The following is a 57671-nucleotide window of genomic DNA, read 5'->3' on the forward strand; positions in this document are numbered from 1 at the left end:
ATCGAATGGCAGCGTCGTTAATGTAACAGTGGCAGTACCGCCCGTAGTGATCACAAATTTATAATGGTCGATATCAGCGCTCGGACTAATAAGCCCTGTAACATTCGTATTGAAAGGAATGGTTGCAGCACCTGATATAGTGCCATTGGTAGTATTATCCAATGTGCTTGCACAGGTTGTTGATAAGGTAGTGAATTGGGCTGTTGTATAATTACCGCTACCTCCTGTACAGGTTGCTCTAACCCGCCAGTCGTATAATGTATTTGCTGTTAAACCGGTTATAGCAACGGAAGTAGATGAAATACCTGAAGCGAGGTTAAGCCATGTGCTGGAAGATGCAGCTTTATAATTCACATCATACGTTGTTGCCCCGCTTACGGCTGTCCAGCTAAGCGTAGCACCGGAGCTGGTGATGGCTGAACTTACTAAACCGGTAGGCGCTCCACAGGTTACAGTAGAATTGGTGGTGAACTGTGCCGATGAATAAGCACTGCTGCCGCTGGCGCAGTTGGTCCTTACCCGGTAATCGTATGTAGTTCCCTGTGTAAGCCCGGTTAAGCCAACAGAAATAGCTGTAGTGGCTGTGGCGGCATTGGTCCAGGTGCCTGATGTGCTGGCTTTGTAATCCACATCATACGATGTAGCACCGCTTACGGCTGTCCAGCCTATAGTAGCTGATGTTGTAGAAATGCCCGATGCGGTTAATCCGGATGGTGCCCCACAGCCTGAGCCCGCAGTAATAGTAAAGTTGGTATTGGAAATATCAAAGAAGATATTGCCAACCGCTTCTACTTTTATTCTCGCCGTTGTGGTGGGTGTATTCGGTATTGTTACCGCCTCGCTGCCGTCGTTAGCGGTACTGGCCACCAGGGTGCTGAAGGTGGCGCCGCCGTCTGTTGAAATGGATATTTTTACATTGGCGCAGCTTACCGGCGATGCGGTTGTGCTGGCCACATTCCAGGTTACTGTTTGTGATGAATTGCCAGCCCATGATACTGCCGTATTGGGCGCCGTTACTGAAAATGGCCCCGAGGTATTGGTAACGGTAACCGTCATGTCGGCAAAATTGGTTTGCCCAATAGTTACGGGTGCCGTTGAGCTATAAGGAGCATTATCCCTTACCGTTAAACGGAAATTCAACGTTCTTGAAACGGAGCTCAATGCTTCGGTATTGGCGCCTGCATCACCACCGGTTAACGGACCAGAAATTAAACCACCTGCAAGGATAGTTGACATTTTAGGAAAATATCTTGTTGGTGATGTAGTAGGTAAAAACGAGATCCAGTTGGGGCCCGATGCTTTGGTGGCGCTGGCCACGCTGGCGCTTCCTGTTTGTGATGAAGATGCATTGTTGTTTTGCTCCCAGCAGTATGTAAGCACATCACCGGCATTGGCATCAGTAGCCGAACCGGTTAATGCAAACGGGGTGCTGATGGGAATGGTATAATTGCTGCCGGCGCTTACAACCGGTGTTGCGTTATTTGATGAAATAACGGTAGTTACCGGACAGGTCTTGCCCGATAAGTTTGACTGTATCTGTGCTATAGAAGCAGCATGAAAAATTTCAATAGAATGCGGGGCAAGGTCCTGGCTGGTAATACCGGCATAACCCATAATGGTAATACCCGAACCTGGTTCCACATTAACGCCTGTACCTTCATTGCTCATAGAGAAGGTATGGTTGGCGCCCAGCTGGTGCCCTACTTCGTGCACCACATAATCGATATCGAAATTATCACCCTGTGGAATACCATCGGCCGGTGAAGTAAAGCCGCTTCCTTTTGAACCGTCTACACAAATACAACCAATACAACCGGCGTTACCGCCGCCGCCCGATGCACCAAACAGGTGGCCAATATCATAATTGGCGGCCCCAATTACAGAGGTGAGGGTGTTTTGCAGTTCGCTGTTCCATGCACCGCCGGCGCCTGTGCTGGCATTTGAATAAGGATCTGTTGATGCATTGTAATAAAATACATTGGTGCTCGCAGCGATCAGGTTTAGGTGTAATGCCAGGTCTTTTTCATACACACCATTACAACGGGTAAGTGTGGCATTTACCGCGGCCAATACCAATGAAACCTGTGATGCGCTTGTTGCGCCAAAATAATTTGAGTATTCGGCGGTAACCGATTGGGCCAGCCGCAATGTTTTTGCATCACCGGTTGATCGTGCATTTGAAGGAGGTAACTGGCTGCTGATATTGTTTGCCAGTATTTGTTCCGGCGTTGTACACTTCCACGGTAAAGCCTGCGAGCGTTTTTTAAATACCGTATAAATGGTGTGATCGGCAGAATAAGGCTCAATAAATTCACTTTCTTTTCCGGTACGGAATACCATTGCCTGTACGCCTTGTGGCGATACACTCAGTTTTAAAGTGGCATACCTGTCGTTGATGCCTTTTCCTGAAAATGCTCTTATCTCGGGGAACTGAGCTTGTAGTGCAGGTTCAAAATTCGAAGCTTCTGTAATTTCGAACTGTTCAATTTGTCCGTCGGCGTTAGGTAAAGAAATAATGGTAGCATGGGTAGAAGTATTGCCAACGGTTTTAAATACTTCATTTCGCAAAGGCGTAAAATTCAGATCGAATAATTTAAAGTCGGTAGGAAATGCAAGCCGGGCGATGGCTTTGTCGGTTGTGATCCTGGCGTTATCGGTGTGTGGGCGCCAGTAATCCTGGGCTAGCAGTATTGTATGGCACAACAATGCTGCTGCGAAAAGTATAACTTTTCTCATGTAGTTTTTGATTTAATGGTAAAAAATGGTACTAGATAAATTTACTTAAATTTTTTTCGATTTCAATTCCAGTTTTAAATAATTACCCACATACCACAGGCCGTTTAAAATATTAATATAGGGGTGAACGTTATAACATTATTATATTTAAAAAACAGCTGCTGTGTATACCCCTGAAGAAATGCATAAACCTGAAGATATAAGTAAAGAAGCGCTTCGCGAACTTGCTTACAGTAATACGATCGACGAGGTTCAAAAGCTGGAAGCCGCCAGGCAGTTAATTCAGCAGGACCCTACCAATAAAGATCTGCAAAAATTGTTCTGGTTCCCTGAACTTGAACAACAGGCGTTGGAGTTACTGATGCAACGAGATCTTGATTACAATGACCTGAATTTCCTGATTTCCCATACTGATCGCATACAAGACGCCTGGGAGCTGTTGTTGAAACGGGGCCTTACAAATGAAGAGCTCTGTAATGTGATTGATGAGGTTGGCGGTAGGAAAAGTGTGTCGGATTTTTTGCAAAGAGATGATGTAAGGGCTTTAACCAGGTATATTAACGTTGTGCAGCAGGCTGCGGAGCTTTTGATAGAACGTAACCCGAGCAATACCGATCTTTGTCACCTGATACGTTATACGCAATACAGCGAATGGGCATTGAATGAACTTTTCAAGCGTAATCCTACCCATTCTGACCTTCGTTATCTGATTCAAAATACACCCTATAAGGAACGGGCTGCAAAACAATTGTTGTTATCAAATCCGTACAATTGGGACCTTTGTCTTATGTTGCATAAGGTAGTTTGTAAAGAAGAGGCGGCAAAAGCATTATTGAGGCAGCATCCTGGTTTTGACGACCTCTTTTGTCTGATGCAGTATTCAGATTATAAAGAAGAAGCCTGGGATTTATTTATGGAACTTGAGCCAGAACTTGACCAGTTATGTTATGTAATTGAACATACTGACTTGGGGCTCAGGGCTGCAGCCGTCCTACATGAGCGTATTGGTTGCGAAATAGTTGATGAAGATAGTCTGATGAGGGAATTAGCACCTGTCATCCTTGCACAACCGGAAAATTTTGAAACGTTCAATTGGTTTAGATTAGTTCCTGAGGTTAGCCCGCTTGCAAAAGAGCTTACACAGGAGTATAATATTTTAGTTGCCTATTGTGCTGTTTTACCTAAGTATATTCAGTTTTATCAAAATGCTACCAGAGAGGAATGGTTTAACAAGCTGAAGGAACTTGCCAGAAAATAAACAGGGCCGCCCAATTCCGGGGCGCCCTAATTTTATCTGCTTAACCACTTACGTATCGGTTCATCAACATACTTCATCACCAAATAGGCAAAGGCCAGTAACAATGCGGTGCCAATAATTATGACCCATACTATGGTGCCCATAGCGGGTTTGTATTTTTCAATATAACTAAAGAAGACCCATATAAATGGATAGTGTACCATGTAAAGCGGATAAGATATTTTACCTGAGAACCGGCAAAGGGCCTGTGTTGATCTTTTCGTCATTGCACCTGCGCCCTGCATGATCAAAAAGGGAAAGTAAAATATAACAACAAGCGGATCGGCGATCCAGCTGAATGATTCATTAAACGGAAACAAAAAGGCCGGCAATAGTAGTAAGCTCAGGGATACAAAACCCAAATTTGATCTTATTATCCAGCCCGAACGATAGATCATCATACCGGCCAGGAATGAAAAGGCTACCCTTATGCCACCGCCGCGGATATTATCGCCGCCCCACCCTACACTAAGATGTTTTGATTGAATGGCTTCATATACCAATGCTATTGCTGCCAGTGAAGTTAATACCCATAGTATTTTTTTTGGCAGTTTCACAAGAACAAGGGCGTAAAAAATATTGGCAATGTATTCCCAGAATAATGACCAGGTGGGCGGGTTCAGGTGAAAAAGATTGAGATATCTTTCTTTTACTATGGGGAAAGGTATCATGAGGAAGGAAAATAAAAACATCAGTCCTATTTTGCCGGTATAGGATTGATACAGATTGCTTATAGGGTCGAATATAAAGGTCAGCAAACCGAGCACAGAACCAATGATCACCAACGGGTGCAAACGTATTAATCTGCGTTTTAGAAATTGACCAATGCCAATGGCAGCCATTTTATCGTCATACGCATAGGCAATTACAAAACCCGACAGGCAAAAGAAAAAGTCAACCGCCAGGTAAGCGTGGGCTATAAAATTGTTATTGGGATTGGGTACGGCAATTTCCATAAAATGGAAGATCACTACTGCAATTGCTGCAACTCCTCTTAACCCGTCTAAATTCTCAAAATGTGGTTTGGTTTTCATTTCAGGGGCAATATTGCAGGTTCAGCGTTATTAAAACCAGTGCCTGCAGAAATATTAATGAGTATTTAATGCGAATGGGGTGAAAAACTGTTGAGCCATTAAACAAAGGAACTTTGAGCTTTAAAGCAAACCTGCAGGTTGGTGTATTGATGAACTTTGTTCTGATAATAAGAAATTAAAATCATAACAAAGATGAAAACGATAGATAAGAATTACGTGAACGGAAAGTTCATTCCAACCAGGGGTACAGAGATCATGGACATTTACAATCCTGCCAACAACCAGCATATTGGTAAAGTGATTTTGGGACAGGAAAGTGATATCCTGGCTGCCATCGATGCAGCAGCAAACGCATTTCCGGCCTTTTCCCGTACGTCGAAAGAGCAACGTATGGAATACCTCCAGCGGCTGCATGACGCCATTATGGAACGCGTAGAAGAACTTCAGGAGATAACTATTGAGGAGTATGGCGCACCGCTACAGCGTTCACTTTGGGCTAACCGCTACGCCGCAGAGACCTTTTTATATTTTAAGGATATATTGAAGGATTTCGATTTTGAACGCAGCATTGGCAAGTCAAAACTTTCCATGGTACCAGTGGGTGTTACAGCTATAATGACCGCCTGGAACGCCAATGCCGGATCTATATGTGTTAAGCTTGCTGCGGCTATTGCAGCCGGTTGTACAACTGTTATAAAACCAAGCGAAATGAGTTCGCTGCAAACTCAGGTACTTGTTGAGTGTTTTGATAAGGCCGGTTTGCCAGCCGGCGTGATCAATGTTGTACATGGAAGAGGCGATGTATTGGGCTCTGTGCTTTCAACGCATCCTGCTGTTGCCAAAATTTTGTTTACCGGCTCAACTGCTGTAGGTAAGATCATTGCCCGCAATGCCATTGAGACCATGAAAAGGGTTACGCTTGAATTAAGCGGTAAATCTCCCAATATTATACTCGACGACGCCAACCTGGAAACCGCAATCCCCATGGCTGTGAACGCCGCTTTTATGAATAACGGACAGGCATGCATTGCCGGTACCCGGTTACTGGTACCAGAACATTTGTTGCCTGAGGTAAAAAGGATCGTACAGAAAACTGTTAATGAGCTAAAAGTTGGTGATCCCCGTGATGAAAAAACCGCTATTGGTCCTTTGGCCGGCAGTAAACAATTTGATCGCATTCAACATTACATAAAACTTGGGATTGAAGCCGGCGCCGAATTGCTTGTTGGTGGTTTAGGAAGACCCGAAGGATTGTTGGAAGGGTATTATGTAAAGCCAACCGTGTTTACCGGTGTAACCAATGATATGGCAATCGCCAGGGAAGAGATCTTTGGGCCGGTTCTGTCTGTGATTACTTACCGTACCGAAGAGGAGGCTATTTCAATTGCCAATGATACTATATATGGCTTACATGCCTATGTAAGTTCGTCGAATATAGAACGTGCCAACCGGGTGGCTGCCCAGATCAATGCCGGCAGAGTGGCCATCAATACAATCTATCATGATGCATTGGCTCCTTTTGGCGGGTTCAAGCAATCTGGCATTGGCAGAGAAGGCGGCGTTTACGGATTGGAAGAACAACTGGAGGCTAAGGTTATTATTGGATAGGTGGCATGCCCGGGCAATAAAAAAAGGTTCTGATCAGAACCTTTTTTATTTGCGGGTATCCGGTTATTGGTCCAGGAGTTTCATAAAAACTTCAGGGTAGCGGGTGCCTGATGCTATTCCGGCGGGCATGATGGCTTCAATTGTTTGAAGGTCTTCGCGCGTGAGTTGCACATTTGCCGCTGCAATGTTTTCTTCCAGATATTTTATGCGTTTGGTGCCAGGTATGGTAATAATATCTTCGCCCTGCGCAAGCACCCAGGCAATGGCCAGCTGCGAAGCTGTGCAACCTTTTTCGGCGGCCAGGGTTTTGATCTTTGCCACCAGCTCAAGGTTCTTGTAAAAATTATCGCCCTGAAAGCGTGGCATATGAATACGGTTATCTTTAAGATCATCGGGTGTTTTGATCTCACCGCTTAGAAAACCCCTGCTCAGCGGGGAATAGGCAACGAGGCCTATGCCGAGTTCACGAATGGTTGGAAGAACATCAGCTTCTATTTCGCGTGACCACAGCGAGTATTCAATCTGCAGCGCAGTAATGGGATGTACGGCAGCAGCTTTACGAATGCTTGCTGCCGATGCTTCAGACAGCCCGATATATCGTATGATGCCTTGTTTCACAAGGTCGGCCAATGCACCAATTGTGTCTTCAATGGGCACTTTAGGGTCTACTCTTGCCGGTGTGTAAAGATCAATGTAATCTGTTTTAAGGCGTTGGAGACTGTAAAGAACGGCGTTGCGGAGGTAGTCGGGATGGGTGTTTACTGGACCGATCCCCAATGATCTGTTTGGTGCGGGCGCAAGGAACAGCCCGGTTTTTACAGAAAGAAAAGCTTTGTCTCGTTTGCCCTTAATGGCCTGGGATATTAATTCTTCGTTGTGGCCAACACGATAGAAATCGGCTGTGTCTAAGAAATTGTGACCGAGCTCCAGCGCTCTTTCAATGGTGGCGATGGATTCTGCATCGTTGCCTTGTCCGTAAACGCCCGACATGCCCATACATCCTAACCCTATTGCAGAGACCACAGGGCCATTTGTTCCTAGTTTTCTATTCATTATTTGTTTTTTATGGAACAAAAATCCTGCGAAAGGCAGAAAAGAGGCCGGACAAAACGCATTAGTTCCCTGACAAATCCTGAATGAACATGGCTATAGTTTTACCTGTAACTTTTTTAAATAAACGGGAGAAATATTCCGGGTCGTTGAAGCCAAGCTCATAGGCCAGTTCTTTAATAGAAGAACTTTCGGAATAGTAAAGGCGGCGTTTGGCTTCCAGTATCAGCCGGTTTATGATAAACTCTTTAGGTGAAAGCCCGGAGTAGTGTTTAACGGTGTTGTATAAACTGTTGGTGTTGAAGGAAAGTTCTTCAGCAATTTGTTGAACGGTTGGGTGAGTTGTGAGATTGTTCTCTACAAAGAGTTTAAAACGGATGTATTTGGATAGCCTGTCATCTGCCGGGTTTTTTACGGTGGAAAAATAAGCTGCATTTATTTCTGTAAGCAGGCTGTTGAGGTGTGCAAGGATAAGCTCGGGGTCATTGTCTTTTTCGCTCAATAATTCCGCCAGCATATTGAAAATGGATGTTAATCGTGCTGCGGCCGAAGAGGTGAATTTAATTTTTGGGTTGTTATAAGGATTGATGAGAAAGGGAATTTGTTTTGGTAAAAGGGAAAGACAATGCTCATCAAATGCGAACTTGAAATAGTTAGTACCTTTTTTGGTGGTCGGTAGCTGGTGTATCTGGTGAGGGAGTATAAAGAGAAGTTCGTTGCTTCTAATATTGTACTGTTGTAGGTCAACGCGGTGATGGGTGCTGCCTTCCAGCATAAAAAGGAAAAAGTAGTGCGGTTTGCGGTGGGTAAGGCCAAACTGGGCCATTACCTCGGGCGGAAGGTGGCCGAAATCGGGTGAAATAAGGCGAATAGGTAGTTTGTTGTTCTGTTTATAACGATCGAGGAATGATCCAATATTTTGCATGAAGTAAAATTGCTAAATTTTATTTGTCTGCGGCTTCAATCAAATAAAATTGCTTGAACATATATCCTGCATCCGATGAAGGTAATCTGGTTGCCAGACTACTCCCACATTTTGTCAAACAGTCTTGGACAGATTGTTTTCATGCTTTCTGGGTTATCATCTGACCAGGTAAACTCGAAGTTGGGATAGTATCCTTCTTTCAGTTTAAAGTTATCATCATCTATAAAGTCATATAATTCTTTTCCGGTCTTTTCTCTGAAGGCCTCCAATGCTACATACCAAAAACTCTCAAATTCGTATTCTTCCAGCTCTAAATCGGTTTGATCAATTAATGAGTCTGGATTTTCTTTTGCTTTGTAATAGACTTCCTTGCCTCTTGATATCACCCAGTTCCTGAAATATTCAAAACCGTCATCCGAACAGCCGCCATTCATTATAAATCCGGCACACCACATTTCCGAATTATAAGTGTCGTAAAGAAGTTTATCAGTACGTAGTCTGAATCCAACTATTTCTACAGGCGATAGTTGTTTCAATGCACTAATTAAATACATTTCCTGTTCATCCTGGTCTTCTGAATTCTGTAAACTGTTTCTTATGATTGCCCAATAAAGATCTTCATTCAGCATTTCTGCTGTTTTTGTCAACATGGTTGAGTTTTCCATTTAATAAATTGTGTTGCTTCAGTTGAATTAACACCGCTATTATACACTACTTTTAGGTCGAAACAAAATTTGACATTTTAGTTTTTGAGCAAGTATGAAAAAATATTCGCGCCGTTCCATTATCAAGTCGGGCACCATTGCCGCATTTAGTTTCAGTCCCCTCCCTGAAAATACGATCTACATTGGGTGGCAACCTTCGCTTACAGGTGCCTAATGAAATTGCGATGCAGTCATTGCCAACTATAAAGTTGGCCAGCGGCACTATTCCTAACCCGTTCTTTACTGCCATTGATATGCCGGCACCGTTAATAGTATCTGATTCGCCGCTACAGAAACTGGAGTTGAAGAAGACATGGGTGTATGATGTGAATACGAAAAAGGGACAGGTTTATGAGTTTTCGTTTATATAATTGATAGCACAAAAAAAGCCTCCAGTAGCACCGGGAGGCTTTTTCAACTATATTGAGTGTAACTACTTCTTAGCTAACTGATCTTGTACCCATTTCTCCAGTTCGCCTTTGGCTTCAAGTTTAACAAGTTTTTCAACTGACTCATCCTTTTTAATGCCATTTCCCTTTTTATAAACTTTTATAACACTACGAACGCCTGCAATACTTCCTTTTACTTCGTCTTTAGAATGGTTATTTTCCAATGCGTATTTTGTATAGCCGGCCATAAAGAACGAAAGTAATTCCTTGTTTTCCTTTGTAAAGGTTACAACATTTTCATCTAAGGTCAGGTCTACTGTTGGTGAGTTCATAACCCAGCCTGTGAGCAGTGAAAATTGTTGTTTATGCTTTTCGGCATCCTGGTTTAATGGCGTATTCTCAAGCCAGTTAATTGTTGCCAGCACATTTGGTTCGCTTTTGAGGTACTGCTTCTTTCCTTTGGGTAAAGACGCTAAAAGCTCAGCATCCTGAGCAAATGAATTTGAGTAAACACTAACCAGTAAAATTAGGGTAAGAACCTGTTTAAAGGTTTTCATCGAGGTGGATTTTTGTTTTATAAAATACATATGGGCATAAAAAAACATATTTTCCGGAAGAAAAGCGACTGTTTTCTAATAAAAATTTCGTTTTCAGTGTAATCACAAAATGGGGAAAGAAAAAATTACGGTCGGTCGTTGGTAAGCACAAGGTAGAAGAACATACTTAGGAGGCTCACTTTTTTCGTTTAATCTTACTATCTAGTACATATTGGCTATAGATCAACTTGAGAATTTCCATTGTATCTACTTCTATCAGGGAAGCAAGTTTTATAACATCCTTGAGAATAAAGCGATCTACATTATTCATCAAATTGGTCATTCTAACGCTGTTAAAGCCTAAATCATGCGCTACCACACTTTTGGGAATGGTATCGAAGATCTCTATAAAAGTTTTAATGTAGCCGCCGGTAATTAAATTTTTCACAGTAGTATATCTCCTGTCCTTCGCCATCTTTCAAAGAAAGGGAGATAACATTGGAAGTTCTGTAGAAAAGTATAATTTGTGACATAAATAAGTGCAAAATATATCATTAAATAGAAGGAATCGTACTATTTTTGTGTCCGAAACCATACTTGTGTCCTAAGTATGTATTAGAAAGTGTCTTTATTCTTTATCAGTTGTTTAAATTGTTATAGCATGAAACTCAGTCAAATAGCCTTGAAATCTATAAATACTCCTGCAATCAGAAGGCGTTTAATGGACGCTTTGGGTTGTACAGAATTTACCATAGCCCGGTATATTCAAAAGAACAGTGATAATTTAACCAAAGCCGCCGCCATGCAAATTATCAGGGAAGTAACGGGTTTGTCAGATATTGAGATCTTAGATATTGGCTAAAAGCACTTTAGGAAGCCTCCGTGGCCCCAGCTTTGCATGTGTTACTGGCAAAACATATTATGATTGAAAAACAATCAATAAACGGGAAAGATGTTTGGATAGAAGTGGAACAACAACCTGCTAATAGAAGCAATCCCAATATTATACCTACCGAATATTTCTTTGCCAAATACTACCTCGAAGAGTCGCTTGCCGGTTCTGCGGTAATATTTACCGACGAGGATGGCAAACCCGTATTATTCGAATCGCCCGTGGCGGCGCTTACCTTTGCCAGGAAGAAATTATCTGCTATAATTTAGGGTTTGAATAACCTGTTTCCCGCAAGCAAAGATGTTTGCTTTTACGCTGTTTTCATCATTATCTGATATAGTAAAAATCCCCTGATCTGCATCTGTTTTATTCTGCTGAAAAACAGTTGTTTTGCATGTATGCAAACAAATCCCTTCAGCGAATCTGAGATACAGACATTCAGGGCCGAAACTTCCGGAACGGCTGATCGTATTCACTTAAACAATGCCGGCGCTTCCCTGCCGCCAGATGTTGTGGTGAGTACGATGGTCGATTTTCTTCAGGAAGAAGCTATCTATGGCGGTTATGAAACCGAAGCTAAATATCGTAAACAGTTAGACTATACGCACCATCTGATTGCGCAACTGATCAATGCAAATGTTGATGAAATAGCCCTGGTAGAAAATGCCAGCGCCGCGTGGGAAATTGCTTTTAACGGTTTGCACTTTCAACCGGGTGATGAGGTGATCGTTTCTGAAATGGAATATGTATCTAATGTGCTGGCGTTGTTGAACGCGCAAAAGCTATATGGAATTGTTATTAAAAAGATAGCCAGTGATGCCTATGGGTTTTTCCCTTTACATGAGCTGGAGATGGCCATCACCAATAAAACAAAATTGATTGCCGTTACCCATGTTCCGTCCACTGCCGGTAATGTATTGCCCGTTGCTGCAATTGGTGAAATAGCCCGCAAACACAATATTGTTTATTTGTTAGATGCCTGTCAATCGGCCGGACAAATTCCCTTAGATGTTGAGGCAATTGGTTGCGATATGTTAGCCGTAACCGGACGAAAGTATTTACGCGGACCGCGTGGCTGCGGTTTTTTGTATGTGCGTAAACAAATGCTGGAAAGGTTAAGGTTATCGTACTTCGATGGTCGTACCGTTACCAGTATTAATGAACAGGGTTTTATAGTGCGGCCCGATGCACGGCGTTTTGAATGGTACGAGAAAAATCCCGCCGTTATACTGGGGCTGCAAAAAGCCGTTGAATATGCTTTGAACATTGGTGTAGAACGTATATGGCAGCGGGTGGAATATTTAGCCGCATTCTTTCGGAAGCAAATGCAGGAAATGCTCAATATTGAAATACACGATATGGGCGATGTACTTTGTGGCATCGTTACTTTTTCTGTTGTTGACGTGCCTGCAGCTGAAGTAAGGGAAAAACTGGCAGCCAAAAATATTAATGTACATATAGGCAAGGCTCCTTCTACCCTTTACTATATGAACCGCAGGGGGCTCGATGGCATTGTAAGGGCTTCGGTTCATTATTACAACACAGAAGATGAAATAAAGCTGGTTTGTAAGGAATTACAAGCTATAACCAAATAAAAATAGTATGAGCGCTTCCAAATGGTTTGAACGAAAGTTCGATTTTAGTTTCGATGTAAATGAATATACCACTATTTACCGGCGCCTGCTGCAGGCGCCGGAGAGCCTGGAAATTATATTACAGAATAAGTCGAACGATATTCTTTCTTATCAGCCAGATGGTAAATGGTCGGTAAAAGAGCATACCGGCCATCTTTCGGTGCTGGAACCATTATGGCGTGCACGTATACAGGATATTATAGAGAAAAGGCCTACGCTCACTCCTACCGATCTCAATAACAGTGCAACGAGTGAAGCTGGCTTTAATAAACTTTCTATAACAGAACTGATACAGCGATTTGCAGTAGAAAGAAGGCAAACATTAGTGCTGCTTGACAGTATAAATATTAGCGGGCATACGAATACCAGCTTACACCCCCGAATGCAGCAGCCTATGCGCATAATTGATATTGCCTATTTTACCGCAGAGCATGATGATCATCATATGGGAGTTATCGGGGAGATTTTAGTGCAAAACTGAATTTCAGGCTTTTCGTTTATCTTTTGCGGTGAGCAGCGGTCTTCCTGCCTTGTTGTGTGAACCTTGCCTCAAGGTTGTGTGAACCCTGTGTGATCCATGTGTCAAATGGGGTACTTTACTAAGGGAACACACATGTTTAACACATGGTTGACACATGGATTAAGCCATTCGTCCCGGGTTTTATGTGTGCTCGTCCCAAATTTACACATGGTTCAAGCATGAATTATACATTTCGTCCCTGCTTTGACACATGCTCGTCCCAGGTTTGACACATGCCCGTCCCATTTTTCAAAATACAGTTGATAGTTAATTTATATTTGTGATTCGTACGGAAGGTTCTTTGAAATAGTTGTTAGTTAACACGTTTACAGGTTAACGAGGTAACAGGAGTTCGTGCTCCCCGATCTCTGAACTCATGGGCGTTCGACCACAGTTGACATAGATCACTGTTTTAATTGCCCAATACCTGCCAGCACGGTATTCAATTCCTCGGGTTTATTGGTCCCAATAAGCAGTCTTTCACCGTTGGTAAATTCAAGTTGCAGGCCTTTGCTGCCCGAAATGTTAAATGCTTTCCCATGGCCAAATGCTCCAAGCCGTAAGCCCCACCCTCCATATTCTCCTATGGGCGAATATTGCCTCACGTAAGATTTCCTTAGTGCGTTCCAGGGATAATACCGGTATGAAAAATGAAAGGGATAGAATTGAACATAAATGCCATCTGGCTTTATTTGTGTTTCAAGCCGAATGCTGAGAATAAAAATAGTTAACAGTGCAACTGTGCTGGCAGCACAAATAAGTTGTGTATTGGTCATTGGGTCATCGCCAAACGGTTGCCCCCAGCCTATTTGTTTTATAACGCCGGCTACAAACGGTGCGTTCAGGCATACCAGCAAAAGCCAGATCCACCATTGTCTGAATTGTTGTTTTTCGGAAAATAAAATGTCATTGTCGCTTGCCATGATCATCTCCGGTTTAGTAGTGCTAAATTCGTGAAATAACAGAGTGTTGTCAAGTATTTCAACAGATCAATGATATATTATAACTTTCAATATCTACGCTCCCACTCTTCATGAAATGATGTGTTCCCTTTATCTTGCAGAATAAATTAATATTATTGGAACCGCTTACATTTCCCGACCACATAAAGAATTACACAAAGCTCGAACATGCCGCACTGGAAAAGCATTTGATCGGTATCATCAAAGGAATTCAAACAAAGGATCAGTATCTCCATCTGCTCAGGATGTTCTATGGCTTCTACCAGGCACTTGAAGTTGAAATGGAACAATATTTGACCCAGCAGCTTATTCCCGATATAAAGCAACGTCGCAAATCTGATGCGCTTTTGCAGGATATAAAAGACCTTGGCGGGAACGAAATGCAGTTCTCTATGCAAGTAGATACACCAGTTATAAACAACTATGCACGGGCACTGGGTGCGGCATATGTACTGGAAGGATCAACACTCGGCGGCCTGATCATTGCAAAAATGATAAAAGCGCAATTACCGGACATTCCCGCCGATAAGGGCTTTTTATTTTTTACCTGCTATGGGGAGGACGCACAAAGTATGTGGAAGAAATTCCGCACTTATCTGCTTGCGCTTACCCACAAAGAAGATCAGGACCTTGCTGCCGAAACTGCCCGGAAAACTTTTTTAACATTTAAAGTATGGATCGATAAGTATGAGCCAGTTTTCTAAATACGACTCTGAATTTTGCGGTAACATTCCCATTCACATCATCAATACCATTCAGGATTATGGCATACTACTGGTGCTTGACCGTAACACGCTTACTATAGAACAGCTTAGCGAGAACGCCGGTGAAATGTTTGTAACACCTTTTAGATCCCTTGCAGGTAAAAATGTGCAGGAAGTGATTGGCCAACCGGCCTTTAACGAATTACAGGTTTGTGTTGAAAAAGGAAATGGCAAGTATCCTACTGCCTGGGTGTTGAATGGCAAACGCTTTTTCACCCTGGTACATGTAACCGACAATATGGTGATCCTTGAAATAGAGAACCAGCCGGCAGAGGGCGCCGAATCTTCTTTTTCTACCCTGTACCAGTCGCTCCGCGATACGGTAAGCAAAATAGAGACGGCCCACGATATTCATGAAGTATGTACCATTGCTGCCGCTGAATTGAAAAGGATCAGCGGTTTTGATAAAATAATGATCTATGCATTCGACAAAGACTGGAATGGTAATGTGATGGCCGAGGCCATGGAGCCCGATATGGGATCTTACCTGGGTTTTACTTTTCCGGCATCGGATATTCCCAAACCGGCGCGCGATATGTACCAGAAGAACCCTTACCGCTTTATTCCCAACCGGGCATTTAAACCAATAAAACTTTACCCGGTTATAAATCCCATCTCCTATACATTTCTCGACATGAGCGAATGCAACCTGCGGGGTGTTGCGGCCGTGCATGTGGAATATTTGAAAAATATGAATGTGACCGCCTCCATGTCGGTAAGGCTTATAAAGGATGGCGCATTGTGGGGGCTTATTGCCTGCCATCATAAAACGGCGCGGCGCATAGACAGCCAGCTTTGTACGGTGCTTGAATTTCTTTCCACCGTTATTTCTTCCCGTATCAATTTATTGCATCATCAAAAATTCCTCGATCTGAGTGCCCGGCTTAACAGCCTGTATACCCAGCTTATAGAGAATATATATCAAAGTAACCATCTTGTTAAAAGCCTGCTGCATGAAAAACCAGATGTAATGGAACTTTTCGGCGCCCAGGGTGTGGTGGTTACTTACAAGGGTAAAACACATGTTGCCGGCGAAGCGCCAAATGCGTCGGAGCTGGAAGATCTTGTGCTTTGGCTTCACCTGAAACAACTGCGCAAAGTATTTTATACCGATTCCCTGTCGGATATATATGACATTGCATCGGAATACCAGCACATTGCCAGTGGCATTCTTGTTATACCTATACAATCGGCACAGGATGAATACATCATTCTTTTCCGGAAAGAGTTCATTCGCACCACCAGTTGGGGCGGTAATCCGGAAGAGCGTATTTTCTTCGACAAAGACCCCAAGATCTACCATCCGCGCCACTCGTTCAAATTGTGGCAGCAGCATGTGAAAGGGTTTTCAAAACCCTGGCTGCAGGAAGAGGTGATGGCGGCGGAGAATTTGCGCAGTTTTATTTATGAATTGATAAACCCGGAACCATTGGCCAAGTAAATGAAAGCAACCCAAAAACATTATGTGATCACCGTAGGAGCTTCCGCAGGTGGCCTTGAGGCCATTCAGGAGTTCTTTGACCATATGCCGCAAACAGGCAATATGTCTTTTGTTGTCATTCAGCACCTTTCGCCCGATTACAAAAGCCTGCTGGTTGACCTGGTAGGCCGAAGGACCGATATGAAAGTGCTGGAAGCTGCCCACAATATGCCGGTGTTGCCAAATAGTGTATACGTGATCCCCAATAACAAACAGATCCGTATGCAAAAGGGCAAATTGCTGTTGTCTGATAAAGTGAACGACAAGTCGCCCAACAACGCAATTGACGTTTTTTTACATTCGCTGGCCATCGATAAAAAAGACCAGGCCATTGCCGTTATACTTTCCGGCACGGGCACCGATGGCACCAGGGGCATTGCCGCAATAAAAGAAAATGGCGGTTGTGTAATGGTACAGGTGCCTAATTCTGCCAAATTCGATGGCATGCCCAATAGCGCGCTTGCGTCGGGTTATGCCGATGTGGTTGATACACCCGCCGGTATTGCCGAAGCCATTGTAAAAGATATTTTTCAAACCGAACAACACCAAAACCTAAAAGCCAAAGAGCCCGATGAGCTAACCTTATTGCATATCTTTGAGCTGATCTATAAATTTGTTGGGCACGATTTCCATTATTACAAAACGCCCACCATCATCAGGCGCATCAATAAAAGAATGCTGCAGCACGGCATTGAGGAACCGGCAGATTTTGTAAAGTTGCTTGAAAATGATCCGGAAGAATGCAAGGAGCTGGCGCATGATTTCCTTATCAGCGTAACCAAATTCTTTCGCGATGCTGATGCTTATAAGGTGCTTTCAGAAAAAGTGCTGCCCGAGCTGATAGCCTCAAAAGAAAGCGGTGAACAGCTTAAAGTATGGGTGTCTGCCTGCAGTACCGGTGAAGAGGCCTACTCTATTGCCATGGCCATTGACCAGGTGCTGGAGCAAACGGGGAAAGAAATAGAAGTAAAGATCTTTGCCTCTGACATAGATACAGCCAATCTTGATATTGCATCAAATGCGCTGTATCCATTCTCTATTGAAAGTGATGTGCCCGAACCATTGCTGAACAAGTATTTTGTAAAGAAAGCAAAAGGATGGTCGGTAGCCCAACGCCTGCGCAAACAGATCGTATTTGCGCGGCACGATATTACCAAAGACCCGCCCTTTATAAAGAACGATCTTGTTACCTGCCGCAATATGCTTATTTACATGAACAACGTGTTGCAAGACAGGATCTATGCCATGCTGCAATTTTCGCTGAACAAAGACGGCTTTCTTTTTCTTGGCCCCAGCGAGAACCCGCCCTTTAGCAAGAGCAGCTCTATGCAGCAGATAAGCGTAAAGTGGAAGATCTTTAAAAAGCTGGCCGATGTAAAACAGCGGGTAAGCTTTAGCGATAATTTGAGTACACCCGTACGAATGCCAAGGCAAAACGCATCTGCGCATGTTGACATTGGCACCAAGGGCCAGAAAGACCTATGGAAAGAAATGCGCATGGCCTTCCTTGAAGACCTCGGTTTTATTGCTTTTTATATCGACCGCAACTTTGAGATCCATGAAACCATGGGCAATTACGAAGATCTGCTTTCGCTGCCCAAGAAGATGCTTAACCTGAACCTGATACGGATGCTGCCGCAAGACCTTTCACTCATCGTGAACCGGGAGCTACGTAAGGCATGGAAGAGTAATAAAGCGGTTCACCTCGATTGTGTTACATTTGGTAAAGGCGATAATACACGCGCTGTAAATATTTTGCTAAAGCCATCGGTAATGGCTACCGGGCACGATTATACCCTGGTAATGTTCAGTAAGGCCGTTGTGCAGCAGGAACGTAGTGTGGAGGCGCCGGCAACGGAGCCCGATTACGATTATATGCGTAACCTGGAAGCCGAACTGGCCGAAACCAAGAACAGTTTGCAACTGGCGGTAGAAGACCTTGAAACGGCCAATGAAGAACTGCAAAGCTCTAACGAGGAATTACTTTCCTCAAACGAAGAACTGCAAAGCTCCAATGAAGAATTGCAGTCGCTGAATGAAGAATTGTACACGCTTAATACGGAACACCAGGTTAAGATAAAGGAGTTGGTTGAACTGAATGATGACCTGAACAATTATTTTCGCAGCACCAATATAGCCCAGATATTTTTAGATGCACAATTGAATATTCGCAAATTCAATCCGGCATCTACAGAGATCATCAATTTTATTGAGAGCGATCTTGGCCGGCCATTCTCCGATATTACAGCCAACTTCAAATACAACCAACTGATAGATGATATTCGTTATGTAGAACGAGTGCGCATAGTGGTTGAAAAAGAAGTTGCCCTGCACCAGGGTAAGAACTTCCTGCTACGAATAATGCCTTACATTACCCGTGAAAAGAAATATGCAGGCATTATTATCACCTTTGTTGATATTACTACCATCACCAACCTGAACAATATTATCCGTAGCGTTTTCAATGCCACCACCAGTGCCATCTTCGCGTTGCATACGGTAAAAGACCCACGCGGTGTGATCGTTGATTTTACCATAGATGCCGCCAACGAAAAAGCGCAGGAATGGTTTGGCAATAAAGAAGTGGGGCTTACCGGTAAAAGCCTGCGTAACACAGTTCCCGTATTAACCAGTCAGGAGTTGTTTGGTGAATATTTGTCGGTAGTGCTTGATGATGTAAAGCTGCACCGCGATGTGATGCTGGAAAGTATGGATATGTGGTTTGAGCTAACGGCGGCAAAAATGCCCGATGGGCTTGTTGTTACCTTCACCGATATTACCGATAAAAAGAAAGCGGTAGAAAAGATCCGCAAAAACTATAGTGAACTAAATGAAGTAAAGGAAAACCTTCGCCGGCTTAATAAAGAACTGGAAGATAAAGTGAAGGACCGTACCCGCGAACTGTCGTTCAGTGAAGAACGCTTCAGATTGGTGGCGCAGGCCACCAATGATTCACTGTGGGATTGGGACCTTACTGCCAACAAGGTTTGGTGGAGCGATGCATTTCGCAAAACCTTTGGGTATACTGAAGCGCAAATGACCCGTAAAGAATGGCTCGAACATGTACATCCCGACGATCGTAATAGAGTGAAGGAGAGCGTACATACCGCCATTCACGACAATTACAACCAGTGGAGCCAGGAATACCGATTCCTTAAAGCTGATGGCGAATATGCCAATGTGCTCGACCGTGGTTATATCCTGCATAATGAATTTGGCGTGCCCTATCGCATGCTGGGCTCCATGCTCGATCTTACTGCATTGCGTAAGGCAGAACGGGAGATCAAGATGATGAACGAAGTGCTGGAAGAAAAAGTAAAACAACGTACCGAACAGTTACAGGTAACGAACCAGGAACTGGAATCGAGCAACCGCGATCTGCAATTGTTTGCATCGGTGGCCAGTCACGACCTGCAGGAGCCGCTGCGCAAGATCCATATGCTTACCAAAATGGTAAAAGACTGGCACGAAGGCGAGCTTGGGGAAGACACGGTGATGTATCTGAATAAGATCATGCACTCTGCCATGCGCATGAAAGCGCTGGTGAACAATATCCTGCATTTCACCAAACTCTCCAATGACTTTTCGGCTTTCGAAAAGACCGACATAGCGCAGGTCATAAAAGAAGTGCGGGAAGATTTTGAAATGGTGATCCGCGATAAAAATGCAGAGATCAGGGTGTCGGAAATACCTCAGCTGGAGGTAATAAGATCGCATATTCAGCAGGTGTTCCAAAACCTTATTGGCAATGCGCTTAAGTTCAGCCGTAAGGATGTACCACCGGTGATCACCATTTCGGCATGGCGCGTAAATGAAAGATCAACCACTGCCCTGCCCGATGCCAAAGGTCGCTGGTGTCATATAGAAGTGAAGGACAATGGTATTGGCTTTGATGAACAATTCAAGACCCGCATCTTTGATCTTTTCCAGCGGTTGAATTCAAAGGATAAATTTGAGGGTACAGGTATTGGCCTTGCCATAGTGAAAAAGATCGTGGAGAAACACAACGGTCTTATTGCGGCAAACAGCCAGGAAGGTAATGGGGCGGTTTTTTCAATTATACTTCCACTGGAGCAACTACCCAGGTAAACCAGTTATGAAGTAAGAAGTAGGAAGTAGGAAGTAAGAAATACAAAAAAAGTAAGAAGTCTGAACGTGCGGGTTTTTCGTACCTCGTACTTCAGACTTCTTACTTCTTATTATGCCGTAGGCTGCGTAAACGTCCAGCCGTCAAGTATTAATTCCTGAACTGTTTGGTTGCGCTCGGCGCCTTGTTTTTTTGTAAAGATGCCTCTGCTTACAGTAATGCGGGTGGTGAGATACCCGGTACCAAAGAGACCAATTAAGATACAGAGGACAAGACCGATTGCAATCGCCCCACCGCCAATTAACAAGAAAAATGCAAATATGGCCGCGCCAATACCCCAGGCCTGTAAGGCCCCTTTATTGGCACTCTGCTGGTGTATTTCAAGGCAGGTCCTGCATCTTGGAATACCTACTGGTATCTTGCTGTACTTAACAGAGCGGTAAACAATGATATTTGTTCTGTCGTTCTCTTTGAACAGGGGAATAAAATAGTTGTCTTCCATATTGCTGGAATGCTCCACTTCGCAATACTGACATTTAGTATCCGTAGGCTCCAGCCTTTTCTTTTCTTTGTTAATTGTATACATAGGGAGGATTTATTTAGTAGTCGTAACTTTCTTTGTCGCTTTTGGCGTATACTGTTTTTGCCAGAATAAAGTACAGTATAAAGGCCGGTATCATTGCCATAATAATCGGGATCACCATTTCAATGCGTATAAACCTTGTTCTGTCTGCGAAATACATGTGATGGGCCAGTGGGAAAATAATACCATATACAATACCGCCTGCTATACCGGCAATAGGTTTGTCTTGGGCTGCAAAATAACCGCCTATGCCAGCGGCTAAAAATGCCACCATAAACCACACTGGTGATGTTATGCCAAATAAAGGCCCTATGAGGGTGAACATAACAGTAACACCAACGGCAATACTTTCTACTTCACCCTGTTTATTCTGCTGCATTTTTTTCTCGAACAATACCTGCTTGAACTCGCGTATTTCATTAAGAAGAAGTGATTTTGCTTCTGTTTCGTCGTACCCTTTTTCCATCAGTTTGGCAATTTCTGCGTCAGCTGAAAAGGTATTGGTAGTAAGCTTATATCTTATTTGGTCTTTTTCGGTTTGCGTAAGGGTGTTGGGCATTTTTCAAAGGATAGATATACGAATTAAATAATAAGTGTACGGCTAACGCCTTAAAGAAACGCATTTTTTATATTATTTGCAAGTGCTATAGCAATTTGTCGAGCTGGTTGTATAATTTTTGCCGGCTGCTGGGTCGTTCGGCTACATCATGCACAATTTTTCCCTGTGCGTTGATAATCATATAACGGGGAACGGAATTTAACGGCTGTATTCCGGTCTTTTCGGCCTCTTGCCAAAAGGTTTCGGTGCTGGCCCTGTTTACCCGGTAATGTTTTCCCTCCAGGTTATTGATGTAGATATAGTCCTTCCATTTTTTATCCTGTTCGGGATTGTCAAGTGCTATATACAGCCATACGATGTTCTTGCCAGCATACCGTTTTTTTAGTTCGGGCACATACGCCATTTCATATTTACAGGGGCCGCACCAGGTGCCCCACATATCGAGGTATATTACCTTGCCTTCATATTTCTTTATTACCTGCAGTACCGAGCTTATATTGCCCAGCTCTTCTATGGTTATGTTGGCGTTGGAGCTATTCTTTTTAACCGTAGCTGTTAACTGCTGTAAAAGGTTTTTTGCCCGGGGCAGATATTGGCTGGCCGGGTATTTTTGCTGCATATTATTAAACAGGTAAGTGCAGGTGCTGGTATTGGAAAGATCGTAGGCCGAAATAAACAGGTTGTAGTATACCTTGTCGCATATAGACGCCGGCCAGTTAAGCTCGGCATAACGGGATGCCATGATGGTTAATTCGCCATTCGCTTTTATAAGGCTGTCGATTGTGGTGAAGGGCATGCTGAAAAATTCTGCCAACCGCAGCTTCATGGTATCAATGCTGTTAGTATTAATTTTTTTAGATGCCTGGTTAATATCGTACCGGTTTCTTTTTTCAAGCATAACATTGGCGTAATAACCGCTTTGGAGCATGCTGCTATCGGGCAGTGGTTGCCATTGCATAATGATATTCTGGGCCGTATCGGCTAACATTTTGTTGGCTTTGCGCAAATCGAACGTGGCAAAATTGCTCAAATGCGATTGGTAAGCATATTTTGTTTCGTTGATAAGAATTTGCTTAAGCGCAGGGGAAGTTGCCGATTGTTCAATTTGCGTTTTTGTCGTTGCAATTTCTTCTTCAATATGACGTAGAAGAGTGTCGGTAAAACCTGTTTTCGTAAGGTCTTTAAAAGAAATGATCTCTTTCTCATTTTTCGAAAACAGCGGCTTGCTGTCGAGGATAGAATTGTGCACCAACTGGTTTTCGGCAGCGGCTTTGCCGGCGAATAATATAGAAGTAGAATCTATTGTTAGCTGAAGGTTACGGCCGGGGCTCAGTAATAAGCGGTATTTGCGTTCATTGAATGTAAGTTCTGCAAAAACCGGGTAAGGTAACTGCAGGGTTTGTTTGAATTTGCCGTACATATCAGGAACAGCTTCTGCAGAAGGCTGCTTTGGAACATAATCGGCATATAAAAGATATAGCTGTATTTTTTTAACGGCAATACCTTTTATGGTGCCATCGATGGTACATGGCTGCGCATATAAGCTACCAATAAATAGAAGGGAAAATACAAGCAGTTGTAAACTTTTCATGCTAAGTTGAGGTTAATTGAATATTACCCGTGTGTCGCGCAAAGTATGGTAATATTTCATCTCAACGCAGCTTTTATTTAACTGCCCCCCAAATACAGGTTTATTTTAACAACATTGTTGCCTAGTATAATAGGATGCCCGGCTTCTGTATTGCATTTAATTGTCATGTTACCCGCATCGAATGAAATTTCGTTTGTTATAATGGGTGATAATTGTCCGCCATACAGCGGCCAGTACCCCGCCCCCAGCTGCGATTTTATGTTGGCCTGTTCTTCACTGGTAAAGTCAGCATCGGAGGTTAACGTAAGTGAAATACCATCAACAGCCAAAAAAGCACCTATGGCATAATTGAAAGTACCATTAACGCCAAAATAACCGTCCCACCCTGTAGCCGATGACCATGGCGGCGTTGCCTTTGAGTACAATGCCAAATTAAGCAGGCCCGAATTATACCAGGCGCCGGGTGTAACGGCCGTTACTGCAAAATGTTCAAAGGCCACTGACAGGGTAATATTACTTTGGGCAAACTTTTGACTAATAAGGAACCCGCACCAGCTGCCGGTATATATTCCAAAGAATGAAGGATCGTTACCCGGCACCCAGGAGTTCGATACATTAGGATTGGCATCGGAAGAAGCGTATGAAAATTCAGTGGAAGGTGATGCCTGTAAAGTAGCAGTAAGGCTGGATAATGTTGGCGAGAGATCGGGCAGTTTTGCATTGGTGCCCTGGTATGGGGCCAATGCCGCCAGTGCGCTATTGATGAGCAGCTGGTTATTAAGATCGGTGCGACCAATATTGGCTACTGTGGGTGCATTTAACATGGCCCATTGAAACCACACGGTTGGCAAGGTATTATCAGGCGGTGGTGTGGGTAAGCTTTTCAGGTAGGTATTCCATTTTGTATAGGTGGCCTTACCAATATCTTTTTGAAATGAACTATCGGGGAACTGCAGTTGGTTTACTATAGCTGCGTACTGACTAAAAAAGGTGGGCTGGTTATAGTACCAGTTATTGAACTTCAACGTTTGCGGGGGAACAATATTGAGGCAGGCCCAAAGGGCTTCATCGCTGGCCGGTATTCCAATAGGTTGTATCAATTGAAAATTACTTACCGGCAAATTAAGCTTACTGCATAATTGATTGTACCAGGCATTGGTAATTCCTGTAAAGCTATCAGTCATCATAAAAGTATATTTATAATTGGCCTCCCCCCACCGGGGGGAGGATTGGAGGGGGGCCATTGGCCTCCCCCGCCAGCTGGTGGAGAGGTCTGTATGGGGCAAAGAAAAGAAGAGGCCATCACGTTAGTGTTGCCTCTTCTTTTGTAAACAACTGTTGAGAGATTAAAACGCCTTAAGCGTAACCTTCAGCCATTGCTGGTTTTTCAGCTTTAAAGCTTTTAGAAGCTGCAAACATTGCTGCGGCCGGAGCTGCAGAGTGCCCTACAAATTGTGATACTGGCAATACATTAGCGCCAAGTATGATAGGCACACCTTTTATGCTCGACATGCTTATTGTCATTTGTCCCTGTTCGTTAAACGTTGCGGTGTTTGTTGAAGAACTGCCGCTGCCGCTTGAATAGAAAGGCCAGAAGCCGGAATGACCGCTCGATGTAATGGTTTGCTGATCGAGTGTTGAATAAGTTGCATCGGATATTACCGTAACATTCATGCCTGAGGCAATGATGAGGTTGGCGGCAAAACGCTGCATGTTGCCGTTAGTGCCAAACGTATTATCCCAATTGATGCTCGATTGCGGGCTCCAGGGGTTACCTGTTTTATTGGCAAATGCAAGGCCCATGGCGCCGGAATTATACCACTGTCCTGGTGTATTGGCATAAGTAAGCACATTTTCAAATGTTGCTGTTATTCTTATGCGGCTTGAGGCAAATTGCTGGCTGATAGAAGAAGTAGTAGTGCTTCCGCCCCAAAGGCCAAAGAAACCTGAGTTGCCGCCTTTTGTCCAGGAAGTGCTAACGTTGCTGTTCATTGTCTGGCTATCGAATGTAAATGATCTGTTAGGTGAATTAAGCAGATCGTTCACCATTTGATCGTAGTTCAGTGTAAAGTTAAAACCAAGCGGTTGCCCATTCATGTCTGTATAGATCAACGTTAATTCGTTTTGAGCAGTAGCTATTGGGTCTAATAAAATGGCAGCATAATCTGAAGATCCTATATTGGCAACTTGTGGCGCGTATATCATGGCCCAGTTCCTGAATAAAGTAGGCATCTGGTTCATGGTTGGCGGTGTGGCCAGGTTCAGAATATATTTTTGCCATTTTTTGAAATTATCAGCGCCTATATCTGCCTGTACGTCTATATTCCTTGATGGTACCAATGCCGACATCAACGCCCTGTAATCACTATAGAACTGGTTACCGCCACTGGCCTGAAACTGTTGTGTAAGAGAGAACGGGGGAATGTTATTGTAGTAAGCCCAGAAGGTTTGGTTGGCGGCCGTTCCACTTGCAATAGGAGGCGCAGGCTGAATGATCTGAAATGAATTTGCGTTTAGTCCCATTCCTTGTATGAAACCATTGTACCATCCATTTTGAAGGTCTAAGAACGTACTCATAATGAAATGTTTTTAAGTTACCCCTACTCATAAGGCTTTTCGGGTAATGCCCCCGCTGAAAATTCTGCAGCAGGACAGACCGTTTTTTCAAGTGGTCGCTGACCTCCACCTTCACTGGGTTACAGTGCCGTTATAATAGAATACCCATTCTTTTAACCTTATCGTAGTGTTATAAGATTAATAGTTGTATTCGTTCAAATACAAATACTCAGTAATGAGGAAACATTAAATGTTGATGAAGCTAAAATCAGGCAGGGTGAAATGAAAATAACAATCGTATGAATTTGTTCGCTTAGTTGCTGGGGTGCTTAGGAATTCTAAGGTAGTGAAACTATTTTATATATTTCATACCGTGAAAACACCTTTTTTTGCAATGCAAAAGAAAGCAGCGGTTAAATAGAAAGCGTATATACATTAATGTCTATGTTGATTTTACACTTTAATTTCATTGTCATGTACTGTCTTTCCAAGCTCATAATAATACTCGAGCAGTATCTGATGACGAAACCTGTAGCTTCCACCATCGCTGCCCAGTATTTGAAGCTCCGTGCAATAATCTAAAAATTTCACATAAGGAAAAGGCATCGCTTTTTCAAGAAGCAGGCAATAGTTCAAAATAAAATGTTCAATTAAGGGCGATCTTACCAATGAATAAGAAATGCCGCACATGCTACCCAGCAAAATTGACTTTAATAAGATGTACGCCCACGGTTGATTGGAATAGGCTACTATCAAAGCTGCCGCGCAAACAGTACAACCAAAAACGCTCCGCATTATATTATTAATAAGGCTGCCACGTAACCGTTGGTATGGATCTTTGATTGCCAGAAAAAGGCCAAATTCTTTTGAAAAAGCGTCAATGATCTCAGCTATTCCTTTGAGAAGTACTAATACAGTTGTGCCAAATACTACCAGTAAAGTAATTTCGAGGCCTTTTACAGGTATTGATCTTTCAATGATCCATGCAATGGAGCCTAATAAAAAACTGCAAATTATCCAGTAAAGAAGAATATTGTCCCAGCTTTTACTATGATATATCATTTTCCATTGCCATTTCCTGATCTCCCGGGTCTCTATTCTTTTATAAATACGTTGTGGGGCCGCAACAACCAAAATACCTATTGGCAAAATGACAATTTGCGCCCACATAAATGAGTAAAGTAGGTTACTTGAAATATTATCAAAATACAATAAAAATGCTATTGCAATGGATGACGGCACACTTAAGTAAATAAGGCGTTTCCAGGTTTTTTGCCTGCGTAAATATTGCCATTCCCAGTTTTTTCTTTCTGTTATATTATTAGCGCCCCATTTTGCATAAGGAGATACTTTGTTGAAAGTTTCCGTGATAAAAAAGATTATGAAAATGATAAAGCCGCCAAGTATACCTGGTATTAATTTATTGTACACTATACCAATAAAAATGCCCAAGATTAAGGCCTGTGGAAATGCTTTAATACTGATCTCCAGCCAGGTTTTTCTCTTGCGCAAGAGCCACCAATTCCATTTCATATCTGGCGCCAAACTTTTTATTTTTATGTGGCCAGATGTAAAGATGTGCAAAACGGTAGCAAACCAGGATATACATATAGAGGCAAGCAACCCAAAACAAACACCTGTTTTAATATTTGTTGGAATGCTGATTAGTGAGCCCAATAGCACACCCAAGGTTAATCCAAATAACAAGCAAATACCGATCGTAAAAGCTTTTTTATTTTTTAATTGATCCGGCTGCAGGTCCGAAAGCTCAAAACTATCCTCGCCGCGCGTTGATATCCATTGGGCAAGCCATATAAGCCATTTGTTAACGTCTTCTTTTTTATAGGTAACATTCGTTTTCTGTGTGTCGGTAATTTTTGATGCATATAGTTTAACCAATTCATCTTTAAATGAAGTGGTTTGGTTGGTAAAATCAAACTGTTTGCCATTGTCCTGCAGCCCAAAAACCTGAAGGGCCAGGTTAAAATAAAACGGGTTGCATAAGGCTTCCTGAATATCACGTCTGGCTTTAAAATGGGGTAATAATGCACGTACTGATTTGCCGGAAGCGTAGTATATGTCATTTTTTTCTTTCAGCCTTATTAGCGCATGCTGTACATGGTTGTGGGTAATAGGTTCAATACGTATTTGCGCCTTAACGAATAAACTGATGTTGGCCATTCCCCTTTCAGTTAATGTAAAATATTCCTGCTTGCGCGAACAGATCACAAACCAGGGCGTATTATTTAACTGCTGGTACTTATCAATGGCAACCAAACATTTTTGCTGCATGTGTATGCGTGCTTCATTGTCGGGGAGGTTTTTTCCTATTTCGTCAAGCCCATCCATCAGCGGAATTATTTGCAGCTCCCTGATAACGGCTGCGGCATGTTTAAGCGAATAGCCGTAAGACTGGTGCAAGATCTGTTCAAGCCATTTTTCGAATTCGCTGTATTCCTCTGTCCAGGAAGCCAGGTTAAATAATATCGGCACAGGGGCGTTTGTATCCTGCCGGGCATTATCAAGTAATTTCAACGCCAGGCTAATGAGTGAAGTTGTTTTTCCGGAGCCGGCCTCACCTAATAGAATAAGAAATTTATGTTTAAAAAAGAGGTCGGGTAAAGTTTCATTGGTAAGACCTTCTTTGCGGGCATGATCATCTAATAATGATTGCTGTACATGATTTAATCCTTCAACGGAATATGCATATTGTAAATCTATCTGATACTCGCTATCTGCCTGCTTGCCTATTCGGCCATGATATCTTTTTTCAAGCGATTGTATCAGCAAAAGCCTTTGCTCACTATTTAATAAGTCAATGGGTGTATTTGCTTCCTGCTTTTTCTTCCACTTCTCAAAGGCTGTTGCTGCAATGAATACTACTACTGTTATTAAGGTAATAATAAGTAAATAATGTTCTTTCCCCAGTTTTTCCTGCGAAGGAATTGTTAGTTCCGAAGAGATCAGGTTAGTAAGAATGGGTAACAGCAAAGCTGTAATGGCAATGGCTATGCTATTTCCTAATCTTACCAAATACTTTTTTACCCACTTTTTCAATCTTTTCCTGGTTTGGCTATAAGTAAATAAAATTCCGGGAAATAAAATTGGGTGTTTTTCCTGTTTTTTATAAGCCAGGTACTGCTTATATGTATTTTACGGATGGCGGTAAAAAGCAAGGGCACTTACTCCGAGCAGCATCGGCATACAGGCTGCCAGCGACAGCCATAGTTTGCGCATCATAGAGCAAAAGGGTTTAAAATTGGTTTTCCCAAATATTAGGATCTGTACAGTCAGGCTATATAACTGCTATTTAACAAAAACTGATATATGCCTGTATAAAAAAAGCATATAAAAACGGGCTGGCATGGAAATTTAGCCCATGTTGGCATGCGTATACTGATCTTGATGCTTATTGGCGCCTTGTATTTTACCCGGGTAACGGCAGATACTACCCGCCCCCGCCCTGCTTTTATCGCTTATTACAGTGGCAATGCAACCGATATTGACCGGTACCAAATACAAGCGCTTACTCATATTATTTACAGTTTTGCCCTGCTAAGGAATAATCAGCTATACGTAAGCGCTGCTGCCGGCAATATTTTGAAAAAGCTGGTTGCTTTAAAGAAAAAGAACCCCCGGTTAAAAGTAGTTTTGGCCTTTGGTGGCTGGGGTGGTTGCAAACCCTGTTCGCCATTATTTGCCGTTGCTGCCAATAGAAAAGTCTTTGCCCAATCGGTACTGGCCATATTGCAGCGATATAAATTAGATGGCATCGATATTGACTGGGAGTACCCAGCCATTGATGAAGGCCCGGCAGGACATGCCTATAGCCCGGCTGATAAACAAACTTTTACCGAATTAATAAAAGCCCTGCGAGCAGAATTAGGTAACCGTTACGAACTGAGCTTTGCAGCTGGGGTGTTCCCGAAATATTTATATAATTCTATAGAATGGCAACAGGTAATGCCATTGGTAAACAGGGTGCATTTGATGAGCTATGATATGGTGAACCGAAAAAGCCCGTTTACGGGTCATCATGCGGCACTCTATTCAACTTCTCTTCAGTCAATTTCTATTGATAACACCATTCGTTTTCTCGATTCACTGCGCATAGCGCGCAACAAAGTGGTAATTGGCGCCGCATTTTATGCCCGCACCTATAAAGTGGCCGATACCAATAATAGTGGGTTGTACCGTCCGGCCGTTTTTGACGGTTTTGCCGTTTTCAAAAGTTACAGCCAACGCCTTTCGGCCGCCAATGGTTTTACCTGTTATTGGGATGAAGCTGCAAAAGCGCCTTACTGTTTCAATGCTGCGCAAAAGCTTTATGCCACCTTCGACGATGAACGTTCTGTAGCGCTGAAAGCCCAATATGCCATCGATAAAAAGCTAAATGGCCTGCTGCTTTGGGAGTTGCGGCAGGATGATGGTGAGCAACGGTTGTATAAGGCCATTGCAACTGTCTTTAAATACCCAGCTCCTTTTTAATTTTCAAAACCTTATTGGGTGTATTCAAACTTTTCTGCAGATCTTCTATGGTAAGGTTATTGGCCCGGCTTTTAAAGATAAAAGTTTTAAAGCTTTGTTTATTGGCCTCCTGGTTAAAGCTTTCTGCATGCGTGTGTAAAAGCTCCCGAGTGTATTTATCAATATGTTCTTTAATGGTTGTATAAGAATGTTCAAGTTCCTGTTTCCATTTTTTTATACCGGCCAGGTAATTCTTTATCTCTGCCTCTTCAATATAAGCTAGTTTTTCAAGTTGTTTATCGATCTCCACGGACGGCATTTCGTCCCAGTTCTTTGCTTTTAATACCGGTATTTGCCATTCTTTTTGTTGTGCCTTCCAGTGATCGGCTTTTGCTTTTACCTGGTGTATTATAAACCCGGGAAGCTCTATGGCGGTTAAATAATTTCCATGGCAGGCGCCGGTATCTATTCCGTATGTGTTATTGCGTATTTTAGGTGCATCGCCTACTACGTGATGACCATAAATGATAGGTTTGGTGCCGGTGTAAAACTCGGTCCAGAATGTACCTTCAGGATATTTCTTTTCAAGATATCGGTCGCCCGAGGTGGAACCGCACAACACTTCCTGTTTTTGCTCGGTCAGGGGTTTGTCGTGTTCAAAAAAAGCGTGGATGATGATGGCTTCATCGGTTTCATAATAGTACGACAGTGTATCGAGCCATATAAGGAAATGCTCATAATCGTTGCCAAACTGAACTTTCACTATTTCCTGGGCGTAACTAAGTATCCTGTTCTGGTGTTTTCGTTCGTGGTTGCCAATTAAAACAATGCTGTTGGGCCTGTTTACAAAATACTCATACACTTCTTTTGATTTATTGCCTCTGTCAACTATGTCGCCAAGAGAAATAAGCAGGTCGTCATTTTGTAAACCAATCTTTTCTGTGAGCTCAATAAATTCATCAAAACAACCATGAATATCGCCAATAACAAATGTTCTCATTTTTGTTTTCTTTTAAGGTAACGGTAGCTCAGTTTGAGAAACGAAAATACTGCTTTTAAATAAAAGCGATCATACTTTCCCTTTTAGCATAGGCACGAAGGAGAAGTAGTCGAATACCTCTTCCTGCAACTGTCCATTATGTTGGCGGGTTACCCTAATCATACGCTGGTTGCCGTGTTTGCCTACCGGCGCCACCAGTATACCGCCTATGCGCAATTGTTCGGTTAATTCAATTGGTAATTCTTCGGGTGCAGCGGTGATCAATATCTTATCGAATGGCGCTTCGGCCGGCCAGCCTTTGAACCCGTCGCCATAACAGAAATGCAAATTGGGAAATGATCGCAGGAACTGGAAATGCATGTTGCGGTCGTAGAAGATCTTTTGCCGTTCAATGGTATATACCTCTGCTCCCATTTCGGCCAGAATAGCGGCCTGGTAAGCGCTGCCGGTACCAACTTCCAGTATTTTATCGTGTGGCTGTACGTTCAGCAATTGCGTTTGATAGGCTACGGTATATGGTTGAGAGATCGTTTGCCCCTCCCCTATGGGAAACGCCCGGTCAACATACGCATCGTCTTCCATACCCACTGGCATAAACAGGTGCCGGGGCACACTGCTGATGGCGTCTAGTACATATTCATCGGTTATACCTTTTGCAGCTATATCGGCAGCTAACTGCTGCCGGCGCCGGGCCTGTTTCAATGTATCTACATGCGGGTGCGTATATTGTTTTCTAATGTTTTGTTTGTTTTTCATACCGGCCCATTATAGTGGCTTTGGCAAGAATATGCGGCTTCATGGCGGCTTGCAACATATCTTTTGTTGCGCCGGGCTCCAGATCTAATTTGGCATCGAGCGCATAAATATGAAAATAGTAGCGGTGCGAGCCGCTGGGCGGACAAGGCGGATGATACCCTGTTTTGCCTGCTGAGTTATTGCCCGAAATACCGGGGTTTGAATCTTCTCTTATATGATTGGTTGGCGGAATATTCCATACCACCCAATGGTCGTAAGTGCCCTTGGGCGCATCGGGGTCTTCAACAATAAGGGCCATCGATTGGGTGTTGTCGGGTATATTATGAATTTGCAATGGCGGGTTTACCGCATCGCCCTCGCAGGTATATTTGGGGGGAATATTTTGCTCATAAGTAAACGCAGGGCTCGAAACCTCAAGCTGTAATGTAGTTGTTGCCATAACTTCAATTTTTAGGTTCAAACTCAAAGAAAATGGCACAAATACCGTTCCAGCACATTATTTAGCAACGATCAGTGTTTGTGTAGCCATTGATTTCATTCGGGTGAGCAGCCAGGTCAATTGGCGTTTTGCATAGGCATTTATTTCATCGCAAACACCTATCAGTTCTTTATCTCTTAACCCAAACGCCGCCTGTTGCAAAACAATGCTGCTTACCTCGGCCTCATTGGCCATAAGCCAAAGGTCGTGCAGATCGCGTAACAGACCCATACTGCCTTTGCGTGTGCCTTTGAACAGATCACTCAATAATTTATCGGGTTCGCGATTCTTTTCTTCCCCGTATTTTTCGCCAAATGGTTTTATTTTCTCTACCAACCGGTTACACCATTTCATCATTAATTCACAGGTTGCCGGAATATCGGGTTCCGCCTGGTGATGTTGGGCCACTTTCATATAGGCTTTAGCCATATCCTGCTGGCTTTTATGCACCATGTTTATATAGTTTCCGATATGCATAGTTAAAAGCTTTAGTCTTGTTTTTTGATCTTTACGGCCGCATACTTATAATGCGGTTGTTTGCTTACGGGGTCCCATTCGGTAATGGTGAGCTCATTAGCTGCGCGTTTACGATCGGGTTCATCCCAATAACCATAATGGAACGGAATGAATAACAGGCCTGGTAATATGCCGCCTATTTTCACAGGTTGCACTACTTTGCCGCGTCTGGAGATCACTTCAATAACATCGCCTTCTTCTATGCCATATTTCTTTGCATCCTGTTGCGACATTTGTACATAGGAATCCGGCGCCGCCTCCTGCAGTGCTTTACTGCGGGCGGTTTTTGTTCGGGTATGAAAATGATATACTACCCGGCCGGTAGTTAGCATCAAAGGATAGTCTTCGGTTGGCTGTTCGTGTGGTGGCTGATAATCGGCGCATTTTAAGAATGCTTTTCCTTTTGGGTCGAATGTTTTGTATTCATCCTGCGTGTAAGCGCCGCCGGTATCAAGATCATGTCCGTAATTTTCGCAGTAATCTATGCTGGTATTGAAAGTATGATCGGTATAAATGCGCTTGCAACCATCGGGATGCTGCTCGTTACAGGGCCATTGTATACCGTTGCTTGCGCTAAGTTTTGCATAACTCATGCCGCTGTAATCGCAGGGCCTTCCCTTGCTGCATGCCTTCCAGGCTTCAAACGTCTCTTCGGGTGTTTTCCATTTAATAAGCGGCGCGCCGTCTTTATCGGTAAACCCCATTCTATGGGCATAGTCAAGAAAAATGTCGAGGTCGGAACGCGCTTCACCGGGCGGTTCAACAGCTTTGTGTGAAATATGCACCGTTCTGTCGACATTGGTAAAACAACCGGTTTTTTCGCCCCATATAGCGGCTGGCAGTATTACATCGGCATACTGTGTTGTTTCGGTCTCAAATGCATCCTGCACTATTACAAACAGGTCTTTATTTTCCAATATCTTTTTTATGCGCGACAATTCTGGCAGCGATACAACGGGGTTGGTAGCGCTGATCCATAACATTTTGAGTGAACCCGTTTCTGCAAATCGCCACATTTGCATGGCATGTGTTGGCGGCGACCAGTGCGGAATTTTATCGGGCTCTACATTCCAAAGGTTGGCCAGTTCCTTTACATGGGCTGCATTGCCCCAGTTTCTAAAACCGGGCAGATCGCCATCGGCGCCGCATTCGCGATTATTTTGTGCAGTAGGTTGACCATTCATTTGATAAATGCCGCTGCCCTCCCGCCCTATAAGGCCACGAATTAAATGAATATTGTTTACCTGTACCGATGCGGCGGTAGCCTGCATCGATTGGTAAAAGCCCTGCAATACAGTGCTCACCAGCGTTGAGGTAGTACTTAAGATCGCAGCGGCTTCTTTAAGTTTGTTTGCAGGTATGCCGGTTATTTCTTCTACCAATGCTGGTGTATATTTCGTTACCGTTTTTTTCAGCTCATCAAAACCAACGGTATGTGCATCTATAAACGACTTGTCAATGGCATTTGCCTGTATAATCAGGTGCAACAGTCCGTTCATGACCGCCATATTGGTGCCGGGCTTTGGCGTAAGATGAATGGTAGCCTTTTCGGCTGTGAACGTATCGCGCGGATCGATCACAATAAGTTTTGGCGGGTTGGGCCCTGCAATGCGGTCAAGAATGCGTGTCCAAAGAACCGTTTGCTGTGAAGCAATGTTATGGCCGCAAAGCATAATGGTTTCTGTAGTATCGAGATCAGCATACGTGCCGGGCTGCCCGTCGGTGCCGAATGTTTCTTTTAAGGCCGCGGCAGCCGTAGCTGTACAAAGCCGGGTGTTGCCATCCATATGTGGTGTACCAAGGCCTGCTTTGCCAATTACACCCAGGGTATAATACTCTTCAAGAAAAAGTTGTCCGCTGGTATAAAAGCCAATGCCCAGTGCGGTATGTTGTTGAATGATCTCTTTGGACTTTTGAACAATAAGGTCCATGGCTTCATCCCATGATGCGGGAAGTAGTTTGTTATCTTTTCTGATGATGGGTGTTGTAAGCCTGTCTTTACTGTTGTTGGCCACCCAGCCATGTAAACCTTTTGGCCCTAACCGGCCATGATTAACGGCATCGGCCTCGCGGCCGCGAACGGCAACAATGCGTCCGTCTTTTACGCCTATATCCATACCGCAACCATTTGAACATAAAACACAGGCCGACTGCACCCAATGATCGGGTTCTTCTTCTTTGCGTTCATCAATTCTTGCCGGCCAGTTTTGATAATATGGAGTTCGCTCGCCCCATACGTCTTTAATGCTATCGCGAGTTTCGTTTACCACTGTTAAGACATTTATTGATATATATCGAAAAGCCATGCCATGTATGGCACGGGTTTTACATCGACTTCTATATCATGAACCTAAAAATTACATTATATGGAAACGATGTTCAAGACACAAGAAAAGAGGGAAGGTAAAATTGCAAAGAACATTGAGGAACAAACTTCAAAGCTGCCGTCTGATGTGTTCCTTTGGGCTTCAATAGGCGCTATGTCGGCATCACTGGTATTGCAGCTTATGAAGCAAAAGCATGTGGGTTTGTTTATTGGTCAGTGGGCGGCGCCATTCCTGTTATTTGGTATTTACAATAAACTTGTAAAACAACAGGGCCACGACAAAGCTGATAAGTAGCAGATGAATTAATAAATGTTTTTTTAACCCCCGGCGGAGTCGTTGGGGTTTTTTATTGGGTGAATAAAAACGGTCCCGGCAAAAGCCAGGACCGAGCAATCCTTTAAAAGGACAATTTGTATGTGTTATTCAGTTACTTTACTGAATTACTCTTGCATCAACCGGTGAATATACCTTTTGATTATTCCTGCCTATGGCAATTATCCTGAACCAGTATTTCGTATAGGACTTAAGCCCCTGAAAGGTGCATTCGGGATCGCTGCTGCCTTCTGTGATCCATACCGTTTCAGAAGTCGGCGGTTCGGTTGTATACTGGTGTAGGTAAGCCTTGGCGCTACGTACCTGTTTTACGCTGATGGTAACTTCGCCGGGCGGGCCTAACACCACATCCAGTTTTACAATGTCTGGCATTGGCTGCGCAGTTGATTGACCCGAGATACCAAAACCACTGGTTAAAAGCAGGGTTTCATCTCCGTCGGCGATAGTGGTAATAAAGCTATCCAACTCCTTAAGCAGCCCTATGATCTCTGCCTTTAAAGCCTTCTTAATAGAAACCATTTCCTTGTCGCGCCCCCGGGCATTAACGACAGCTATGTCGTACTCAGGTATCAGTTTTTCCAACTTATCCAATGCCTCCGGCGGGTTGGGGATCTTTGGATTGTTCTTTGATTTTTCAACCACCCTTTTAGCGGTTGTTGAAAGATCGCTGTCGCGATCGCGTTTGTACTGTTTTAGAATTATAAATTTCTTTTTCATTGTTGTAAAATTTGTTTGTTTAGAGAAATTGTTTCGTTTCATAGTTACACAGGGACGATCAAATTTCAGTGTATTGGCCAATATCTCTGAACGCAAAGACTACTGTTTGTTCACTTCATTCACTGTCGGATTCCATTAACTAGCTTCAGTGAAATCGGTTGTTCATAACGGTGTGCCTTTGTTGAAACAAATGTAGGGTGGTTGGTTGATGTTTTAATCAGGCACCCCAAAAAGTGTCGTCTTTTGGCGGGAAATGTCGTCTTTTGTCGCGAAAAAACTGACCGCTGTCAGCTGTTTTAATCCCAAAAATGCTATACATGGGATCGTGTAGTCCGGCTATCGCTATACATTGTTTCACAAAATCGTTTTGCTAAAGTGACATTACAACATGATCTGCTTGCAATGACCATTGTTGGTTGCAACAACATCATTGCTGGTTGAATTATGATCGTTGTTTGCCTGAAATATGATCGTTGCAGGTTGTTATTATCTTATTGCAGGTTGCTTTTTGTGTTATTTTGAAGTGATATTTTATCGCTGCAGGTTGCAATGTTATCGTTGCACTTGGCTCAACGCCTGATAGCAACCTTCAATTTCGAAAATTCAACTTGCAATGGTCCGTAGTTGGGATGCAATGGTCATTGCAGGAAAAAAACGAACCATTGCAAGCATGCAGCGAACCGATGCCAGCTTGCAATGAGATAAATTCAGTTGCTTTTTGTTTGTTGCAGGTTTGAAATGGGTTATTGCAGGTAGCGCACGATGTAACTTCAGTGTACAGTGAGTTATTGCAGGCAGGTATTGGGTCGCTGCAGGCAGACAATGGCCTTGTGTCCGCTTGCAATGATCATTGCAGGAAAACAATGATATGATTTCAACTAAAAACAATTCATTTCAAGCTGTTCTTTAAACGATGCAGGATTACAACGGACCATTGCAGCCGAACAATGATCTGTTGCAGGTGAATAATGATATTGATACAATACAACGCTGCATTGGAGGCAGGTTATGATGGTATAAAACAACGTGCAATGATCATATCCCAAATATTCATTAAATTCAACCATTACTCACAACTAAAGCTCAACTGAATATGAAACGCGTAACAGGTATCGGCGGCATTTTCTTCAAATGCCAGGACCCCGCCAAAATGAAAGAATGGTATAAAAACCATCTTGGTTTCGATACAAACGAATACGGCGCCAAATTCGACTGGCATGAAAATGGAAATCCAACAGAGGGTGGATATACGCTTTGGAGCCCCTTTGCCAACACTACCAAATACTTTGAGCCCTCGGCAAACAACTTTATGATCAATTACCGCGTTGAAAATATTGATGCCCTTGTGGATGAGTTAAAAAAGGAAGGCGTAACGGTGCTGGATAACGTTGAGTCCTACGAATACGGAAAGTTCGTTCACATTCTTGATATAGAAGGCAACAAAATTGAATTATGGGAACCTGCCGGTGAATAGCAGTGATAAAATAAATAAGGGAGGTCCCCTTCTCAAGGGGTCTCTCCCTGATAAAAAAAGGGTGGGTATCCGCCAGCTGGCGGATACCCACCCAAAACTTAGTAGGTTAGTAGAAAACTATTATGCTTCGCAGCTTTTGCAACTAACCAGGTTAGTTACCATTTCTTTCGAAACACTTTGGCTGCGTTGGTAATAAAGCGTCTTAATGCCCAGCTTCCAGGCTTCTATCAGCAGTTTGTTCACCTCTTTTACAGGAAGTTCTGCCGGTATGTTAAGGTTCAGGCTTTGCGACTGGTCAACATACTTTTGACGAATAGCTGCCTGTTGTATGATCTCCAGCTGGCTGATCTCTTTAAAGGTCTTGAACACCTCTTTTTCATTTTCGTTCAGTTCTTTCAGGTGTTGAACGCTACCGTGGTTCAGCATAATGCTGCGCCAGGTATCTTCATTGTCAATTCCTTTTTGAACAAGCAACTCCTTCAGGTATTTATTTTTCCGCATGAAGTTACCTTTCGATAAACCTGCTTTGTAATAGTTACTGCTGAATGGTTCAATACCAGGTGAGGTTTGTCCCAAAATAGCGCTTGAAGAAGTGGTGGGTGCAATAGCCAGCAGGGTTGTATTTCTGCGGTCGTACCCTTTCAGTAATTCAGGTTCGCCATAGATCCACGCCAGGTCTTTACTTGCCTTCACCGCTTTCTCCTGAATATCTTTAAAGATCATGGTGGTAAGCTGTTTTGCACGCATGCCTTCCCAGGGGATCATATTCTTTTGCAGGTACGAGTGCCAGCCCAATACACCAAGACCCAATGCACGGTGTCTTTTGGCAAATTTGTTGGCTGAAGCCAGGTAGTGGTTGCCTTCTGTTTTTTGAATGAATTCCTGTAATACCGCATCGAGGAAGAACACCGCCAGTTTTACGGCGTTGGTATCTTTCCACTCATCGTACAACTCAAGGTTCATAGAAGCCAAACAACAAATGAACGACTCGTCTTCGGTCGATGGCAACATGATCTCTGAACAAAGGTTGCTGGCATTGATGGTTAAATTAGCATCCTTATATACCTGCGGTTTGTTGCGATTTACGTTATCGGTAAAGAAGATGTAAGGCAATCCTTTTTGCTGACGGCTTGCCAGTACTTTTGCCCAGATCTCTCTTTTTTGCATATCGCCATCGATCATGTCCTGCATCCAGTAGTCGGGCACACAAACACCATAGAACAGATTTTGGATGGGATGGCCAATGTCTTTAATAGAAAGGAACTCTTCAATATCGCCATGGTCAATATCCATATAGGCGGCAAATGCGCCACGGCGTACGCCACCTTGTGAAATGGTATCCATTACGGTATCGAAAAGGCGCATGAAGCTTACCGCTCCGCTACTCTTTCCGTTGTCGGTAACCGCGCTTCCTCTTTCACGCAATGAACCAAAATAGGCCGATGTACCACCGCCCAGTTTTGTTTGCATGATCACTTCGCCCAGCTTATGGGTAATACCTTCTATATTATCGGGAATATGCACATTGAAGCACGAAATAGGTAAACCTCTTTCGGTGCCCATGTTGGCCCAAATGGGTGAGCTAAGGCTCATCCATCCTCTTTCAATCATTTCTTTAAAAGAGTCTTTTAATTCCGGCTTGTATAACACTTTGGAAGCGGCCGCACAAATGCGCTCTATGGCGCCTTCCACGGTTTCGCCTTTCAACAGATATCCCCTGTTCAGGATCTGTTCGCTTTCTTCATTTTTCCACCATAATTTCTCTTGCTCATACTTCCCGGCAATGTCCGACACCTGATTGGCGGTTGGCGGGGCTACTGTTTCAAATAAATTCGTCATGCAACAGGTTTTTTGTTGATTAGGCTATAAAAACTGATTCACTTAAAATAGGTCGTGGGCCGAAATGCTCTTGTCGAACTTGGTATATTCCACCGGTCTTTTGGCAAAGAAATCATCCAGGCTATTGCTGAACACTTCTTCTTCAAACCACAACATGGCCGAATATTCTTTTGAAGAAACATTGAAAATGGGCTCTATGCCTATTTGTTGCAGGCTGTCGTCGGCCCTTTTCTTCATAAAATTGCTCAGGTCGCGCTTTTTGATGATGTCAATTTCTCCTTCACCAAAGATCCAGTCGAGCATGCGTTCTTCCGTAGCAATAGAAAGCCGTACGGTTTCCCTTACTCTTTCATTCATTGCTGAAGAAAACATTTCCGGGTATTCTTCTTTCAGCTTATTTACCAGGTAAATTCCCGCGTTGGCGTGTATCTGTTCGTCAACTGAGGTCCAGGCAATAATATTGCTCACGTTCTTCATCAGTCCTTTAAAGCGGGTAAATGCCAAAATGATGGCAAACTGGCTGAACAGGCTCACGTTCTCTATCAGCAGACTGAATAAGATAAGCGTGATGGTATATTCTTTTTGATCTGTTGATTTGGCATGTTGCAACGCATTTGATAAATACTGAATGCGTTCTTTAACAATAGGCACTTCAATAAGCGATTCAAACTGGTTGTTGTAACCCAATACTTCCAGCAAACGCGAATAGGCTTCAGAGTGTCTGAATTCGCATTCGGCGAAGGTGGCGCCCAAACCGTTTATTTCCGGTTTTGGGAAGTGATGGTACAGGTTACCCCAGAAAGATTTTACCGCTACTTCTATTTGAGCAATTGACAGCAGGGCATTTTTAACTGCATTCTGTTCGGCAGGCGACAAATTCGCATGGAAATCCTGCGTATCGGCAGTGAAATCCACCTCGGAATGTACCCAGAACGATTTGTTGATGGCAGCAGTAAATTGCAGTACCTCAGGGTACTCAAATGGCTTATACTGAACTCTTTTATCAAATAGACCCATAGTTAAATAGTATTTAGAGCACACACAAGGCTTTCATCCCTCAAATTTTTTAAATGAAGGAAAATGGTCGAACGTTTTTCAACTGGAAGTTTTGGCCCTGTGGAGCGATAAAGATCATAATTAATTAATTTTTCGCGGCGCAAAGAAATACACAGCATGTTGATAAGAAGCTTTCATTTTTTAAACACCCCAACAGATAAGGGTTTCAAGGTTTGGGGCTCCTAAAAAAGCAAAAGGCTATCCCCATTTACCGGGACAGCCTTTTGCTGTAAAAATGCCTTTTTTTATTCTACGGCCACCAGTTTATACACCTTTCCGGTGGTACCCTGCGGGCCGCTCATGGACGAAACACAGACGTACACCTCTCCATCATCGTCCTGACCAAAACCCCTGATATAATATCCCAGATCATCGGGGTGGCTTTTAAGCGAAACTTCTTTATAATCCCAGGTGCTGGCTCCCCTGTCGTCCTTCACGTCGGCCATAAACAATTCCCCATTGGCGGTTGTAGGAGATTGGGAAAAACTGCCAAAAATATATTTGCCATCCCAGCCTTTTATTTCAGTGCCGCGATATACATAACCGCCTATAATGGTGGTTGCCTTACCTCCTTTGGGATTTTTGAAATTGTTGAGCTCAATTACGGGGTCGAGCAGCGGTTTGCCCCTGTTGTCTTCTGTAGGGCAGGTAGCCAGTTCTTTTTTGTTATCTACCGTGCTAAAGCAATGTTTGCCCTCACGCACATTCCAGCCATAATTACCACCTTTCACTATATCATTTATTTCTTCGTACAATTCCTGGCCTGCATCTGATACTATCATTTGATGACTGCCACCTTCGTCGAACGTCATCCGGTACGGATTGCGAAACCCGAAACAAAAGATCTCATCGAGCCCGGGTTTACCTACGTACGGATTGGTGGCCGGCACTTCATAGGGTGAGCCGTGATCGATATCGATACAAAGGATCTTACCGAGGAAGTTGGCTTCAATATTCTGCGCATTACCACCACTGTTAACAGTGTACCAGTCATCGACATGGCCTGGCCCTACATCATTTGCCCCGCCGCCATCGCCTATGGCTATATACAGGTAATTGTCGGCCCCAAATGCAATGGAGCCGCCATTGTGATTGCTTTGCGGGTCGTCCCACTCAAGGATCACTTTTTCGGAGTTGGGATCGGCGCGGGAGCCATCGGGTGATACATGGAATTCGGAAACACGGCTGATGTTGTTCCATGAGGCGCCGGGCACCGGCCCACCCGCCCGTGGCGGCAATTGGTAATGAACAAAAATGCGTCCATTTGTTTTGAAATCTTTGTGAATAGCAACGCCCAGCAATCCACGTTCATCATAATCGGGATTGAGCGGTACTACTTTGTTGCTTATATCCAGCATCGGCGTTGACCGTAAATTGCCGCTGCCGTCTATGACCCATATTTTTCCAATCTGGTCAACAATATACAGGCGGTTACTATTGTGCGTGGCAATAGCCTGTACAGGCGATACAAGATTTTCGGCAATTAATTCAAGATCTACATTCTTCTTTTCTTTTTCGGGATCGTCGTTGCTTTTTTGACAAGCTTGCAGCAGCAGCAGCACCAATAATACAATTGCACCAGGTTTAATGTAGGCAGGGATTAAACGGCTGGCAATGTCAGAGTAGTTACATCTCATGATTCATTAATTTAAATGATGATTACAGTTGGGTTGGGGCAAAGCAATAGGCGTAGCTATTACCTGCAGTAATAACAAGATGCACATTGGGGTCTCACTCGGAATATTGGGACTGGTGTTTTGTGGAAATTGCGGACCTTGATTGTGAAAGACATTTGACAACCTTAATAGGGTGCGCAATTAGTTTAGCATGTATTGCTTCAAAAGGGTACTATTGGGAGAACACACAATAAAAAGATGGGAGAATTGTCAGGTCCTTTAGTATAAGAAATGTGATGCAAATTTCGTTCCATCATGGGGTGTATGATTGGCATGCTGCTATTAACTGTAAAAGGCAACTTCGGCCCTTTAAAAGGCGGGAATTATAAACTATGTTGCTGCGTTGAAATGCTGTACAGGACTGGGTTATATGCCACAAATGTAATTTGAACACGAAATTTGTAGATGATCTTCATCAAATGAAAAGTTTTTTGTGGGAAGGCATAAAAAAGCTCATTTTTTTTCAAATTTTCTAGGTTTCTGTTAACCAGTGACATGTCGATTTACGCTAAGCAATTTCTCTTAGTTTACCTTAGTCAAAACTGCCGATTGCGATTTGGCACGCTAAAAACCTGGCCTATTTCCGGCATTATGTTTGCGAAACCTATCAACGCGAAAATACTCTTTAAGAAAACGAAAAATATCCCTGTGATGAACATGACACTTGGTAAAAGCCTCCGGCTTGCAAATCGAATTGCAACCGGATCCAGTCTGACACTTCAGGCAATCATTCAAGGAAAACTAAACATCCGTACCAAAGCCATAATGTGTGCGCAGCCCGTGTACCCTAAAGCGCCATCAGGAATTTTCCCAACTACACGGTTGTTGTTTTTTTCACGTCAAGACATCTGAACAGTAAACTGTCTTTACCATCTTCTTTGTGGAAGATAGCTAAAGTGTTTTGCACTGTTCATTAAGATCTGCTGCATGATCGCAGGAGTTCAGGCATACCGGCCAATACGGCCCGTATACTTTACCTGCAGTTATGTGGCAAGATGCAAACGGTCTTGCGGTGAAGAGGGTATTTTATGCCTTATCATTATCCTATTGAAAAGCCTTATCTACACTTAGTCAAATTTTCCTTAATCACGAACCATTGACCCTATGGACATAACTATTCCGCCTACCGGAAATAAGCTCCGGAAGCGGCCTGGGAGAGGTATGGCCCACTCTTAAAGAAAAGGAAAACAAACAGTAGGATGCGTTTTTATGACTAACGTATCGCAGGTAAAAAAGGTGCCTGTGATGCGAACGGGGGATCCTTGCGCTTAATCGTTAGTCTGAGAACAGGTGGAGATAATTTATTTAAAACACTTAATTAATTAATAACCTCAAATGAAAACTTCAATGCGCAGAACTGGCAACTTCATCCGTAATAACCAGCGTTTGCTGGCTATGTCCCTGATCGCAGCTTCCATTGCGTCATGTAATAAAGGCGTTATGGAGCCATCCGTAGAAACCTATAACGATAGCACACTGAATGCTACAGTTTCAACAAAAGCAACTGGTAACCTTGTTTGGTCTGATAATTTGGAAGGCAGTACTTTCTTCACCAGCGTACCAAGCGTACAAACTGCCACTTCCTATGGAATCACAACAGCAACAAATCCTGTATATCAGGGTACTAAATCGGCCCGTTTTGAATTGAGAGACACTGATCCTGAAAATCACAGTGGAACAAGATCTGAAATTTCTTTTAACGTACAAACAAACCTTAACCGTTGGTATTCGTACGCCTTATATGTGCCTTCGGCATACTATAAATTTGATGCAGAAGATGAGATCATCACGCAATGGCACCAGGGCGGCGGCTTAACACCTGCACTGTGTTTGCGTGTTAAATCTGATAAACTGTATATCAGAATTATGGGCGATACCTGGGTTGAACTTGGCAATTGGGATAAGGATGCATGGCATGCTTATGTAATGCACATCAAACACTCAAGCGGTTCTGATGGTTTAATTGAAATTTGGAAAGATGGCGCAAAGATCCTGAACCGTTCGGGCGCCAATATGTATAAAGCAGGTGGTGATATAACTAACCCTACTGTTAAAATGGGTATCTATAAATCTGACTGGAATGGCAGCGGAACAACTGCAACTAACATAAGAGTTCTTTATTTAGACGATATCAAGATCGGTAATGAGAATGCAACTTATGCTGATATGGTGCCTACAAAGAATGGTACTACCACTCCTACCACGCCTACTGATGGCAGCGGCAGTGATGGTTCTACTACTTTGCCTACCGCACCTACGACAGGTTTAAGCGTTACCGATTTCAAACTGGTTAACTCAGCTACTGAAAAAGATGTTGTGTCTATCACCAATGGAGCAACTATCAGCCTTAGCAAATTGGGTTTAACCAAAGCAAATATTCGTGCTGTTGCCTCTACTGATGCAAAAAGTGTGAAATTTGAATTAAGCGGCAAACAAAGCAAAACATCTACCGATGCTGCAGCTCCATTTGCATTGCATGGTGATGATGGAAACGGTAACTTCTATTATGGAAACTGGAATCCACCAGCAACCGGTACTTATACGCTGAAGGCAACCCCTTACTCAGGTACTACTGCCGGTACAGCAAAAACAATCACCTTTACTATTACGAATTAAGCATTGGTTTTAGTGGTTGATTAATTAAGAGCGGCCCCGCGAATACCGGGGCCGCTCTTATTTTTTTATGGGTTAAATAATCAATAACTTCAGTAATGAAATAAATTTAACCAACTTGATCACCAAAGTGCAAATAATAATATTGCTTGTATTATTCTCACAAACGTTGCTGTACAGCCACAATAATAATGATGAACCGCATATTCTTTACCGGCTTGATTTTGAAGAACGCAAACCCCTCCCCGCTTTTATAGCTACCCAAACTGCTACCTCCTATGGGCTCCAGATCGTAGATAGCCCCGTTTTTGAAGGAAAAAAAGCCGCCCGCTTTGAGTTGAGGGACAGTGACCCTGAAAATAATAATGGTACAAGGTCCGAGATCTCATTTCCCGAACCTGATAATACACCCAAACTCGAACGCTGGTATGCATTTGCCATTTATTTTCCCCGCAATGAATATGATACCGACAGCACTGATGAAGTTATAAGCCAATGGCACCAGGGCGGAAAAGCCACCCCCAGCCTATGCATAAGAACAAAGAATGGCCGGCTTCGTTTGCGCATAACTGCGCGGCCTAAAGACAAAGATGTGGTTGAAATGGGGCCTATTGTGAAAGATGTTTGGCAGTACTTTATTATACATGTAAAACACTCCGCCACAGCCGATGGTCTCGTTGAGATCTGGCGTAACGGAGTGTCACTTGTAAATTATAAAGGAGCAAATATGTATGATGTTGGTACAGGCAGTTTTCATGCCCCCAATTGGAAACTGGGCATCTACAAATCGGCCTGGAATAAAGGCGGCATTACAGATGCTAAAAAAAGAGTGATATACTTCGATGCTATTTCGGTAGGTAATGAACGGGCCTCCTATGGTGAAATGAAAATCGCAAATCACAAATAACAAGAACCAAAGAATAAAAACGCAAATCACAAATCGCAAGAACCAAATAATCCCAGAAATTTCTATTTGAAATTTTGTATTTTTTATTTGGATCTTGGGTTTTGGTTCTTGGAATTTTAAAACTCAGTGATCGAGGTTGATACCAGAAAGATCGAGCACCTTACTCAACAGCTTTTCCTTACTTGATATATAATTTTTCTTTTCTTTATTTACCGCTGCATTTATTACCTCTTTTATAAAAATGTTTATGCGGTCGTGGGCAGTTGCATGGTAATATAAACCCAAAAATTCAAATGTATTATCCACTTCCGGTTTTTCTTTTTCTTCTTTATTTGCCAACTGCGCATCCTGATAATTGAACCATACACAGGCCATCAGGCAATTATTTTCAACCCAGGTATAACAATGCTGTCCTCTTTCAAGACGATACACGGCATCGCTAAGAAATTCCCACCGGGTTAATGCCGATCTTTTAGTAGTGGTAAATTGCCGCAGGTCGAGGATGTCGTCTTTTTTTAATGAGATCCTGTCTCCAGATATCAATGCATAATTTTGAAGCCAGAAGCGTTGCAGCTTTTCTTTTTTTCCTATACGTTTAAAAACCTGCTTTATTAATGACGCCGGTGTGCGATGTTTTGCCAGGTACGTGTAAAATTTCATCGACAGCTCTACCGACATGGGGCGTTTTCCCCAGGCAATAAGCCTGCTGTGCACCCATTTTCTCATTCGTCTTTTAAGGCGAAATGCCTTTTTGCTGCTGATCACCAGTTCAAGCACTTCATCGTGCTCGTTGGCCAGGTCTTCTTTATACGCATCATATCCCGGTGTAAGGTCGAAATAGGTGAAGCCTTCGGTGGCCAGTTGCTGCGCCAGCATAATGAATTGTAAAAGACCCGGTGAATACAAACGGGCATATACCGGCGAATGGCAGCTGAGGCCGGCCAGGTACATCCAGTCTTTTTCGCCAACGGCTATTATACCGGCTATTATGGTTTCGTTTACTTTTAAAACAGTAACATGCAGTAGTTGCAGGCGAAACAATTCGATCAGAAATTCTTTCTTTTCGGGACTTTCACCAAACGGGTTTTTATTAAAAAGCGCGCTTTGCCTGAAGTCGTACATGATAGCCATTTCATTCAGCGCGGTCTCAAAACGTTGCAGATCGGTTATGGTCTCCAGCTCTACCTCGCCCAGCCTTTTCAGGCGGTTCATTTTATGTTTGAAATGTTTTTTGCGTTGAAATGTTTTTTCTTCCTGGGCGGTTTTTAAATTTATCAATGGCCGGGCATGTGATTGCACAATACAGTATTGTTGCCATTTAGGATCTTTTTCCAACCAGTTCATAGGTGTGCCGGGCGGTATGAACCTGAGCGTGATAGTATGTGCCGGAAATTGTTTCATTATTTCGGTCAATGCTTTGCTTATGAATGCATCGCCGTTTGCCGGTGTTGCCAGCCAGGTTTGGTACAACCCATCGTAATGCCCTGCTGCAGTTATACGCCCTCCTTTTATTGTGCCTGGATTTCCGTTGGCCGGCGTATCCATTATTACCATTGCCAAAATCCCTTTGAGTTGTCCCTGTTCTGTAAGTTTAACAAGCACAGGGCAATGTTCATTGCGGTGCGCCTGGTACCAGGCAGCTATAAAACTGCGTTTTTGAAATACGGTGGCCCAGGGACAGGCGTCGAAAAGCAGGTCCCAGCTTTGCTGGAACCCGCCGTTGGTGCATAAAAGGGTAATTACTGCATCACCAGTTACCAACTCAATGGAGTCGCTGTCGCTAAGCCTGGCGCCGGTTACAACTATCTTTTTGTTTATTGTTGCCGGGGCCGGACTTTCAATTAGTTCTTTTGTGGTATTTAGAGCCATCTTCATACAGTTACTTTTAGATTATGTTGGGGTTACTTCAGTCGTTGAAAGCCTGCCAGCTCAAACGACCGGTCGTCGTTATAGTCGGTCACTATAAATAATTTGTTCTGAACTGCATCGAGGGCCAATGCGTTTGCTACCGACCGTAAGAAATAAGGAAAACCTTTGCGGCCTTTCCGGTGGCAATAGATGCCGGATAACGACATAATAAAATCTTCCGTTTCATTGCCATAATTATAACCATTGATGCTTGATTGCATATTGCCTATCCATGCACAGCCTAATAACAGGCCGTTGTCGGTCCAGGTATAACAATGTGCGCCTTCTTCAAAACGGCGCATGGCATCTGACAGGAATTCCTGCTGACTGTACCTGATCTCACGATCATCGAAATTCAACAGGTCTTTCAAATCGTCGTACTGCAGGCTAAATACACCGGCATTTGTATTATCTCTTTGTACGGCCCAGCATTTGGCTGTTTTATTGCCGGGCTTAAGTTTGTCAATAAGAAATGCCGATGACTGCAAAATACCCTGCCGGGCTACATGTATAAACTTGTTCTTAAAAAGCGTATAGTTCTTTTTCGCCTTTTTTAATGCTTCGGGTTTTATACCGGCAAGGGCGGTGGTTTTTTTGAACCAACTATTAAGGCCCGTTTGCAACCGGTTAAACATTTTATGGTTTTTGTTTCCTATGCTTAGCGTATAAGCCACTGTGTGGTCGGTTGCCAGTATTTCTTTATACGAATCTGCACCGGGCGTAAGATCAAATACATCGGCGCCTTCTTCGGCCAGCAATTTACCCAGCATTAAAAAATGTATAATGCCCGGTGAATGGCGGGCCAGCGCAGCTGCGAAGGAATTGATGCCTGATAAATGTAGCTGTTGTTTAGTGCCAATGCTTACGTTGGCTGCAATTATTCTATCGTCTATCTTTAAAACCGTTACATGCAGAATGTTCTGTTCGAATAATGACAGTAAGAACTCTTTTCTACATGCATCGGTTTTAAAGGCAACCTTATTGTACATGGCGCCTTTTCTGAAATCTGACTGCAGGGCCAGTTCATCAAAGATCTCATAGAATTCGTTGTAGTCGTTAATACGTTCAAATTTCAGGTTGCCCAGCCGTTTCAGCCTGTTTATTTTTTCGCGTCTGTTCTTCTTTTTTAGCTCGCTGTTGAAATGATCTTCACTAATGACCATTACCGGTTGTGGTGAAGATTTTAAAAAACAACGTTTATTCCAGGGCGTATCGTTTTTGGTGAAGCTTAACGGAACACTTGCCGGAATGTATTTAAGCTGTATCCTGTTTCGGGGAAAGAACCTGTACAGTTTTGTTAGCGAGGCTTTAATAAATGTTTCATCTTTTTCGTCGGCAGTAAGCCATACCTGGTATTCGGCCTGGTTGGCGCCGGCGCCGGTTATAAGCCCCTTTTTGTCTTTTGCCAGTGTAAGCAGCCCGGTAAGTTTACCATCGGTTTCTGTTTTTATAAGAATAGGCAAATATGACCTGTATACCTGGTACCAGGTTGCCACAAACGACGGGCTTTGAAACACCGTAGCCCAGGGGCAGGCATTATACAGGTTTTTCCACTCCTGTATAAAGGCGGCATCTTCCAACAGTTTCAATACGGGTGGGCCCATCAGCAGTTCGGTGGTTCCTTTACCCGGTGGTATATAGGTGGTGATTGACTTTGGGATTGCTGCTGTAGCTATCATTGACTATAGGAATTGATTGTTTTCGTATTGGCGATCGAGGGAAACTGTAGTAGTATATTGGCCTGGTTGTTTTTTCAATAGTTTTTTCTCTTCTGCAAGCCGGGGCAAATAAGCCCAGTACCAACCTGCAGATTTTAACAAACCGGCACGCAACGAATAAGCAGGATCATAACCAAGTAGTTTTTTTGATTTTTGTACAAATGCTACCGGATGTGTGTTGTGCTTTTGGGTAAAGGCATTGGGGATCTTTACACGGGCAATACTTTCATCGAAAGAACTGAGCAGCTCACGCAGGTATTTGGCCAGCTGGTTCAATGATGTTCTTTCTTCAAAAGTTATATTGTAAACCTGGTTCACCGCCCTGGGCTCGTTTGTACAAACGGCTAGCATGTTGGCCTGTACTACATTTTCAATGTAAATAAAATCGTGACTGTACTCATCATCAACATTGATCACGGGCGATTCGTGTTTGGTAAGCTGCATCACAAATTTGGGTATAACGGCGGCATATGCGCTTTGGGGATCGTGCCGTTGGCCAAATACATTTGAATACCGGAGCCCAATGGTTTCTATGCCATACAGCCTTGCAAAAACATCGGCATACAACTCATTGATGTATTTTGAAACGGCATAAGGGGTTTGGTGGCCATCGTCAAAAATTGATGCGCTGGAAGCATAAATAAAACGTTTCACATGCGCCTCGTTGGCCGATACCAGCATGTTGAGGAAACCTGAAGCATTGATATTATTGGTAGTTATGGGATCATTAATTGAATCGGGTACAGAACCTGAAGCTGCATGGTGCAGCACATAGTCGATGCCTTTGCAAGCTGCATTACAGGTAGTAATGTCGCGAATGTCGCCATTTATATATTCAAACCTGGCATGGTTTACAAAGGGCGCCATATTGCGAAAGTGCCCGGTAGCCATATTATCAAGTACCCGTACTTTTTGTGCACCTGCTGCCAGCAGGAATTCTGCAATATGCGATCCTATAAATCCCGCGCCTCCGGTCACTAAAAATGAAGAGGTGCTTATTCGTTCGGCCTGGTTGGGTGTAAGTTGCATAAAACACTTTTTTAGGGTTTAATTAAAACGTTAGTGTTTATAGGTTTTGGAATTCTAAAAGAGGTGGTGGTGTTACCCACCACCTTTGAGTCGGCCCACAATGGGAAGAAGTAGCCAGCATTAAAAAGCCGATTTGTGTACTTTGGAACTAAATATGGTAAGTAAAATGATCTTCATGTCGAGTTTGAACGTCCAGTTTTCTATGTACCACAGGTCGTGAAGCGTACGTTGTCTGCGTTGTTCTTCTGTATCAGTGGGGCCGCGCCAGCCATTTATTTGCGCCCAGCCGGTAATGCCAGGTTTTACATAATGCCGCAACATGTAGTGGTAAACATTTTCCTGTAACTGACGGTTCAGGAATTTCCGGTGTGGCCTTGGGCCTACCACACTCATAGAACCGAACAAAACATTTATGAACTGTGGTAATTCGTCGATGCTGTATTTTCTTAAGATCCTGCCAAGACGGGTTATACGTGGGTCATTTTCGCATGTGGATTGTGTACCGGTGGCTGCATCATCGTTTGTTCGCATGCTTCTGAACTTAAACAGCTTAAAGGGTTTGCCGCCTTTACCAATACGTACTGGGCAATAAAACACCGGCCCGCGTGATTCCAGTTTTATCAGTAAGGCAATTACCAGAAAAACGGGTAACAGGAATAGTAATGCAATGGAGGCAAATACTTTGTCGAAGCAGTTCTTAAAGAAGATGGCATACTTTCCATCGCAGGGCATTTCCCTGATGTTTACTGTATCCATTTGCCCAAACCGGGTGATCTTATAATGATTGCCAAACAACTCGTGGTAATCCAGTACATACTTTACCCTAATGCCATGGTAGTCGGCTACCGATAATACCTTTTGAATGTTCTTCTTTTCGTCATCGGGTAATGCGATCACAATTTCATCGACCGGATTAGACTGCAGGAACATGTTTATGTTATCGAGGTTGCCCAGTACCTTCTGGCTTTCGATCATGCACGTATCCTGGTTATTACAATTAATAAAGCCCTTTAGCAGATAACCGGGGTTATGGCTTGTTAGCACCTCGTCCTCTACTATCTTGGCTTTATTGCCGGTGCCCGCCACAATAACATGTTTGGGGCTAAGCACCTCCCTGTTTATTCGGTCTATAAGCAGAAAGTTGATAAAGAAGTCGAGCGCAAAAACGCCGAACGTCAATGCAATGATCTGTTTCCAAAAGATCACAGGCTCGCCCGGTAAACAGAAAAATACAAAGGCTTCAATAACGATAAGACTTACGTACACCTTTAAATGACGTACAAATCGCTTTTGCCATTTAGGTGTTAATCTTGCGTAACGGTGTTTTCCGAAATATTCAACCAAACACCAAAGAATGATTATCACTGATAACGCAACCCAATCCCGGCTTGAAAAACTACAATCCCTGTAACAATAAAGAACTGTAATGAATACTACGATGAGGGGGAGGATATCTACTGCAAGGTAAGAGAACTCATTTTTCGATTTTTGACCAGGCATATACACACTTGCTTTAGAAGTTAAAAAAATAATGAGTCACAGGGAATATTGGTTTTGCAGCAAATTGACGATAGTTGAGATTATTTTTTCATCGTCATTTTGAAGTAACTTCTGGTGAGGTACGAAATGAAGTAGTTGTCCATTAGGAGTTTACCGGTATTGCCCAGCCGGTTTGGAGTGAGCCAGTGTATAGAAGCTTCTTTAAAACCTGCTTCCTGTAGGAGGCTGGCCCATGTATTGGGTTGCTGATGTTTGTGCCATTCAATAGTGGGGCCCCAAATGTTCTTCATGCCTATATCGTTGAAGAAATTATTGCGGCAAACATCAGTGATGATCAATGTGCTGTTTTTCTTCATTATCCGGTATACGTTTTTAAAAACATCTACATACCGGTTGTAACAGTCTTCGTTATCGAGTAAGTGAATACATGCTTCTTCATCGAGGTGATTGATGGAGTTATGCATCATGATCACGTCAAACGATTCGGGCCCTGTTTGTTTCAGGTAATCCTGTAATGTAAGCGGTAAAAGGTTCACGGGCAGCGATTCGGGAAGTTCGCTTCTTACTTCATTGTAAGCGTTTATCATCCCGTTACGCGAACCGTCAACTTCCGGTTCAAGGCATATGGCCCTTCGGGCGCCTTTTACCGCCGCATAAAACGACAGCAGGCCCCTGCCGCCGCCAACATCCAGTACTTCCTTATCGTTGAAGTCTACATTTTCGAAAAGATTGTTGAGGTAAAATTTCAGTTTCGATTTGCTCGAGTACATTTTTTTACTGACCATCAGGTCGTAAAAATCAGAGGCTTGTTTTGTTGTCATGGTATAAGCTTTTTATCAGATATGCTACTATCCAGACTTTACCAATTTCAGTTCTTATTTCTCTGTTTTCGTTTGCAGGTTACAGCTTAGTGTTTGGGTGTTACATTTTGTTCGCTACCAGCAGATGCCTTCGTAATTGGGCAGTTCTTCCAGATCGCGAATTCTTACCAGATCTATAATAGCGGTTTTTTCTTTTAGTAAATGGTGATAGTTTTTTGCGTCGAAATTCCGGTGACTTATAACCACCACATCGTTTTCGGTGATGGCATTTTCCAGGTCATTGCTAAGGTGTTCTGATAAATGCGGCAGGCGTTCATTGATATACGATTTATTGGCGCCTATAAGCCGCGACAAACAAACGTATTCATCGTAAATAGTAAGGCGGCAACCTTTGCCAATAAGGGTTTCTGCCAGGTCAACAAACGGACTAAAGCGCAGATCATCTGTACCTTCTTTAAAACTCAGTCCAACCATACAGATGTTCTTCTTACCGGTTTCGGTGATCATATCAACCGCTTTTTTACGGTGTTGTTCGTTTGAAGAATTGATCATTGACAACACGGGTGTGTCCAGGTAGTTGTCGTGCCCCAGGGTTACCAGTCCCTTAAGGTCTTTAGGCAGGCAGGAGCCACCGTACACAAACCCGGGCTTTAAGTAAGCCGGCGAAATGTTGAGGCGGGTGTCTTTACAAAACAGGTCCATTACTTTAAAGGGATCTATTTTAAGGGCTTTGCAAATGTTGCCTACTTCGTTGGCAAAAGCAATTTTGAGGGCATGAAATGAGTTGTTGATATATTTTATGATCTCGGCTGCTTTAATATCGGTTATTTCAATGGGTGCATCGAGGCAACGGTATAAAGAAGCCACTTTTTCAATGGCAACCGTACTATCGCCGCCCACTACAGTAATTGCGGGATGATAATAATCATATACAGCTGAACCTTCTCTTAAAAATTCGGGGTTGGATACCACTGAAAAATGGTGGCCTCTTTTTTTACCCGAAAATTGTTCAACGATCTCACCATAGCGAATATTGGTGCCCGGCATTACTGTGCTACGGATCACCACCGTATGAAATTCATCTTTTGTTTTGATTGCCTTTCCTATTTGTTCGGCCGTTTTAAAAATGTAAGAAAGGTTCAGGTGGCCATGTGCCGATGGTGGGGTGCCTACACAAATGATGCTGAGGTCGGTATTGTGTACCGCTTCTTCTGCGCAGGTGGTAGCCGAAATGCTGCCTTTTGCATAGCCTTCGGCAATGATGCGGTCAATGTCTTTTTCCTGTATGGTAGCCTTGCCGCTGTTGATGAGCTCTACTTTAAATTCGCTTACATCAACGCCTATTACTTCGTGCCCGTTCTTTGCCAAACAGCCTACACTTACACAGCCTACGTAGCCAAGTCCAAAAATTGAGATTTTCATGGTGCCTAAGATTTATATCTGTTAATCTGTTCTTTCATGAAGATTGTCATGTCGTCCCATTGCTGAAGCAACCTGTTACGGGTGCCGGATTGTTTTTCCTGATCGAATATTTCGTTGAGCCCTTTGTTTATTACAGGCAATGCACTTTCGCCTGGTAAATGTTGTAACAGGCCGGCCTGCATCAGTAATTCATTGGCCTTCATTTTTCGCATACCGCAGTATATACTTGGTACTCCCAGCATCGCTCCTTCCCTGGCCATACTGTCGCCCGAAGAAATAACCATTCTTGAATAATAAATAAGAGAGTGTATATCTTCTACCGGCTCCTGTAAAATGGTCCAGTGTTTGGGATACCTTTCGGCATAACTTTTATCTTCAAGCGATAATATAACTTTTGTATTTGCATTTATTTTTCCTGCAAAGCTGCTGATGATGCCGTCCTGCTGATTGTAATAGTTGAATGATTTGTTGCTTACTTCTCTTACGAATATGTATTCATACGGTGCCAGCTTATATTGGTTAAGCGTTCTTTCTGCCGGGTTAAACCGGTTTGGGCTTAAATAGCTCCACTCCTTGAGGCAATTAAATACCGATACTTTGTTATTCTTTTCCACAATGGGTGGAAAGAACAACTGGCTTGAAAGGCTGGCATTTATCCGGTTAATGCGTTTACGCTCGGGATCGTCATAAAACTGTATCACCGGAATGCCGGCAATTTTGCAGGCCAGCGCTAACGGAATACTACTTGCTGCCACGCATATATTGTAATTCTCTTTTTTTATAAGATCAAGAAAGGCCAGCGTGCGTTTTATATTGCCATGCCAAAGTATAGACCATTTGGTGCCATTGCTGCTGCCTACAGGTACGGTATTAAAACCTGGGTATTCCTTTTTGATGATGCCGGGCAGTTTGCCTCTTTGCAAATAACAAATGGTTACTTCCCAGTTCTCTTCCTGCAACTCTTTTGATATGCCTTTGAACAGGTTGAGTTGTGCAGGATGTTTTATATCGAAAAGGATCTTCATTACTAGTGTTTAGCCGGGTGCGGTACTTTCGTCATCATCGAATGCCAGATGCCGGTCATGCGGCAGATATTTTCCGCTGAGGATGCGCCTTCCAAAAATCCGAACCTTGGCAGTGTATAGTTATCTTTCAATAACTCGGGTGTTAGGTACCTGGGTTGTGAACTGAAAGCCAGTTTGTAATTCAATGAATTCAATATTTGTATTTCACGTTGGCCAAAATCGCCATTGGGATAAGCGAAATAAGCCACTTCCTTCCCTATCCATGATTCCAGCTTTTGGCGGCTTGTTTTTAATTCTTCATACACCTGTTTATCCTGGCAGTTGATGAGAATAGGATGCGTTTGGGTGTGTGAGCCAATGGTGATAAAAGGCGAACTTGATACTGCTTTTACCTCGTCGACGGTCATGGCATCTCTTGCCGGAGCAACCTTCTTTTTTAGTTCCTGCAAAATACCCAGCCTTTTTTCCTCGGGCATTTTTTTCAGTTCTCCTTTTGAGAAGCTGATCAGGCCTTCCTGCTGTGCCTTTTTCACATACGACCACCAGTAGTTGCCCTCTTCTGCCGGAGTGGTGGAAACAAAAATGGTTACCGGTACTTCATGTTTGTTTGCCACTTCAACAACATTCTTGACGTTTGATTGCCATCCATCGTCGACGGTGATGCAAACACCGCCTTTGGGGAAAGGCATTTCATTTTTAATTATTTTTTCAATGTCGTGAGGGCTTAAAAACCGGAAGCCTTTTTGTTTTAGCCAGCGAATACAGAATTCAAATTCTTTTTTGTCGGGCTTGTGAAAATAAAGTGAAATGATGCATTTTGAGTTCAATGCCTTTCGCCTTGCCTGTCGCACGAACCCGGCCATGATGAATGTATTAGCGGCTATAAATCCTAACACATTTCTTAAGTTTATACGCATACCATTCGGGGGTTTTTAATCAAGGGCCATTTGATACACGGCTTTGATGCGTTTAGCAACTGTTTCCTGATCAAGGCCCAGTTCTATAATACGTTGTCTACCGTTCGTTCTCCCGTTTATTGGCGGGGAGTCTATCGCCATTTTTATTTTTGTAGCAAAGTCTTTGGGGTCGAAAGAAGAAATGTAACAGCCTTTGGTTTCACCAAACACCCATTTTACATCACCTACATCGGTTGATACTATGGGGCAATTACAGGCCATCGCTTCTTTTATAACATTGGGCGAACCTTCCATAAACGAAGGGAAAAGAAGCACATCTGCCTCGTTCAGGTATTTGGGCACATCGCTGTGGTTCACCGGGTATGGACAAACCAGTTCTACATTTTCCAATTGTTGTACTGCCGCTTCGGCCAGGGGAAAGTTCTTTCCTGTTTTTGTTTTACTGCCAAGGAACAGCGCTTTCTTTTTTCCATTTGTTTGAAATGTGTAGCCGTTTTGTTGCAGTAACAGCGGCTGAAATTTTTGCATGTTCACGCCGTTGGGAATTATGAAGGATTTATTCTTTTGGTAAACCGATCCTTCAATATTGTTCGACTTTGAAATAATGGCTTTTACAAAGGGTTGTATAAGCCAGGTTAGAAATGAAGAAACACGGCTGCTCAGTACTATTTTGTTCTTTCCTTTATATTCTCCATTGGCATCGGTGCCCATTAATGACAGTACAACGGGCATTTTTCCTGCGGCGCCTATAAGGGCTGTCCAGCCTGAATAAGTGAAGTGCGCATGGATCAGATTGTAGTTCTTTTGCTTTAGGTGTTTACGTAGCCGGATGCCTGCTTTTATATATCCCATCAGGCCTTTTCCTTTTACCGGATAATAGTCTACGTCAATGCCTTCACTTTTCAACGACTCGCCCTGTTCTTTAATAAAGGGAATAATATTGAATTCTTTGTTATTACCGCTGCAAACAAAAAGCACTTTCATATAAGGTCAGTTTGGGTTTCAATTCTCGGTACCATTCTCCTCCTTTGGCTCAATACATCTTCATAAGTTTGTTCAAAGGCCTTTCCCATTTTTTCTATCAGGAAATCTTCTTCTATCAACTTTCTGCCGGCATTGCCAAAGGCTTTGCATTTATTTGGGTTATCTATTAATTCAGTGATCAGTGCTGCAATTTCATTTTCGGTTTGATGGGTTACCAGATAACCGTTCACATTGTGATGAACTATTTCTTTGGTGCCGCCGGCGTCATTTGCCATCACCGG

General features: G+C 43.2%; 48 protein-coding genes (2 of these 48 running past the window's edge). 15 read left to right on the plus strand and 33 right to left on the minus strand.

Going from position 1 to position 57671, the window contains the following annotated elements; genetic code table 11:
* A protein-coding gene (locus tag GGD38_RS36440) for a reprolysin-like metallopeptidase (RefSeq protein ID WP_375303963.1) crosses the window boundary here: on the minus strand, positions 1-2736 show its 5' portion. The gene continues 453 nt to the left of window position 1, outside the view; 2736 of the gene's 3189 nt are visible here — the first part of the coding sequence; its start codon is at positions 2734-2736; the stop codon falls past the left edge of the window.
* A gap of 163 nt (positions 2737-2899) precedes the next feature.
* Between GGD38_RS36440 and GGD38_RS36445 the strand changes: the two genes are divergently transcribed.
* Positions 2900-3994, plus strand: coding sequence for a hypothetical protein (locus GGD38_RS36445; RefSeq protein WP_375301061.1), 1095 nt, complete (start codon positions 2900-2902; stop codon positions 3992-3994).
* Between the two features lie 32 nt (positions 3995-4026).
* Here GGD38_RS36445 and GGD38_RS36450 read toward each other — a convergent pair whose 3' ends face one another.
* Positions 4027-5067: an acyltransferase family protein gene (locus GGD38_RS36450; protein WP_375301062.1), complete on the minus strand. Its 1041-nt coding sequence runs from the start codon at positions 5065-5067 to the stop codon at positions 4027-4029.
* A 192-nt stretch (positions 5068-5259) separates the two neighbouring features.
* On the opposite strand from GGD38_RS36450, the gene GGD38_RS36455 reads away from it, so the two are divergent.
* Positions 5260-6675, plus strand: a complete 1416-nt coding sequence (locus tag GGD38_RS36455; RefSeq protein WP_375301063.1) for an aldehyde dehydrogenase family protein — start codon at positions 5260-5262, stop codon at positions 6673-6675.
* Positions 6676-6738: 63 nt separating this feature from the next.
* Here GGD38_RS36455 and GGD38_RS36460 read toward each other — a convergent pair whose 3' ends face one another.
* The 3 genes from GGD38_RS36460 to GGD38_RS36470 all read right to left on the minus strand — a co-directional run bounded on the left by GGD38_RS36460 (position 6739) and on the right by GGD38_RS36470 (position 9315).
* The gene (locus GGD38_RS36460) at positions 6739-7728 is read right to left on the minus strand and encodes an aldo/keto reductase (RefSeq protein WP_375301064.1); all 990 of its coding nucleotides are present in this window, start codon (positions 7726-7728) and stop codon (positions 6739-6741) included.
* A gap of 61 nt (positions 7729-7789) precedes the next feature.
* Positions 7790-8650, minus strand: a complete 861-nt coding sequence (locus GGD38_RS36465) for a helix-turn-helix transcriptional regulator (protein ID WP_375301065.1) — start codon at positions 8648-8650, stop codon at positions 7790-7792.
* A gap of 98 nt (positions 8651-8748) precedes the next feature.
* Positions 8749-9315: a DUF4240 domain-containing protein gene (locus tag GGD38_RS36470; protein WP_375303964.1), complete on the minus strand. Its 567-nt coding sequence runs from the start codon at positions 9313-9315 to the stop codon at positions 8749-8751.
* A gap of 182 nt (positions 9316-9497) precedes the next feature.
* Between GGD38_RS36470 and GGD38_RS36475 the strand changes: the two genes are divergently transcribed.
* Complete coding sequence (locus GGD38_RS36475) at positions 9498-9725, plus strand: hypothetical protein (RefSeq protein ID WP_375301067.1); 228 nt, start codon at positions 9498-9500, stop codon at positions 9723-9725.
* Between the two features lie 62 nt (positions 9726-9787).
* Here GGD38_RS36475 and GGD38_RS36480 read toward each other — a convergent pair whose 3' ends face one another.
* Together GGD38_RS36480 and GGD38_RS36485 are read right to left on the minus strand one after the other, a co-directional pair.
* Positions 9788-10300, minus strand: coding sequence for a hypothetical protein (locus GGD38_RS36480; RefSeq protein WP_375301068.1), 513 nt, complete (start codon positions 10298-10300; stop codon positions 9788-9790).
* 175 nt (positions 10301-10475) lie between these two features.
* On the minus strand, positions 10476-10727 hold the full coding sequence (locus tag GGD38_RS36485; protein WP_375301069.1) for a hypothetical protein: 252 nt from the start codon (positions 10725-10727) through the stop codon (positions 10476-10478).
* Between the two features lie 213 nt (positions 10728-10940).
* Between GGD38_RS36485 and GGD38_RS36490 the strand changes: the two genes are divergently transcribed.
* The 4 genes from GGD38_RS36490 (at position 10941) to GGD38_RS36505 (ending at position 13286) form a co-directional block, all read left to right on the plus strand.
* Positions 10941-11141: a hypothetical protein gene (locus GGD38_RS36490; protein WP_375301070.1), complete on the plus strand. Its 201-nt coding sequence runs from the start codon at positions 10941-10943 to the stop codon at positions 11139-11141.
* 59 nt (positions 11142-11200) lie between these two features.
* Positions 11201-11440: a hypothetical protein gene (locus GGD38_RS36495; protein WP_375301071.1), complete on the plus strand. Its 240-nt coding sequence runs from the start codon at positions 11201-11203 to the stop codon at positions 11438-11440.
* Positions 11441-11569: 129 nt separating this feature from the next.
* Complete coding sequence (locus GGD38_RS36500) at positions 11570-12766, plus strand: aminotransferase class V-fold PLP-dependent enzyme (RefSeq protein WP_375301072.1); 1197 nt, start codon at positions 11570-11572, stop codon at positions 12764-12766.
* A 7-nt stretch (positions 12767-12773) separates the two neighbouring features.
* Positions 12774-13286: a DinB family protein gene (locus tag GGD38_RS36505; RefSeq protein ID WP_375301073.1), complete on the plus strand. Its 513-nt coding sequence runs from the start codon at positions 12774-12776 to the stop codon at positions 13284-13286.
* Positions 13287-13729: 443 nt separating this feature from the next.
* On the opposite strand, the gene GGD38_RS36510 is transcribed toward GGD38_RS36505, so the two are convergent.
* Complete coding sequence (locus GGD38_RS36510) at positions 13730-14248, minus strand: hypothetical protein (RefSeq protein WP_375301074.1); 519 nt, start codon at positions 14246-14248, stop codon at positions 13730-13732.
* A 155-nt stretch (positions 14249-14403) separates the two neighbouring features.
* On the opposite strand from GGD38_RS36510, the gene GGD38_RS36515 reads away from it, so the two are divergent.
* The 3 genes from GGD38_RS36515 to GGD38_RS36525 are packed head-to-tail and all read left to right on the plus strand — an operon-like array spanning position 14404 to position 20620.
* Complete coding sequence (locus GGD38_RS36515; RefSeq protein ID WP_375301075.1) at positions 14404-14991, plus strand: biliverdin-producing heme oxygenase; 588 nt, start codon at positions 14404-14406, stop codon at positions 14989-14991.
* Positions 14975-16492 (plus strand): GAF domain-containing protein, encoded by a 1518-nt coding sequence (locus tag GGD38_RS36520; protein WP_375301076.1) that lies wholly within the window; start codon positions 14975-14977, stop codon positions 16490-16492. Before GGD38_RS36515 ends, GGD38_RS36520 begins: the two co-directional genes overlap by 17 nt.
* Positions 16493-20620, plus strand: coding sequence for a chemotaxis protein CheB (locus GGD38_RS36525; protein WP_375301077.1), 4128 nt, complete (start codon positions 16493-16495; stop codon positions 20618-20620). It begins immediately after the preceding gene.
* Between the two features lie 110 nt (positions 20621-20730).
* On the opposite strand, the gene GGD38_RS36530 is transcribed toward GGD38_RS36525, so the two are convergent.
* The 6 genes from GGD38_RS36530 to GGD38_RS36555 all read right to left on the minus strand — a co-directional run bounded on the left by GGD38_RS36530 (position 20731) and on the right by GGD38_RS36555 (position 28964).
* Positions 20731-21204 (minus strand): hypothetical protein, encoded by a 474-nt coding sequence (locus GGD38_RS36530; protein WP_375301078.1) that lies wholly within the window; start codon positions 21202-21204, stop codon positions 20731-20733.
* A gap of 13 nt (positions 21205-21217) precedes the next feature.
* Positions 21218-21760, minus strand: a complete 543-nt coding sequence (locus GGD38_RS36535; RefSeq protein ID WP_375301079.1) for a hypothetical protein — start codon at positions 21758-21760, stop codon at positions 21218-21220.
* Between the two features lie 85 nt (positions 21761-21845).
* The gene (locus GGD38_RS36540; protein WP_375301080.1) at positions 21846-23351 is read right to left on the minus strand and encodes a TlpA family protein disulfide reductase; all 1506 of its coding nucleotides are present in this window, start codon (positions 23349-23351) and stop codon (positions 21846-21848) included.
* A 77-nt stretch (positions 23352-23428) separates the two neighbouring features.
* Positions 23429-24538, minus strand: a complete 1110-nt coding sequence (locus GGD38_RS36545) for a hypothetical protein (protein WP_375301081.1) — start codon at positions 24536-24538, stop codon at positions 23429-23431.
* A gap of 169 nt (positions 24539-24707) precedes the next feature.
* Positions 24708-25928 carry a hypothetical protein gene (locus tag GGD38_RS36550; protein ID WP_375301082.1) on the minus strand — a complete coding sequence of 407 codons (1221 nt, stop codon included), beginning with the start codon at positions 25926-25928 and terminating at the stop codon, positions 24708-24710.
* Positions 25929-26360: 432 nt separating this feature from the next.
* Complete coding sequence (locus GGD38_RS36555) at positions 26361-28964, minus strand: NACHT domain-containing protein (RefSeq protein WP_375301083.1); 2604 nt, start codon at positions 28962-28964, stop codon at positions 26361-26363.
* 330 nt (positions 28965-29294) lie between these two features.
* On the opposite strand from GGD38_RS36555, the gene GGD38_RS36560 reads away from it, so the two are divergent.
* Positions 29295-30395 (plus strand): glycoside hydrolase family 18 protein, encoded by a 1101-nt coding sequence (locus GGD38_RS36560; protein WP_375301084.1) that lies wholly within the window; start codon positions 29295-29297, stop codon positions 30393-30395.
* Here the strand turns inward: GGD38_RS36560 and GGD38_RS36565 are convergent.
* The 5 genes from GGD38_RS36565 to GGD38_RS36585 form a co-directional block, all read right to left on the minus strand.
* Positions 30373-31374, minus strand: a complete 1002-nt coding sequence (locus GGD38_RS36565) for a metallophosphoesterase (RefSeq protein WP_375301085.1) — start codon at positions 31372-31374, stop codon at positions 30373-30375. The genes GGD38_RS36560 and GGD38_RS36565 overlap by 23 nt on opposite strands.
* 69 nt (positions 31375-31443) lie before the next feature.
* Positions 31444-32130: a protein-L-isoaspartate(D-aspartate) O-methyltransferase gene (locus GGD38_RS36570; protein WP_375301086.1), complete on the minus strand. Its 687-nt coding sequence runs from the start codon at positions 32128-32130 to the stop codon at positions 31444-31446.
* A complete protein-coding gene (locus GGD38_RS36575; RefSeq protein WP_375301087.1) occupies positions 32108-32569 on the minus strand; it encodes a YbhB/YbcL family Raf kinase inhibitor-like protein in 462 nt (153 codons plus the stop codon). Before GGD38_RS36575 ends, GGD38_RS36570 begins: the two co-directional genes overlap by 23 nt.
* A 57-nt stretch (positions 32570-32626) precedes the next feature.
* A complete protein-coding gene (locus GGD38_RS36580; RefSeq protein WP_375301088.1) occupies positions 32627-33085 on the minus strand; it encodes a molybdopterin oxidoreductase in 459 nt (152 codons plus the stop codon).
* Positions 33086-33096: 11 nt separating this feature from the next.
* On the minus strand, positions 33097-35394 hold the full coding sequence (locus GGD38_RS36585; RefSeq protein ID WP_375301089.1) for a molybdopterin oxidoreductase family protein: 2298 nt from the start codon (positions 35392-35394) through the stop codon (positions 33097-33099).
* 96 nt (positions 35395-35490) lie between these two features.
* Here GGD38_RS36585 and GGD38_RS36590 point away from each other — a divergent pair, with 96 nt between their 5' ends.
* The gene (locus tag GGD38_RS36590; protein ID WP_375301090.1) at positions 35491-35745 is read left to right on the plus strand and encodes a hypothetical protein; all 255 of its coding nucleotides are present in this window, start codon (positions 35491-35493) and stop codon (positions 35743-35745) included.
* A gap of 138 nt (positions 35746-35883) precedes the next feature.
* Here the strand turns inward: GGD38_RS36590 and GGD38_RS36595 are convergent, their stop codons facing one another.
* Positions 35884-36501, minus strand: a complete 618-nt coding sequence (locus GGD38_RS36595; RefSeq protein ID WP_375301091.1) for a fibronectin type III domain-containing protein — start codon at positions 36499-36501, stop codon at positions 35884-35886.
* A 1093-nt stretch (positions 36502-37594) separates the two neighbouring features.
* Between GGD38_RS36595 and GGD38_RS36600 the strand changes: the two genes are divergently transcribed.
* The gene (locus GGD38_RS36600) at positions 37595-37975 is read left to right on the plus strand and encodes a VOC family protein (RefSeq protein WP_375301092.1); all 381 of its coding nucleotides are present in this window, start codon (positions 37595-37597) and stop codon (positions 37973-37975) included.
* 120 nt (positions 37976-38095) lie between these two features.
* Here GGD38_RS36600 and GGD38_RS36605 read toward each other — a convergent pair whose 3' ends face one another.
* From GGD38_RS36605 to GGD38_RS36615, 3 genes are all read right to left on the minus strand, one after another.
* A complete protein-coding gene (locus GGD38_RS36605) occupies positions 38096-39814 on the minus strand; it encodes a ribonucleoside-diphosphate reductase subunit alpha (protein ID WP_375301093.1) in 1719 nt (572 codons plus the stop codon).
* Positions 39815-39856: 42 nt separating this feature from the next.
* Positions 39857-40831 (minus strand): ribonucleotide-diphosphate reductase subunit beta, encoded by a 975-nt coding sequence (locus tag GGD38_RS36610; RefSeq protein WP_375301094.1) that lies wholly within the window; start codon positions 40829-40831, stop codon positions 39857-39859.
* A gap of 284 nt (positions 40832-41115) precedes the next feature.
* Positions 41116-42507 carry a PQQ-dependent sugar dehydrogenase gene (locus GGD38_RS36615; RefSeq protein WP_375301095.1) on the minus strand — a complete coding sequence of 464 codons (1392 nt, stop codon included), beginning with the start codon at positions 42505-42507 and terminating at the stop codon, positions 41116-41118.
* Between the two features lie 1374 nt (positions 42508-43881).
* Here GGD38_RS36615 and GGD38_RS36620 point away from each other — a divergent pair.
* Both GGD38_RS36620 and GGD38_RS36625 read left to right on the plus strand, forming a co-directional pair.
* Positions 43882-45162 carry a polysaccharide lyase gene (locus GGD38_RS36620; protein ID WP_375301096.1) on the plus strand — a complete coding sequence of 427 codons (1281 nt, stop codon included), beginning with the start codon at positions 43882-43884 and terminating at the stop codon, positions 45160-45162.
* A gap of 115 nt (positions 45163-45277) precedes the next feature.
* Complete coding sequence (locus GGD38_RS36625; protein WP_375301097.1) at positions 45278-46066, plus strand: polysaccharide lyase; 789 nt, start codon at positions 45278-45280, stop codon at positions 46064-46066.
* 123 nt (positions 46067-46189) lie between these two features.
* On the opposite strand, the gene GGD38_RS36630 is transcribed toward GGD38_RS36625, so the two are convergent.
* The 10 genes from GGD38_RS36630 to GGD38_RS36675 form a co-directional block, all read right to left on the minus strand.
* A complete protein-coding gene (locus GGD38_RS36630; RefSeq protein ID WP_375301098.1) occupies positions 46190-47941 on the minus strand; it encodes a GNAT family N-acetyltransferase in 1752 nt (583 codons plus the stop codon).
* A 26-nt stretch (positions 47942-47967) separates the two neighbouring features.
* Positions 47968-49653: a GNAT family N-acetyltransferase gene (locus GGD38_RS36635; protein WP_375301099.1), complete on the minus strand. Its 1686-nt coding sequence runs from the start codon at positions 49651-49653 to the stop codon at positions 47968-47970.
* 3 nt (positions 49654-49656) lie between these two features.
* Positions 49657-50721, minus strand: a complete 1065-nt coding sequence (locus tag GGD38_RS36640) for an NAD-dependent epimerase/dehydratase family protein (protein WP_375301100.1) — start codon at positions 50719-50721, stop codon at positions 49657-49659.
* Positions 50722-50841: 120 nt separating this feature from the next.
* Positions 50842-52221 (minus strand): exopolysaccharide biosynthesis polyprenyl glycosylphosphotransferase, encoded by a 1380-nt coding sequence (locus tag GGD38_RS36645; RefSeq protein ID WP_375301101.1) that lies wholly within the window; start codon positions 52219-52221, stop codon positions 50842-50844.
* Between the two features lie 80 nt (positions 52222-52301).
* Complete coding sequence (locus tag GGD38_RS36650) at positions 52302-53042, minus strand: class I SAM-dependent methyltransferase (protein WP_375301102.1); 741 nt, start codon at positions 53040-53042, stop codon at positions 52302-52304.
* A gap of 114 nt (positions 53043-53156) precedes the next feature.
* A complete protein-coding gene (locus tag GGD38_RS36655; RefSeq protein WP_375301103.1) occupies positions 53157-54464 on the minus strand; it encodes a nucleotide sugar dehydrogenase in 1308 nt (435 codons plus the stop codon).
* A 5-nt stretch (positions 54465-54469) separates the two neighbouring features.
* Positions 54470-55489, minus strand: a complete 1020-nt coding sequence (locus tag GGD38_RS36660) for a DUF354 domain-containing protein (protein WP_375301104.1) — start codon at positions 55487-55489, stop codon at positions 54470-54472.
* Positions 55490-55491: 2 nt separating this feature from the next.
* On the minus strand, positions 55492-56406 hold the full coding sequence (locus GGD38_RS36665) for a polysaccharide deacetylase family protein (RefSeq protein ID WP_375301105.1): 915 nt from the start codon (positions 56404-56406) through the stop codon (positions 55492-55494).
* Between the two features lie 15 nt (positions 56407-56421).
* Positions 56422-57390: a glycosyltransferase family 4 protein gene (locus GGD38_RS36670; RefSeq protein WP_375301106.1), complete on the minus strand. Its 969-nt coding sequence runs from the start codon at positions 57388-57390 to the stop codon at positions 56422-56424.
* Positions 57387-57671, minus strand: the 3' end of a protein-coding gene (locus GGD38_RS36675; protein WP_375301107.1) for a glycosyltransferase. The gene runs 894 nt beyond the window's last position; the window shows 285 of its 1179 coding nt (coding positions 895-1179); its start codon lies off the right edge, out of view; the stop codon is at positions 57387-57389. Before GGD38_RS36675 ends, GGD38_RS36670 begins: the two co-directional genes overlap by 4 nt.

It is taken from the genome of Niastella sp. OAS944, from assembly GCA_024809215.1.
In the GTDB taxonomy this organism is placed as follows: Bacteria; Bacteroidota; Bacteroidia; order Chitinophagales; family Chitinophagaceae; genus Niastella.

Excerpts from the sequence above, each read along its gene's own strand:
- GGD38_RS36635 (WP_375301099.1), bottom strand. The coding sequence starts at position 49,653 with ATGATAGCTACAGCAGCAATCCCAAAGTCAATCACCACCTATATACCA.
- GGD38_RS36650 (WP_375301102.1), bottom strand. The coding sequence starts at position 53,042 with ATGACAACAAAACAAGCCTCTGATTTTTACGACCTGATGGTCAGTAAA.
- GGD38_RS36665 (WP_375301105.1), bottom strand. The coding sequence starts at position 56,406 with ATGCGTATAAACTTAAGAAATGTGTTAGGATTTATAGCCGCTAATACA.
- GGD38_RS36630 (WP_375301098.1), bottom strand. The coding sequence starts at position 47,941 with ATGAAGATGGCTCTAAATACCACAAAAGAACTAATTGAAAGTCCGGCC.
- GGD38_RS36660 (WP_375301104.1), bottom strand. The coding sequence starts at position 55,489 with ATGAAGATCCTTTTCGATATAAAACATCCTGCACAACTCAACCTGTTC.
- GGD38_RS36545 (WP_375301081.1), bottom strand. The coding sequence starts at position 24,538 with ATGATGACTGATAGCTTTACAGGAATTACCAATGCCTGGTACAATCAA.
- GGD38_RS36510 (WP_375301074.1), bottom strand. The coding sequence starts at position 14,248 with ATGGCAAGCGACAATGACATTTTATTTTCCGAAAAACAACAATTCAGA.
- GGD38_RS36520 (WP_375301076.1), top strand. The coding sequence starts at position 14,975 with ATGAGCCAGTTTTCTAAATACGACTCTGAATTTTGCGGTAACATTCCC.
- GGD38_RS36455 (WP_375301063.1), top strand. The coding sequence starts at position 5,260 with ATGAAAACGATAGATAAGAATTACGTGAACGGAAAGTTCATTCCAACC.
- GGD38_RS36490 (WP_375301070.1), top strand. The coding sequence starts at position 10,941 with ATGAAACTCAGTCAAATAGCCTTGAAATCTATAAATACTCCTGCAATC.
- GGD38_RS36655 (WP_375301103.1), bottom strand. The coding sequence starts at position 54,464 with ATGAAAATCTCAATTTTTGGACTTGGCTACGTAGGCTGTGTAAGTGTA.
- GGD38_RS36670 (WP_375301106.1), bottom strand. The coding sequence starts at position 57,390 with ATGAAAGTGCTTTTTGTTTGCAGCGGTAATAACAAAGAATTCAATATT.
- GGD38_RS36480 (WP_375301068.1), bottom strand. The coding sequence starts at position 10,300 with ATGAAAACCTTTAAACAGGTTCTTACCCTAATTTTACTGGTTAGTGTT.
- GGD38_RS36465 (WP_375301065.1), bottom strand. The coding sequence starts at position 8,650 with ATGCAAAATATTGGATCATTCCTCGATCGTTATAAACAGAACAACAAA.
- GGD38_RS36525 (WP_375301077.1), top strand. The coding sequence starts at position 16,493 with ATGAAAGCAACCCAAAAACATTATGTGATCACCGTAGGAGCTTCCGCA.
- GGD38_RS36595 (WP_375301091.1), bottom strand. The coding sequence starts at position 36,501 with ATGAAAAAGAAATTTATAATTCTAAAACAGTACAAACGCGATCGCGAC.
- GGD38_RS36580 (WP_375301088.1), bottom strand. The coding sequence starts at position 33,085 with ATGCATATCGGAAACTATATAAACATGGTGCATAAAAGCCAGCAGGAT.
- GGD38_RS36535 (WP_375301079.1), bottom strand. The coding sequence starts at position 21,760 with ATGCCCAACACCCTTACGCAAACCGAAAAAGACCAAATAAGATATAAG.
- GGD38_RS36610 (WP_375301094.1), bottom strand. The coding sequence starts at position 40,831 with ATGGGTCTATTTGATAAAAGAGTTCAGTATAAGCCATTTGAGTACCCT.
- GGD38_RS36570 (WP_375301086.1), bottom strand. The coding sequence starts at position 32,130 with ATGAAAAACAAACAAAACATTAGAAAACAATATACGCACCCGCATGTA.
- GGD38_RS36470 (WP_375303964.1), bottom strand. The coding sequence starts at position 9,315 with ATGGAAAACTCAACCATGTTGACAAAAACAGCAGAAATGCTGAATGAA.
- GGD38_RS36495 (WP_375301071.1), top strand. The coding sequence starts at position 11,201 with ATGATTGAAAAACAATCAATAAACGGGAAAGATGTTTGGATAGAAGTG.
- GGD38_RS36600 (WP_375301092.1), top strand. The coding sequence starts at position 37,595 with ATGAAACGCGTAACAGGTATCGGCGGCATTTTCTTCAAATGCCAGGAC.
- GGD38_RS36550 (WP_375301082.1), bottom strand. The coding sequence starts at position 25,928 with ATGAGTACGTTCTTAGACCTTCAAAATGGATGGTACAATGGTTTCATA.
- GGD38_RS36530 (WP_375301078.1), bottom strand. The coding sequence starts at position 21,204 with ATGTATACAATTAACAAAGAAAAGAAAAGGCTGGAGCCTACGGATACT.
- GGD38_RS36640 (WP_375301100.1), bottom strand. The coding sequence starts at position 50,721 with ATGCAACTTACACCCAACCAGGCCGAACGAATAAGCACCTCTTCATTT.
- GGD38_RS36575 (WP_375301087.1), bottom strand. The coding sequence starts at position 32,569 with ATGGCAACAACTACATTACAGCTTGAGGTTTCGAGCCCTGCGTTTACT.
- GGD38_RS36620 (WP_375301096.1), top strand. The coding sequence starts at position 43,882 with ATGAAAACTTCAATGCGCAGAACTGGCAACTTCATCCGTAATAACCAG.
- GGD38_RS36645 (WP_375301101.1), bottom strand. The coding sequence starts at position 52,221 with ATGCCTGGTCAAAAATCGAAAAATGAGTTCTCTTACCTTGCAGTAGAT.
- GGD38_RS36505 (WP_375301073.1), top strand. The coding sequence starts at position 12,774 with ATGAGCGCTTCCAAATGGTTTGAACGAAAGTTCGATTTTAGTTTCGAT.
- GGD38_RS36590 (WP_375301090.1), top strand. The coding sequence starts at position 35,491 with ATGGAAACGATGTTCAAGACACAAGAAAAGAGGGAAGGTAAAATTGCA.
- GGD38_RS36450 (WP_375301062.1), bottom strand. The coding sequence starts at position 5,067 with ATGAAAACCAAACCACATTTTGAGAATTTAGACGGGTTAAGAGGAGTT.
- GGD38_RS36565 (WP_375301085.1), bottom strand. The coding sequence starts at position 31,374 with ATGAGAACATTTGTTATTGGCGATATTCATGGTTGTTTTGATGAATTT.
- GGD38_RS36560 (WP_375301084.1), top strand. The coding sequence starts at position 29,295 with ATGCGTATACTGATCTTGATGCTTATTGGCGCCTTGTATTTTACCCGG.
- GGD38_RS36460 (WP_375301064.1), bottom strand. The coding sequence starts at position 7,728 with ATGAATAGAAAACTAGGAACAAATGGCCCTGTGGTCTCTGCAATAGGG.
- GGD38_RS36615 (WP_375301095.1), bottom strand. The coding sequence starts at position 42,507 with ATGAGATGTAACTACTCTGACATTGCCAGCCGTTTAATCCCTGCCTAC.
- GGD38_RS36605 (WP_375301093.1), bottom strand. The coding sequence starts at position 39,814 with ATGACGAATTTATTTGAAACAGTAGCCCCGCCAACCGCCAATCAGGTG.
- GGD38_RS36540 (WP_375301080.1), bottom strand. The coding sequence starts at position 23,351 with ATGAAAAGTTTACAACTGCTTGTATTTTCCCTTCTATTTATTGGTAGC.
- GGD38_RS36500 (WP_375301072.1), top strand. The coding sequence starts at position 11,570 with ATGCAAACAAATCCCTTCAGCGAATCTGAGATACAGACATTCAGGGCC.